This window comes from Agrobacterium sp. CNPSo 3708 (assembly GCF_028674915.1).
Classification (GTDB): domain Bacteria; phylum Pseudomonadota; class Alphaproteobacteria; order Rhizobiales; family Rhizobiaceae; genus Agrobacterium; species Agrobacterium cavarae.
In genome coordinates this window covers 1-57,671 of sequence record NZ_JAQZSF010000001.1, presented here as the reverse complement: position 1 = coordinate 57,671, position 57,671 = coordinate 1, and the positions used below count along the sequence as shown (strand labels likewise).

Here is a 57,671-nt window from a genome sequence, read left to right as displayed (position 1 = left end):
CTTCCGACGCGCGAGGATTTGAAGGACATCGAGCCCTCGAGCCGCCTCTATACGGAAGACAATAATGTCTTCATGACGGCATCGCTCGTCTGGAAGGCAGATTCGTCCGATCCTCAATTGACCGACGTTGCTTTCATCCTTGTTGGCAACCGGCTGGTGACGATCCGCTATGCGGAGCCGAAGTCGTTCAATCTCTTCATCGCCGCCATCACCCGCACGCCACATGAAATCCGCAGCGGCGCGGTTCTGCTTTTGAAGCTGCTCGAAACGATCGTCGACCGGACTGCCGAAATCATCGAGAACACCGTGGTCGGTATCGATCATGTTGCGAAGGGGATCTTCGGCGGCGAGGCGCGCAGCAAGCGCAAGGAACCTCGCTATCTGGAAGACAAGATTGCTGAAATCGCTTCCTTCCATCGCCTGGTCTCGAAAGTGCGCGACAGCCTGACGTCACTTGCGCGCGTCCAGTCTTTTCTTCACGCGACGACCCTCGTTCAGGAGGACAAGGATGCCAAGGAAATGGGAGCGTCGATCGCGCGCGACATCCATTCGCTGTCCGAGCACGTGTCCTACATTTCCGGCAATCTGACCTTTCTGCTGGATGCATCGCTTGGCATTATCAATGTCGAGCAAAACGCCATCATCAAGATTTTCTCTATCGCGTCCGTGGTCTTTCTGCCGCCGACGCTGGTGGCCTCCATTTACGGAATGAACTTCGCGCGCATGCCGGAATTGCAGTGGGCCTATGGCTATCCGCTTGCAATCTTCGTTATGCTGATATCGGCGATCATCCCGTTTATCGTTTTTCGCTGGAAGGGCTGGCTTTAAAGGGCCAGGATTCATATGCCTAATCCGTTTGAAAAAGACATGCTCGATAAGCCTGAGGTCGAGGACCGCCACCAGCAAGGCCTGTTTGCGGCCATGCTCGGCTCCATCGGCGTGGTGTATGGCGATATCGGCACAAGCCCTCTCTATGCGTTCAGAGAAGCGCTGAAGCCGATCTCCCAGGACGGGCTGACGGAGGCTGAAGTCATCGGCCTTATCTCGCTGATGATCTGGTCTCTGACAATCATCGTCACGATCAAGTACATCTGTTTTCTGCTGCGGGCGGACAATGATGGCGAAGGCGGAACGCTTTCGCTTCTGGCTCTGCTGATGAAGAGAGCAGGCGCGCGACGCAATTTTCTCATCATGCTCGGCCTGATTGGTGCGGCCCTCTTCTTGGGCGACGCGATGATCACGCCCGCGCTTTCGGTCCTTTCCGCCGTGGAAGGCCTGAAGCTCGTGACGCCGCAGATGGATGAATTCATCATTCCCATTTCGCTTGTCATTCTGGTCGGTCTCTTTGCCATCCAGTCCCATGGCACAGAAATCGTCGCAAAGTTCTTCGGCCCGATCACGGCCGTCTGGTTCATCGTGATGGGCCTTGTCGGGCTCCTGCATATCTCCGATGACTATAGGATCCTCTATTCGTTCAATCCGGTCCATGCCGTCGAGTTTTTGATGAATGAGGGCTTTTACGGCCTCGTCGTGCTGGGTGCAGTCTTCCTGACGATCACGGGTGCGGAAGCGCTTTATGCCGATCTGGGCCATTTTGGACGCAAGCCCATTCAATGGGCCTGGTTCGCGCTGGTCTTTCCCGCACTCACCCTCAATTATCTCGGCCAAGGCGCACTGGTTCTGAAGGACCAGTCGACCATGTCCAACCCCTTCTATCTGATGTTTCCGCAATGGGCGCTGCTGCCGGCGGTTATCCTTGCGACGGCTGCCACGATCATCGCCAGCCAGGCGGTCATCACGGGTGCTTTTTCGATGGTGCGTCAGGCGATCAACCTTGGCTACCTGCCGCGCATGGAAATCCTCTTCACCTCAGAGACCAACACGGGGCAAATCTATCTGCCGTCCGTCAACACGGTGCTGCTCTTTGGCGTCGTCGCCCTGGTGCTCACGTTCAAGAGTTCCGATGCGCTCGCCACCGCCTATGGCATCTCCGTTACCGGCGCGATGGTCGTGACCAGCCTGTTGTTCTTCCAGTTTGCCCGCAGCCACTGGAAATGGTCGCTGCCGCTTACCCTCCTGGTGGTTCTGCCCTTTATCACGCTTGAATTGATCTTCCTCGGTGCGAACCTCTTGAAGATCCACGACGGTGGCTACGTGCCGGTCCTGCTGGCGATCGCCTTTACCGTCATTATGATGACGTGGCAGCGGGGTTCCAAAATTCTCTTTGCCAAGACCCGCAGAACCGACGTGCCGCTGAAGGCCTTCGTCGCCTCCGTAGAGAAGGAAAGCGCGCATGCGCCGGTGCGTATTCCCGGCACGGCAATCTTCCTAACGGGCGATCCCGAGACGGCACCCGCCGCCTTGCTGCACAACCTCAAGCACAACCACGTTCTGCACGACAAGAACGTCATCCTGACGATCCGCACGGAAGATACGCCGCGCGTTCACCCGGACAAACGCTACACCATGACCAAGGTCAGCGAGCGCTTCGTCGTGGTGGAATTGCATTTCGGCTTCATGGAAACCCAGAACGTCACCCAGGCACTCGGCTATCTGCGCCGCACCGGCTACAAGTTCGACATCATGTCGACCTCCTTCTATCTGGGACGTCGAAAACTTGTGCCGGATTCGAAGTCCGCCATGCCTGGATGGCAGAACCGGTTGTTCATCGCTTTGGCGGAGAATGCGGCTGACCCATCCGATTACTTCCGCCTGCCGACAAACCGCGTCGTCGAACTGGGCTCCCACGTGGTCATCTGAGCCCTCGTTGTAAAAGCCATTCAACGCGTCGCTTTCCGATGGAGAGGGGCGCGTTTTAGTATCTGGTCACACATTAACGTGAGGTGGCTTTCAGAGGCGCCTTGTTAACCAAGCATCAAGGTTAATGAGAGATTATCCGGTTGTGTAGCAAGTCGTTTGCGTGTGTCCGGAGTCATGGTTTTGCGTTCAAGAAAAGTATCGCGTCGCGGGCCCCTCATTGCCTATGAGAAGTGGACCTCGCCTATTGTCTTTGGCCTTGTGGCCTGGCTTGCCTTTCCCTCCCTTGCAGCGCGCGCCGATCTGGCTTCGCTTCTTGCCGGTCTTGATGCTGGCGGCGAACAGTGGCGCATGGTGCTGACCAACTCCCCAGCTGGTTCAGTCCACAATGCTTCGCTGGCCTTTAATGATGCGAGCGATACCGCCGCCATCACCGGCGCAGGCATGACGCTTCCCGATGGCCGCAAAGTTGCCTTCGTCACCAAAAAGGGTGGCCATGAGACGACGCCCGATAGCGAGCGCGTTAACCGCGCCGCCAAGAAGGGCAGGGTGATCGCCACCGAAGTCATGCAGCCGCCGAAAGCCTTTACCGCCGGCTCCGTTCTCCAACGCACCAGCATGATCGACATCGAGCCGCTGAAGCGCAAGGATCGCACCGCCTTCGTCAAGCCGAAGAAGAGCAAGGAGATCGAGCTGGCCTCCTTCTATTTCCGTCGTGACGAGAAGAAGGCCGACAGGACGGTCTCACCGATGTTGGCGGATCTGGTCACCAACCGCACCCCGGATGTGCTGGCGACAGCCTATGCGCCGCCGGAGCCAGACTTCGCCCGCGAGTCGCCCTTCGACGCCATCCTGAAAAAACCGGATACCGGCCGCTTCATCCCGCCGATCACGCCAGACGATCACGCCTGGGCTGCGACACCGCTGCCAGCGGAAGCCTTCTCCGCAGCAGAGCAGCAATGCCTGGCCTCCGGCATCTATTTCGAGGCGCGAGGCGAGTCGATCAAAGGTCAGGCGGCTGTCGCCCAGGTCATTCTCAACCGTGTGCGCAACCCCGCCTATCCGAAAACCATCTGCGGCGTGGTCTATCAGAACAAGGACTGGCGTAACCGCTGCCAGTTTTCCTTCGCCTGCGACAACATCAAGGACCGCGTCAATTCCGAGCGGCACTGGAAGATGGCGCGCGAAGTTGCCATGGCGACGACAGCCGGCAAGATCTGGCTGAGCGAGGTGGGCTCTGCAACCCATTATCACGCCATTTATGTTCGACCCGCCTGGGGCAAATCCATGAAGAAAGTCGGCAGGATCGGATTGCATGTCTTCTACCGTACCTATGGCGGTGGCTGGAGCTAGAACGGTTCCATTTCACAAGCGCGCGCTGTCGCGATCACGCGGATTTGCCTGCAAAACTCGTGTCAAAAATGCCGATTCCATCGGCAAACCGTGCCAAGAATCCGTGCTTGTCGTTCAAGCGACTGATTTTGCTTGGAAAATTTGTGCTGAAACAAGCGCCGACGGTGCCTTGACTAGCGAAGTCCCTAAAACTATGTTGCGCGCGACTTCAGAGCGGGCTGGAACAGGCTAAAAGCCCTGCCGTTTACAACTCCAAAGGGTTCTGGCATCGCTGGAACGGAGATAAAGGGCAGGATTTGAAAATGACCGGCAACCGTAACGATAGTCTGGACGAGCGCCGCAAGCGCCTTGCCGAGGGATTGGCCAAGGTTCATGCGGAGGACGAGGCGGAGAGGCGGACGGAGCAGAGCGCGGAGGAAAGCCGGAAAGGCTTTGCGATGGCGATCAAGCTCTCTTCGGAGTTCATTTCCGCAATTATTGTCGGCGCGATGCTGGGTTATCTTCTGGACTATTTTGCCGGCACGTCGCCGTGGGGGATGATCGTTCTTCTTCTTCTCGGTTTCTGTGCGGGCGTATTGAATGTCCTGCGGTCCGCAGGGGTAGTGGCCAAGTCGCCGCTTCTCAAGGACGGGCTGGGGAAAGATCAGGGTGGGGAGAAAAACGGCTAAAGCCGTTCTTTCCATGGAATATAGATGCGAGGTGCCGCGGTTTTGCGGCAACAGGTAAAGAGGGCAGCCGGTGGCAAACGATCCGACTCATCAGTTCTTGGTGCAGCCGATTATCCCGATCAACATCGGTGGCGTCGATTTTTCGTTCACCAATGCGTCGCTTTTCATGGTCGCAACGGTCGCTGCGGCGTCGGGCTTCCTTTATTTCGCAACGTCGAACCGCGGTCTGATCCCAGGTCGCATGCAGTCCGTTGCTGAAATGTCTTACGAGTTCATCGCATCGATGCTGCGTGAAGGTGCAGGCAAGAAGGGAATGGTCTTCTTCCCCTTCGTCTTCTCGCTCTTCATGTTCGTGCTGACCGCCAATCTTCTCGGCATGTTCCCGTACTTCTTCACGGTCACCAGCCAGATCATCGTCACCTTCGCGTTGTCCTGCCTCGTCATCGGAACGGTTGTCGTTTACGGTTTCTATAAGCACGGCCTGCACTTCCTCGGTATCTTTGCGCCGTCGGGTGTTCCGGCAGTCCTTCTGCCTCTGGTGTCTTCCATTGAGGTCATTTCCTTCCTCTCGCGTCCGATCAGCCTTTCCGTTCGTCTTTTCGCGAACATGCTGGCAGGTCACATCACGCTGAAGGTGTTCGCAGGTTTCGTCGCTTCCATGAGCGCGCTTGGCGCGATCGGTGTCGGCGGAGCGATCCTGCCTCTCCTCATGACGGTCGCCATGACCGCTCTCGAATTTCTCGTCGCCTTCTTGCAGGCATATGTCTTCGCGGTACTGACGTGCATGTACCTGAACGACGCCGTGCATGGTGGTCACTGAGAAGTAAAGTCGCTGGCCCCGGAACCGGGTGTCAAAAAACAGCCGCAACAACCATTTCAAGGAGCTTAATATGGAAGCGGAAGCAGCAAAGTACATCGGCGCAGGTCTCGCATGCCTCGGCATGGCTGGTACGTCCCTCGCTCTCGGCCGTATCTTCGGCGATTTCCTCTCCGGCGCACTGCGCAACCCGTCTGCCGCTGACAGCCAGTTCGGCCGTCTGGTATTCGGCTTCGCCGTTACGGAAGCTCTGGGCATCTTCTCGCTGCTCGTTGCTCTCCTTCTCCTGTTCGCTGTCTAATAACAGCATCAGGTTTGGATCACGGCTCGCAAACGGCGTGCCGTGATCCTTCGCATTTGCAGTACCCCTGGAGGTGAGCATGTTCGTGACCGAGGCTCTTGCCCAGTCAGCAGCGCCGTCAACCGGAACGACGACGGAAACACCCGCTGTCGGCCAGACGGCCCCGGAAGCAACGCATACGGAAACCGGAGTGGCGCATGACGCCGGTCACGGGTCCGGCGTATTTCCGCCATTCGATTCGTCGACCTACGCATCCCAGCTTCTGTGGCTGGCGATTTCGTTCGGCCTTTTCTACGTGCTCATGAAGAAATTCATCGTGCCGCGCGTTGGTGGCATCCTTGAGGATCGTCATGGCCGTATCGCACAGGATCTCGATGAAGCCTCCCGGCTGAAGTCCGAGGCTGATGCCGCGATCGAAACCTATGAAAAAGAACTTGCCGCAGCACGCGCCAAGGCTGGATCCATCGCGTCCGCTGCCCGCGACGCTGCAAAGGCAAAGGCCGATGCGGACCGCGCCGCAGTCGAAGCGGAACTGGCTGAGAAGCTTTCCGCTGCCGAAGCGCGTATCGCGTCCATCAAGCAGCAGGCATTGGCCGATGTCGGCACAATTGCTGAAGAAACCGCGACCGCTGTTGTCGATCAACTGATCGGCACGAAGGTCAAGGACACCGATGCCAAGGCAGCTGTTGCCGCGGTATCCGATGTGAAGGGAGCTTGAGATGGCGTTTGATGCATCATTCTACGCACTCGTAGGCCTTATTCTCTTCTTCGTCCTGATTGCCTACCTCAAGGTTCCAGGCATGTTGGCAAGCTCGCTCGACGAGCGCGCAAAGAACATCACCGAGGAACTGGCGGAAGCCAAGCGCCTGCGCGAAGAAGCCCAGCACCTGCTGGCGGAATATCAGCGCAAGCGCAAGGAAGCGGAAGCGGACGCAGCTGCCATTGTTGCCGCTGCCGAACGCGAAGCCGCCGCTCTGACCGCCGAAGCCAAGGCGAAGACGGAAGAGTTTGTCGCTCGCCGTATCGCGCTTTCCGAGCAGAAGATCAAGCAGGCCGAAACCGATGCAATCGGCGCTGTTCGCTCCGCCGCAGTCGACATTGCGATCGCAGCCTCGGAAAAGCTGATCGCCGAAAAGACGACGGCTGCTGCCAAGGGCAAACTGTTCAAGTCTGCCGTCGGTGAAGTTAAGTCTCGTCTGAACTGAGCCAGAGACGATTTAGTCGCATCGAGTATCCAAAACCCCTTCCGGTCCTTACCGGGAGGGGTTTTTTATTGGCCGGCTTTTGAGAGTTTGGGAGCGAAGGCCGTAGAGCTTTAAACTAGCGCTGAGGATGGGCGGTGGAATGATACATGGATCGAGCCGGATATCCTCGGTTCTCATCCATTGCATGCTCCCTCCAAGATGTGCTGAAAGCTCCGCGCCGGGATGTCGCGTAGATTACAATGTAGCCCGCAGTATGCATTCGGCAGGTTTGCTGTCAAGCCGGATGATACCCAAGTATTAGTTTATGCTTACATCGCTTTGGGTAAGAGCATAGCTTTGGTGGTAGATATACGCCCGGTATTGCCCTTTGACATCAGTATCGGTGCTCACACTCATTTTGGAATGAAAAAGCTATGGCTGCATACTATCGTAAGATGCAGCTTAAATAAATATAAACATTATTTTATAATATTTAGCCTTAAGTGTTGTGCGCCTCTCGCAGAAATATTGTGGCTCAAATTACTGAGCGTGACTTTCGGTAAGGCGCCGGGCGTTTGGGGACACGTGCCCCACATCAGTTCAGGATATTTATTTGAGGAAGATGCTATGAAACTATCGATCGGCAAGGTTCTGGCTGCTCTATCCGGGGTCATGATTCTTGTGGCAGGTGTGCAAGGCGTCTCCTCCATCATATCGATGTCGCATATCCAGGATGGGGTCGATGTCATTGTCCGTGAACGCGTTCCTGGCTTCATCGTCATTGGCGCCATCAATGCCGACATCGGCAGCATCAGAAACGCCCAGGGCGCGATCGTTATCGCGGATCAGGGTGCAAGGGCTGATTTTCAAGCCGAGCTGGCGAAGGCCGAAACTGCGCTTGTTGCGAGGCTGAAGGAATACAAGGAATATCTCGTCGATGACGCAGACAAGCAGAATTTTGAGAGCTTTAGCGCACGCTGGACGGCAGCCGAAGGTAAGTGGGCACAGGTGCAAGCACTTGTCGATGCCAACAAGATTGACGAGGCGAGATCATTGTTCGCGGGCGGCGCGCTGACCGCCTACAACCAAGCCAAGACCTCGCTTCAAGACGCGGTCGATGACATTGAAATGGACGTGCGCGGTGAGGGTAATGTCACCTCCGCGACCGCTGGCGCCGCGATCACGCTTAACTATATCGCCCTTGCGGTTGCGCTGACCATCGGGCTTGGCGCAGCGCTCTTCGGCAACCGTTATATCGCAAGGCCGCTCGTGCAGATGACGGGTGTCATGCGCAAGCTGTCTTCGGGTGATACGCAGATCGATATTCCCGGTCGTCATCGCAAGGACGAGATCGGATCGATGGCGGATGCCGTCGAAGTCTTCCGGCAGAGCGCCATCGAAAACAAGCGACTTGAAGCGGAGGCTGAGGAAAGCCGAACGCGCGCCGAGACCGAACGACTGGAGGCTCAGAGTAAGGCTGAGGCCGACGCCGAAGAACGCCTGCGCGTGGCGACATCCGGTCTTGCAACGGGACTTCGTCGCCTAGCTTCAGGCGATCTGGCGTTTCGCCTGAACGAGACGTTTGCGCCTGACTTCGAGCCGCTCAGAACCGACTTCAACCAGTCCATTCAGCAGCTTGGCAACACGCTCACCGAAATTTCGCGCGCCATAGAAACCATGAACCGCGGAACCCGGGAAATTGCCGAAGGGTCCGCGGATCTGTCGCGGCGTACCGAGCAGCAGGCCGCAACGCTGGAGCAGACCGCCGCGGCGCTGGATGAGATCACCGTCAACGTCGCAAACTCCACCAAGCGCGCCCAGGAAGCGACCGGTGCTGCAAGCGAAGCAAACCAAGCTGCAAGGGTCTCTGGCACGGTGGTCGCCTCGGCTGTGGACGCCATGCAGCGCATCGAGCAATCCTCTGGCCAGATCTCCAATATCATCGTGGTCATCGACGAGATTGCCTTTCAGACCAATCTGCTGGCGCTGAACGCAGGCGTCGAAGCGGCGCGCGCGGGCGAAGCCGGCAAGGGCTTCGCAGTCGTTGCTCAAGAGGTGCGCGAATTGGCGCAGCGTTCTGCCCAGGCCGCCAAGGAAATCAAGGAGCTGATCGGCAAGTCATCGCATGAGGTGGAGAACGGCGTAAAGTTGGTTCAGCAGACCGGCGATGCGCTCAGGACGATCAGCCACCATGTCGAAGCCGTCAATGAGCACATGGGCGCGATCGCTACCTCATCCCAGGAACAAGCGACGGGTCTTTCGGAAGTGAACACAGCCGTCAACCAGATGGACCAGACGACGCAACAGAATGCCGCCCTCGTGCAGGAAACCACCACCGCAACCTCTGCACTGGCGACAGAAAGCGAGAGGCTGCGTGCGCTACTCGAGCAGTTCAAGCTGGCCGATCACGCGCAGCAAGGTGCCAACCGAGACGGCTATATGCGTATGGCCGGTTGATGGACGGAAAGGCGCTCTTCAACCACCGGGGAGAGTGCTAGCCTATCAGGCGACGTCGGCTTCGGCAGTATCCTGTCGAAGCGGCCGAAAGCTCATTCGATGAAGTGAGCAGGCCCCATGGGCTTCGATGGCGCGTAGGTGCACGGGCGTTCCGTAACCCGCATGAAGCTCGAAGCCATAGGCGGTGTGCACAGTCCCGGCCCGCTCCATCATCCGGTCTCGTGTAACCTTGGCGATGATCGACGCGGCCGCAATCGACAGGGATCGCGCATCCCCCTTGATCACGGCCTTTGCTTCGCAGGACATGCCAGGCGGCTGGTCGCGCCCATCGGCCAACACCAGTCGAGGCGCAAACTCAAGCCCAAGGACGGCGCGGCGCATGGCATCGAGGCTTGCGCGCAGTATATTGATCCGGTCGATCAGCACCGGGCCTGATGACGCGACAGAGACGATCGAGGTTTCCACAATCTTCGTAAACAGCACTTCCCGTTTTGCCTTGGTGAGCTTCTTGGAATCATCGAGGCCGTCGGGAATATTGTCGGGATCAAGAATGACGGCGGCGGCAACGACCGGGCCGGCAAGAGGGCCTCGACCAGCCTCATCTGTCCCGGCCACGGGCCAAAGGCCGCGCTGGCGTGCTTCTAGCTCCATGCTGAAGTCGGGGCTCGCCGGAGCAAGATCGAACAGGGCAGGAGAATCGGATGCTGTGCGTCGCTTCATGCGGCAAAAACTTGCACAGACACCCGATCTCCCGCAAGCCCCCGGTGCGGCGATAGACAACCCGTAGGGCGTGGTTGTCATCCATGGCCTGAGAGACCAGGGTCGTTTTCCTATAGGGCGGCGGAAAACGAGAAATCGCACGCGAGGCGGCGGAACCGGGGGCAATGCCGGTACGTCAGGGACGCGCACCGAACATTTCTTCGAAGAGGGGCTTCACAGCCGTGGTTTCGGCGCAGCTCTGTGGAGACGCGCCAAGAACCCATGTCATAAGCGGGAGCTGGACCGAGCGTCTCCTTCCTTCAAAGCAAGGAGAGCTGCACGCCAGCACCACTGGGTGGGGCAAAGAGATCGTCACGCAGCTGGATGCCCCTGCGAATGAGACTGAGCCTTTTAGTCGCCATTTCGAAGCGGCGGCTGATCTGCCACGCATAGGGTCCAGCACCCTTCATGCGCTTGCCAAACTCCGAGTCATATTCCTTGCCGTCGCGCATGGAGCGCACCAGCGACATGACATGGCGGTAGCGATCCGGGTAGTTGCGCAGCAACCAGTCACGAAACAGCGGGCTGACCTCAAGGGGTAGACGCAGCAGCACATAGGAGGCCTCTGTCGCACCGGCGGCTTTACCGGCTTCCAGCACCCTCTCGATCTCATGATCGTTCAACGCTGGAATGACCGGGGCCATCATCACAGCCACTGGTATACCAGCTTCCGTCAGCGTCTTGACTGCCTCCAACCGTTTCGATGGCGTCGAGGCGCGTGGCTCCATACTGCGGGCAAGTTTGCGATCGAGCGTCGTCACTGAGATTCCGACCTTGACGAGACCCTTCTTTGCCATGGGCGCCAGAATATCGATGTCGCGCGTGATCAGCGCCGATTTCGTCACGATGGCAACCGGATGTTCCGCCTTGGCTAGCACCTCGAGGATCTGGCGCATGATCCGCCATTCCTTTTCGATCGGCTGGTAGGGATCGGTATTGGTGCCGATCGCAATCACCCGCGCCTTGTAGCCCGGCTTGGAAAGCTCGCGTTCCAGAAGTTTGGCGGCGTCCGGCTTGGCAAAAAGCTTGGCCTCGAAGTCTAAGCCGGCAGAAAGCCCCATATAGCTGTGCGTCGGACGGGCGAAGCAATAGATGCAGCCATGTTCGCAGCCGCGATAGGGATTGATCGACCGGTCGAAGGGGATGTCAGGCGATTCGTTGCGGGTGATGATGGTGCGCGGCTTTTCCACCTGCACATCCGTCTTGAACTCCGGCAGTTCTTCGATGATGTCCCAGCCATCGTTAAAGGCTTCATGCTGCAACGTCTCGAAACGACCGCCAGGATTGATGCCCGCACCTCTGCCGCGACGACGATCGATCTCGATCCTCAGGCCAGAGTCATCTGCCAGAGCATTGGCAATATCCGGCGTATGGCCCGGCTGATAGGCAGCCTGCCCCGAAAGCACTTGGTGTCTCATCTGATGCTCCTGACCGGCCTGCGCCAGCGAATTGGATGAAACGATTCCTACGCTAAATATGAGAACAATACAAGAACAAAAGAATCCGATAGCGCTTTCCAACTCGGTGTGCGGCGCGAGGAGGAGCGCTGCAAAGAAGGACACAATGGACCTGTCCTGCTGCATTGCATCATTTTGCCGGGTGCCACGACAGAAAATCCATTTGGGTTTGCATGGCGATGCTGTAGGAACTTTATCGTCTGGAACGCACCACAAGTGACGAGAACATGCTGACAGTCATCATGGAATGCCGAAACCAAGAGCCCGAGCTTGCGCATACGCTTTCGGCGCTGGTGACGGGCGCCGTGAAGGGTTTGATCAGCGACGTCATTATTCTCGACCACGCCTCACACGATGGCTCGGCGCGGGTCGCCGAAGCTGCCGGTTGCCGCTTCCATCAGCGCTGGGAGATCGGCGATGTCATTCAATCGATCCGCGGCGAGTGGGTGTTGCTGATCGAGCCGGGAAGCCGTCCGCAGGGTGGCTGGATCGAGGATATTCTCGAATATATGGCGCTGAACGAGCGGCCCGCGCAATTCTCCCCCTCGCGCTATTATAAAAAGCCGTTTCTGAAGCGATTGCTTCGCCGCGGTCCGCCACTGGAATTCGGCCTGTTGCTGCGCAAGCAGGATGCGCTCGCACTCGCGAAATCCGGCCTTCCGCCGAAGGAATTTTCAAAATCCCAGAAGCCGCGCAGGCTGACGGCGGAGTTGGTGCCAGCCTGGGCGCTCCGTCCAACGCGATAGGGATCAGCCCTTCGTGCGGCGCAGATGCTCGTCCAGCCGTGGCATGATTTCCACGAAGTTGCAGGGCATGTGGCGATAATCCAGCTGCGCTTTCAAAATGCCGTCCCACGCGTCTTTGCAGGCGCCTGGTGAACCCGGCAGAACGAAGACAAAGGTTGTATTGGCAAGCCCGGCGGTGGCGCGTGACTGGATGGTGGATGTGCCGATCTTGTCATAGGAGATGCGGTGGAACACCTCTGAGAAGCCGTCCATGCGCTTGTCGAACAGAGGCTCCAGGGCTTCCGGCGTCACGTCGCGCCCGGTAAAGCCCGTGCCACCCGTGGTAATGACCACATCAATCTCGTCCGACAGCGTCCAGCCTTGCACCTTTTCGCGAATGGCCCCGATGTCATCAGACACGACAGCGCGATCCACAAGACGGTGGCCTGCCTCCTCGATCCGTGCGGCCAGCGTGTTGCCGGATTTGTCGTCCGCCAAGGTGCGCGTGTCAGAGACGGTCAGAACGGCGATACCGACCGGAATGAATTGCCGCTCTCCACCCGTGTTCTTCTCACTCATGACGCTCTCCCTGCAATCGTTCTGGTCTCTTGAACATACCATCCGGGCTCCTGTTCCCGAAGCGATGCTGCTGCGGCCTCCGCTTTCTCCCAGTCGGAAAAAATGCCGAAGCATGTGGCGCCCGAACCGGACATGCGCGCAACATCCGCGCCCTGTGAATGAAGCATTGCCAGCATATCGCCGATCTCCGGCAGAAGCTTCACGGCTGGAGGCTGCAGATCGTTTCTAAGCGCGTCCATCATCGAAAGCCATGACTGGCCTTGATCCTGAAGCGGTGCGGGAAGCGGTGCATTCTGCTTCTCCTCCAGTAGCTTAAAGATATGCGGCGTTGAAACCCCCCTGAGCGGGTTGACCAGCACCAGCGATAATTGAGGAAACTGCGGAAGAAGGGTAATCTCTTCCCCAATTCCCTGCGCTATCAGCGGCTGGCTCTCAAGACACATCGGTACGTCGGCACCGATCATCAACGTCATGTCGATCAAGGTCTTGCCGTCAATCTCCAGTTGCCAATGGCGGATCAATCCGCGCAAGGCTGCCGCGGCATCGGCTGAACCGCCGCCAATCCCCGAGGCGACCGGCAGGTTTTTCTCCAGGTGAATGGCAACGGGCGCTGGTGTGAGCCCGCTTTTCTGCACATGGCCGCGAAGGAGATCGCGCGCCTTCAGCACAAGGTTGTTGCTCGCATCCGACTGAAGAAGCTCCGAGGCAAATTGCCCGGAGATCGAAAAGCTGTCTTCGGCGGCACCGCGAATGCGGACGACATCGCCTGCTTCGGTAAAGGTCACCAGCATGTCGAGGAGGTGGTAGCCGTCCTCCCTTTGCCCCGTCACATGCAGGGCAAGGTTGATCTTTGCCGGAGCGGCCTCAACAGTATCGACCGCTCCCTTCCCATCAGTCGGACCCATCCGATGTCAGGATTTTTTGTCCGGGGCAGGGGCCGGCGGTGCAGGTGGCGGTGGAGCCTGATCCTTCTTCGCGGTGTTCTCTGCATCCTTTTCCAAGGGCGGCAGGCCATTGGCGATTTTTTCCTTCACCTTCGCCTTGTCCACGTCGTCGCTATCGCCGATCAGCGCACGGTTCCACTGGTAGACGGCCTCCAGCTTGCGGCCGACACGCCAATAGGCGTCACCCAGGTGGTCGTTGATGGTGGGGTCCCCGGCGCGAAGCTCGATCGCACGTTCCAGTTCGGTCACGGCTTCATCGAAAGCGCCAAGACGATAATGCGCCCAACCGAGCGAATCGACGATGTATCCGTCATTGGGGCGAAGCTCCACCGCGCGGCGGATCATGTCGATGCCTTGGTCGAGGTTCATGTTCTTGTCGACCCAGGAATAGCCGAGATAGTTCAGAACCTGCGGCTGTTCCGGGTTGAGCTCCAGCGCACGCTTGAAGTTCGGCTCGGCCTTGTCCCACTGCTTCAGACGCTCATAGGCAATGCCGCGCTGGAAGAAGATCGTCCAGTCGGACTTCTTCGGGACCGCGCCGATCACCTCGACAGCCTTGTCGTAATTGGCAGCCATGGCGGCATAGTCTTTCGCGTCCGACAGGACGGCGCCATAGGCGAGGTAGGAGCGAATGTCGTCAGGATCGGATTCGAGCAGCGCCTTCAGATGCTGGCGCGCCTCATCGACCTTGCCGGTCTGCGCCAGTGTCAGGCCAAGCTGCAATTCGGAAATGCGATGCATCGGCGAGTCTGCGGGCACCTCGCGATAGAATTCGATGGCGCGCTCGGCCTGCTTCTGCGCCTCGGCCAAGCCGCCGAGGAGGATAAGCGTATCGGCGCTCTTCGGGTCGAGCGCTCGCGACGCCTGGAGATACAGCGTCACGATCTCTTCCGCGCCTTCGCGGTTCAGTGCACCGGCAATCGAGAACATGACGGACGCAGCACCTTCAACGGCGGTCTGAACCTGCTGGTCTGGCTTTTCACCCTTTTCAATGCTCTGTCGCAGCGCCTTCAAGGGTGCGTAATTCGGAGCAAAACCGTCGCCGACGGCAATCGTGTCCAGCGCCTTTTGCTTGTTGCCCGCTTTCGCCTCCAGCCGCGCCAGCGCCATGACGGCGCGCATATAGGTGTCGGTTGCGGTCGCACCGCCTTCACGGTCGGCCACCGCTTCGCTCAGGCTCTTGCGAGCCGCTTCCGTGTTGCCGGTCACGAGCGCAATGGCGCCCGCGTTGTATTTCTGGAAGATCGAGAACCAGCCCGGCCCCTTCATGCCATTGACCATGGCGAGTGCTTCCTTGCTCTTGCCGGCGCCAGCGCGCGCCCAGGCAGCAAGAAGCGTATTGACCATGCGGTCCAGATCGTTCGGGCCGCTATATTTCAGGATTTTCTCGGCGGACGAAAATTCCTTGTGCTTGATGGCGGCAAGCGCACGCACGATCGTCGTCACGCGCTCCACCGAGCTGTCGTCCTTCAGGCTGTCGGCAATCTTGGCGCCGGCCTCGAAGTCGCCGCTCAACAGTTGCGCGATCATCAGGCGCTGGCGAATTTCGGTATTGGCCGGATCGAAATCCAAAGCCTTCTGGTAAAGGATGATTGCGGTCGTATAATCCTGGTCGACATCCGCGGTGCGGGCAGCCAGAAATGCGCCTGAGAAGGTGGTGACCCGACCAGGATCGAACTTGACGGCCTCTTCCGCCTTATCGGCGGGCTTCGTCTCTGCCAGCGCGGCAGAGCCTGCGCCAAGCGTGAGTGCGGCAATGAAGGCCGCGCTGCAGAAAAGACGAAATGCTGGATTGCGCCGCATGAAGGAACCCTTGCTTGTGTGCTTCCGCACTGAAAAATCAGCTTCAAACTCGACAGCACCGGGCACCACATCTGCCCTTGATGACTGTTAAGGTTGAGATAGACACGCCATCGGAAACCGGAATCGGTTCAGAAAGTGGTGCATCACGTCACGATAGAATGGCTTTTTTGAAGCAGGCCTGCAACAAATTCTGCTGCCGCTCTCCATTTCGCCGATCGCTCCTCTTTCGAGGAAAACTCTGCCGCGCCGTCAGTTGACGCGCTCGATGCAGAAGTCGATCACTTCCATCAACGCATCCTTCCACGGGCTCTTCGGCAGCGGTGCCAGCGCATCGCGTGCGATCGTGCCGTAATGGTTGGCGCGAGAGATCGTGTCCGTCAGACCGTTATATTTCTTGATGAGACCGAGCGCGACCTCAAGATTTTCATCCGTACTTTCGCCGTTTTCGATCGCGCGCTTCCAGAAAGCCCGCTCATCGATGGTACCACGACGATACGACAGAATGACCGGGAGGGTGATCTTGCCCTCGCGGAAATCATCGCCCGTATTCTTGCCGAGATCGGCAGACTTGCCGCCATAGTCCAGAACGTCGTCGACAAGCTGAAACGCAAGGCCGAGATTCATGCCGTAGGATTTCAGCGCGCCGCGCGTCGCCTTGTCAGTCTTGGCAACGATCGGGCCGACTTCGGCAGCGGCCGCGAAAAGCGCTGCGGTCTTGGCGCGGATAACCTGGAGATAGTCGTCTTCCGTCGTTTCCATGTTTTTGGCGACGGAAAGCTGCAGCACTTCGCCTTCGGCAATCACGGAAGCGGCGGTGGAGAGCACATCAAGCGCGTCCAGCGAGCCGACATCCACCATCATTCGGAAGGCCTGGCCGAGCAGAAAGTCGCCGACCAGAACGCTCGCCTGGTTGCCCCAGATGGTGCGCGCGGTCGATTTGCCGCGGCGCAGATCGCTTTCATCCACCACGTCGTCATGCAGCAGCGTTGCGGTGTGCATGAACTCGACGCTGGTGGCGAGCTTGATATGGTGGTCGCCATCGTAACCGAACATCGAGGCGGAGGCGAGAGTCAGCATCGGGCGCAGCCGCTTGCCACCGGAAGAGATCAGGTGGTTCGCCACTTCCGGGATCATCTGCACATCCGATCCGGCCTTGGAGAGGATCAGTTGGTTGACGCGTTCCATGTCCGGACGGGTCAGATCGACAAGCGGCTTGACGGATGCGAGTTTGTTTTTGCTTTCTTCAAGCGGTATGACGACGCCCAACGGAACGGACTCCTATTCGATTTCGGTTTGACAATAGAAAGCGACGATGGTGGCGGCAAGTGTGGAATCGCCTCATGACCTTCAAAAATATGGGAATGTGGAAACTCATTGATGCGTGAATTGATCAGAACAAACGATGCTGTCCTGCTTTCTTTCGCAGAAAGCCTGATGAAGGATGCCGGCATTCATTGCATGATTGCCGACCAGGGCATGAGCATTCTGGAAGGTTCGCTTGGGCTTCTGCCCCGCCGTTTCCTTGTCGAGGATGACAGGTCCGAGCAAGCGCGCCGCATCCTCATCGATGCGGGCCTTGCCGACGAACTGCGAGACGAGGCCTGATCAACGATGACGTCGGAGACCGTCGACGCATTTCACCGGGGTCGGTTTCACCTGGTCCAGCCGAAGGGCAGGGGACACAGGGCCGGCATGGATGCCATGCTGCTCGCCTCGCTGGTGGCAGATGACCAGCCGTGCCGCGTGGCTGATCTTGGTGCTGGCGCCGGTGCAGCCGGATTTGCCGTTGCAGCCCGTCTGGAGAAGGCGGAAGTCACGCTTTTCGAATATGCCTCCGAGATGGTCGATTTCGCCAGGCGCAGCATCGCGCTTCCGGAGAACCTACACCTTGCAGACCGCCTGACCGTTCACCAGGCCGATGTAACCTTGCGCGCCGGTGCCCGTGCCGAAGCCGGCCTCATCGATGATCATTTCGATCACGTCATCATGAACCCGCCTTACAATGATGCGGGAGATCGCAAGACACCCGATGCCTTGAAGGCGCAGGCCCATGCCATGACGGATGATCTTTTCGAGCATTGGATCAGAACGGCAGGTGCCATCTTGGCGCCGGGTGGGCAGCTCTCCCTGATCGCCCGCCCCCAATCGGTGGCCGATATCATCTCCGCATGCGGGCGCCGCTTTGGTGGGATGGAGATTACCCTTATCCATCCAAGACAAGGGGAAGATGCCGTCCGAATGCTCGTGACGGCGATCAAGGGCTCCCGCGCGCGTCTCACCTTCCGCGCGCCGTTGATCATGCATGAAGAGGACAGCCACGCCTTTTCAGCCGTTGTCGATGATCTGAACAACGGACGAGCCGCCTATCGCCGCAATCACAAAACTGTGCGCTCTTCTGGCTAACGCCGATGGCGAAAAACGCTATCCGGCAAAACGAATTTCCAGGGCCACCATTGCGTTTGCGAGCGCGATACATACATCCCTTTTTGAGATAAACGACGAAGAGGATGAAGATGGCCGGGTTTTTGAAGCGCATTGTGCCGAAGCGATTTCGCAAGCAGGAATTGGTCGTGCCGGTGGTGCGCATGCATGGCGCGATTATGGCAGGCGGCAGTCAGCTTCGCCCGGCTCTCAACCTTGCAGGCTATGCGCCGCTGCTCGACAAAGCCTTCGGCATGAAAGATGCACCGGTCGTCGCTATCTCGCTGAATTCTCCTGGCGGTTCGCCGGTCCAGTCGCGGATGATCTACAACCGCATTCGTCAGTTGGCCGAAGAGAAGAACAAGAAGGTTCTCATTTTCGTCGAGGATGTCGCAGCCTCCGGCGGTTACATGATCGCGCTCGCCGGTGACGAGATCATCGCCGATCCCACATCGATCGTCGGCTCCATCGGCGTCGTCTCCGGCGGCTTCGGTTTTCCTGAGATGCTGCGCAAGATCGGTGTGGAGCGCCGCGTCTATACGTCCGGCGAAAACAAGGCGATCCTCGATCCCTTCCAGCCGGAGAAGGAAGGCGACATCGAGTATCTTAAGTCGCTCCAGTCTGAAATCCACAACGTCTTCATGGACATGGTCAAGCTTCGCCGTGGCGCGAAATTGAAGGACGATCCAGCTCTGTTCTCGGGCCTGTTCTGGACGGGCATGCGTGGCGTCGATCTCGGCCTCGTCGATGGCCTCGGCGACATGAAGGACGTGCTGCGCCGACGCTATGGTGAAAAGGTTAAACTGCAACTGATCAGCGGTGCAAGAAACCTGTTCGGCAAAAAGGTGCCGGGTGTCGATCTTTGCGCACAGGCAATCGCCGCCTCCGCCGCTTCGGGACTTGCAGAAGTTGCCGAAGAAAAGGCATTGTGGGCCAGATACGGATTGTGATGGACGCGATTTAAATGGCCCAGTTGATAACGCTCGCCCTGCTCGTGATCGGGGCGATCATCCTCTACCGGCGATTTGTGACGGATGCCGAGAAGCTGTCCGCCAAATCGAAGCGGCAGGAGAAGGAGCGCCAGACGGGCGCAACCGGCACATTGGTCAAGGACCCGACGACGGGCGAATATCGCGTCAAGAGAGAAGACGAGGTTTAAGCGTGGCGCGGTTCGCTGGCCGCGATGATCGCTATGCTTGCTCATCGTCCGAAGTACTCCGCGACGAACCGACAAGCGTGAGGGCGCAACGGCGGCTACCAGCCGCCACCACCACCGCCGCCGCCACCAGAGCCGGAAAAGCCGCCTCCTGAGAAACTCGATGATGACGACTGTGGAATCGTCGCCGAAATGGTTGACGCTACGGAGGACGAGAACGCACCGATCCAGTCGCTGGGGCCTTTCACGAGACCGTAGTACCAGCCCGGCACATAGTTTTCGGAATCCTCTGTCGCTTTTGAAAACCACCTCTCGAATGCCTCGGTCCAAGGTTCCTCGACATTGAGCGCCACTGCATAGGGCAGCAGCGTTTCAAAATGCTGCGGCGACATTGTCGGCGCCCCTTGCATGTTCATCCGGTCTTTCTCCGCGACACGCAGATAAAGACGCAAGCCTTCAATCTCATCCATGATTTTGCGCCCGAGCGGTGTCGGAGCACCCATCAATGAGAAGAAGAGTAGGTTGATCAGGACGATAAGGCCGGCGGCGCCAAGGCCAATCGAGTTTGGATCGTGAGTGATCTCGAACCAGACGGCGCCGATGATGTACCCGCCGTATGCGATAATTCCGTATGCGAGCAGAGATAACAACACGATCCCGCCAAGCTTGTTTTTAAGCGATGCTCTCGGATGCAGGAGCTTCCGGACCCAAATCACCAATGATGTGATCTTCACACATCCGTATGCGACGATTAGGAATGCCCCTATATCGTCTGGATGTTTGGAAAAATAGATCGTTCCAATCACGAAGACGGCGCTGAGAAGAAATCCCACTACGACATAGATGTCGTTGCTTCTGAAATACCTGTCGCGGTGTTCCTTTTCAACAGCAGTGAAAAACCGCTCTCCAATTTTTTGAACGGCCTCGCCATTGTCCTCGTTAATGGTGAAGCCATGTCCGGGTGGCCCGATGGTCCTGAGCAGTGTTTTTTGTCCGACAGGCAGGCTGTCGTCCATTTGCTTGTGCGTGCGATGCATAATGATGGCGTCGTCCAGATTCTCGATCTCGACATAGCCTTTGACGGCAAGATCGAGCGCGCTGGCGGAAACGGCCGTCCAGCCATCTTCTTCAAAACCCTGATGGTCGATATAGTTCATCAGCCCGGGTGAGATACCCTCAGGCGGGTCCCAGCGCGGCACGACGATCCCCGCGGCAGGATCTCGGCCAACCGCGTGCCACGCCTTGAAGTAATAGGCCAGTACGACCAGCAGACCGACGCATCCGATGATCATCGTGTTATGATCGCGTATCCACCATTCACTTTGTAGAGCAGTCGAGGGCGTAACAAGCACACCCTTTGGTAGCTTCACCGCCACCGTCATCCCTTCGCCCTTGCTGAGCGGGCGGGTTGAAGTGAGGATCGTTTTATTGCCCTCTACGCGGACGTTTGCATCCTTGCCCACCGCGCCGAGTGGGCCGGTGAAAAACGCGGTCTCGCTCGGGCTTGCTCCTTCCGGCAACAAGATGGTGGCAGAAACATCCCGCATCGGAAAGTCCCAGCCAGTGCCCGTCACGTTCCAGGTCAACTCGTCATAGGTGTCGAAGTGGCGGATCTGTCTGTCCGTCGTGTAGGTGATTTGAAAGACATGATCGCCCTTCGTCAGCAGGCGATCGGCGTCCCCGACATAGATTCGAATACCGCCATCAATCCATTTCGTATCCCAGTATTCCACTGCACCGTCACGCTTTACCGAGACGATATTGAAGCCGACTTTGGTGAGCTTGCCGTCAGCATCCAAGGTGTAGAGCGGGAAATCCCGATAGATACCGTGTTTGATGCGATCCCCTTCCGCCCGGGCCTTGATGGTTTCGGTCACGGTCAGTTCGCCATTTTTGGCGATGGTGATCGTCGAATCGTAGGAGAGGATGAACTCTTCGGCGGAGGCCGGCAGCACTGTGACCAGAAAGAAAAACAGCGCAAGAAATCTGGCAAAAGTGGTCGTCACGTAAAGTCGTCTCCAGATGTCCGGCTGTCGTCAGGTCGAATAGAAAAGGTGGATGGCGCCAGGCTTTCTCAGCGTCCAAGGCAGTTCGCGCCCATGAGAATGCTGCTGCGGATGCCGCACGTCGAGGCCTTGGTGTCTTACCAGCCGCCGCCACCGCCGCCGCCACCGCCAGAGCCGGAAGACCCGCCGCCGCCTGAAAAGCTCGATGACGAGGAACTGGGCGGTGCCGGAATGGTCGAGGCAATCGTGGAGGCCATGGAGGCGGAAAATCCGCCGATCCGGTCGCCAAAGCTGTTGTAATTGCCGTTATACCAGGTCGGCGCATAGGCCGCAGCACCGGCAGAAGCGGCGGCAAGCCACGTCTCGAACGCTTTGCTCCAGCGCTTCTCCACACCGAGCGCCACTGCATAGGGCAACAAAGTCTCGAAATGCTGCGGCGACATCTGCGGCGCGCCCTGCATGTTCATGCGGTCTTTCTCAGCCACCGTGAAGTAAAGCCGTAAGCCCTCGATTGCATCCATCAACTGCCGGCCAAGCGGTGTCGGCGCGCCCATCACGAGAACGAAGAGCACATTCAAAAGCACGATGAGCGCCAGCGCAACGACCGCCAATGTGTTGGCATCATGGACGTGATCGAAAAAGATGCGGCCAACGACGCCCGCAATCAGCGAAAAGGTCAGAAAGCCGGAGATGGCCATAAAAACGATGCCGCCAAGGCGTGAGAGGACGCCGCGTCCGCGACGGCGCTGTTTGCCGTAGATCGTGGCGCCGACGGCAAAGAACACCGCGGCCATGGACAGCGAAATGATGGTGCCGATATCGCCTTCATCGAAACTGCCAAAGATCAAGGCGGCGACGATGACCCCGAAGCTGAGGACAAGTCCGCCAACGATATAGCCGCTATTGCTCCTATAATATTTCCCGCGATGCTCTTTCTCGATGGACGAGCGGAAATCCAACCCGACTTTCTGTACCGTCTCGCCATTCGCCTTGTCGATCGTCAAGCTATTGCCGGGAGCACCGATAGAGGACAGCAGTGTTCGTTGACCGACCGGCAAACTGTTCTCGATCTTCTTCTCCGTGCGGCGAATGATCAGGCCGTTCTTGAGATCTTCGATCGTGACGAAGCCCTTGACCGCCAGATCGAGTGCCGTCGCAGACAGCGCAGTCCAGCCACCGTCTGCAAAGCCGCGGCCATCGACATAATTGACAAGCGCAGGCGACAGGCCCTCCGGCGGATGCCAGCGCGGCACAATCAATCCTTCCGCCGGGTCCCGTCCAACCGCTGACCAAGCCCTGTAGTAATAAGCAAGCACGATCAGCAGGCCGAGACCGGCGATAATAAGGGCGAGGCGATCGCGCAGCCACCATTCCCGCTGCTGCGAGGCGGAGGGTGCATCCAGCACACCCTTCGGCAGCTTCACGGCCACCGTCATGCCTTCGCCCTGATAGAAGGGGCGGGTAGAGGCGAAGAACACATCGTTGCCTTCGGTCAGGATACGCGCGTCCTTGCCCGTGGCACCAAGCTTGCCGGTGAAGACGGCTGTATCGCTGGGTCTTGCGCCCTCCGGCAAAGAGATTGTGGCGGAGATTTCGCGCATCGGAAACTGCCAGCCATTGCCGGTGACGTTCCAGGTCAGCTCGTCGTAGCTATCGAAATAGCGGATTTGCCGATCGGTGGTGTAGGTGATCTGGAAGATGTGCTCGCCTTTGGGAAGAATGCGGTCGGCATTTCCGGTGAAGATGCGAATGCCGCCGTCGATGTTCTCTGTGTGCCAGTCTTCCGGCGCGCCGTCGCGCTCCACCGAGAGAACCTTGAAGCCGACCTTCGTCCGATTGCCGTCCTTGTCGAGCGCATAAAGCGGGAAGTCGCGAAAAATGCCGCGCTTGATGCGGTCACCTTCAGCCCGTGCCGTGATGGCTTCCGTCACCGTCAGTGTCCCGTCTTTGGCGACATCGACGATGGAATGATAGGAGCTGATAAATTCTTCTGCGGAGGCGGGCAGCACCCACGCGAGCAAGAGGCAAAGCCCGAGAAGTCTGGCGAACATGGTCTTCACGTGCGATCTCTCCAGATGGTGTGTGCTTCTCGAGCCGATCCGTTGCGCCAAGCGCGTTTTAAACCGGCTTTTCCACTTCCTGATAGGTGACGCCAAGCGACGCCAGCGCCTTCCAATATCCCGGATAGGTTTTGCCCACGCAGGCAGGATTTTGAATAGCGATGCCGCCCGTCTTCAACCCCGCCAGCGCAAAGCTCATGGCGATGCGGTGGTCGTGGAATGTGTCGATGGAAGCGTGAACCGCCTGTCCCGCCAGCGCCGGATCGGCATGAACGATCAAGTCATCGCCCTCTTCATGCGCAAGGCCGTCCCTTATCTGATTGAGACCAAGAGAGAGCGCCCGGATACGGTCGCATTCCTTGACGCGCAGATTGGCAATGCCGACGAAGCGCACCGGTGTTCTGTTATAGGCGGCCAGCACCGCGATGGTGGGAATGGCGTCCTGCATCTGGCTGCCGTCGATTTCGGCGGGCAGGTTAGGGAACTGCGCCATCACCGCATGCGCCTTGGCATCCGGCTGCGTAAAAGCGTCGGCTGGCGTTCCGATATCGATCTTGCCGCCGGTCAGCAACTCCGCCCCCCAGAGATAGGTCGCAGCAGATGCGTCGGGCTCGATGTGAAAATCCGTCGCCTTGTAGCCCGTCGGGTGTACACGCCATATGGCATTGCTGACACGCTCAACCTTGGCGCCGAAGGCTTCCATCGCGGCAACCGTCAGATCGATATAGCCTTTCGCGCCGATATCTTCTCCGGCCAGAATGATGTCGAGCGGCTGCGCGCCGCACGGGGCGGCCATCAGAAGCGCCGAGACATATTGGCTGGAAAGATTGCCGTCGATCGTGACACTGTCCCTGGTGAAGCCTCGGCCATTACCCTTGACCGTGACAGGCGGGCAGCCGGTCTCTGCTTCCGCTTCGATCCCCAAGGCTGTCAGTGCGTCCACCAGTGGCTTGATCGGACGCTTGCGCATATGCTCGTCGCCCTCGACGACGACCGTGCCGTTTACCGATGCGACCGCCGCTGTCAGGAAGCGCGTCGCCGTGCCGGCATTGCCCAAGAAGAGCGGCTTTTCCGGTGCGGTGAGAACGCCTGAGCTCTCAACGACGAAGCTCGTCGCGTCCGGCTCCGTCACTGTCACACCCATCGCCCGCAAGGCTTCCGCCATGTAGAGCGTGTCGTCGCTTTTCAGCGCGCCCGTCAGTCTGCTCGTACCTTTGGCAAGGCCCGCCAGAAGCAGCACACGATTGGTGATGGATTTGGAGCCGGGCGGCTCAACCTTGCCGGAAAGCGGTTGGCCGGGGGGGGTGATGGTCAGTTCGATCATGTCTTTATCGTCTTCTCGCCAGCAGACTGGCTTTCAAGTCTCAGAATTTCACGGTGGGAACGGCGCGATCCGCCTCGTTGGTGATTTCAAAATAGGGCGCTTTCGCAAAACCGAATTTCCCGGCAATAAGGTTGGAGGGGAAGCTTTCGACCTTGACGTTGAGGTCACGCGCAGCACCGTTGTAATAACGGCGCGACATCTGGATTTCGCTTTCCAGCGTCTCAAGCGAGCGCTGCAATTCGACGAAATTCTGATTGGCCTTGAGGTCGGGATAGGCTTCTGCCAGAGCAAAGAGCTTTCCGAGAGCCTGACCGAGCAGGCCTTCCGCCTTGGCGCGCCCCTCGACATCCCCCGCTGGCACAGCCTGCGCCTGGTTGCGCAGTGAGACGACCTCTTCAAAGGTGCTTTTCTCGTGGGCAGCATAGCCCTTCACCGTTTCGATGAGATTGGGGATAAGGTCGGCGCGGCGCTTTAACTGCACGTCGATGCCCGACCACGCCTCTTCCTTCATCTGCCGCGCTTTGACGAGGCCGTTATAGGTGAAGACGACATAGAGCGCGACAAGCGCAACGATGGCCAATGCGGTGAACATGCAAGCTTCCCCCTCACGAAATCCGGCGAGCCGCACCCATCAGACGCGCCCCGCTTCACCACCTGACTGTTGAGCGCAAGACGATGAAGACCTAAATCGATCTTCGTCACGTCGCGCTTAAAGGCGTCAGGCCGCCTTGTTCCAGTTCAACCCACCGGCATCCGTCATCAGGAAGGCTTCACCGCAGGCCTTCGCCAAGGTGCGTACCCTCAGAATATAGCTCTGACGCTCGGTCACCGAGATTACGCCGCGCGCATCCAGAAGGTTGAAGACGTGCGATGCCTTGATGCACTGATCATAGGCGGGAAACACACATTTGTGCAGCATCTGGTTGGCGTTGTCGCCGGGTGCACCGGCGGCCAGAAGCGCCTGGCACTCCTTCTCGGCATCGATGAAATGGCGATGCAGCATAGCCGTGTCGGCATATTCGAAATTGTGGCGGGAATATTCCTGCTCAGCCTGTAGGAAGACGTCGCCGTAGGAAATCTTTTCCTCGCCGTCGCGGCCATTGAAGTTCAGGTCGTAGACATTGTCGACGCCCTGGACATACATGGCGAGGCGCTCGAGACCATAGGTCAACTCACCCGCAACCGGTGAGCATTCAATGCCGCAGACCTGCTGGAAGTAGGTGAACTGCGAAACTTCCATGCCGTCGCACCAGCATTCCCAGCCAAGACCCCAGGCACCCAGTGTCGGGCTTTCCCAGTCGTCCTCGACGAAGCGCACGTCATGCAGCAGCGGATCGAGACCGATCGCCTTCAGCGAGCCGAGGTAAAGCTCCTGGAGGTTGGAAGGGTTCGGCTTCAGAATGACCTGATACTGATAGTAATGCTGCAAGCGGTTGGGGTTCTCGCCATAGCGTCCATCAGACGGACGCCGGGATGGCTGCACATAAGCCGCTTTCCATGGCTTCGGACCAAGCGCACGCAATGTCGTTGCCGGATGAAACGTACCCGCACCCACTTCCATATCATATGGCTGCAACACGGCGCAGCCCTTGTCCGCCCAGTAATTATGCAGCGTCAGGATCAGCGCCTGAAAGGAACGCTTCGGGTTCATATGGTCTGGAACGTCGGTCATTGCGGTCATCTTGGGTCAAGAGAGGATAAGTAAGGACTTACTTCGATTGCGGACAGGTGCCATGGCAAGGGTTGCGGGTCAAGAACTTCCGTCACGCTGTAGCGGGAGAGCAGAGTACCGTCTCGCGACGCTCGTTCCGATATTTACATTGTGCATCTGTCGCAAATTTTGCTAGCAGAGGCCAACCGAAAAATCCGAACCCGAATATCTCTGACACCGGAAAACCAATATGCCCGATCTTCTGCTTGAACTCCGCTCCGAGGAAATCCCTGCCCGTATGCAGCGGAAAGCGGCTGGCGATCTGAAGAAACTCGTCACCGATGCGCTGGTGGAAGCGGGCCTGACCTATGAGGGTGCACGCGAATACTGGACGCCGCGCCGCCTGACGTTGGATATCCGTGGTCTGACCGCACGCTCTGCCGATGTGCGCGAGGAGAAGAAGGGACCGCGCACCGATGCCAATGAAAAGGCCATCGAAGGCTTTCTGCGCGGCGCGGGCCTGAGCGATATTTCTGAGGCGCAGGTCGTCTCCGATCCGAAAAAGGGCGACTTCTATGTCGCCATCATCAACAAGCCGGGTCGCGCCGCCGAAGAGATCATCGCCGATGTGATGCCGGGTATTATCCGCACCTTCCCCTGGCCGAAATCCATGCGCTCCGGTGCTGCGTCCATGCCGAAGGGTTCGCGCTATGCCGGGATCGAAGGCAAGGGCTCGGAAAGCCTTCGCTGGGTGCGCCCGCTGCAATCCATCGTCTGCCTGTTCGGACCCGAACATGATGAGACGCAGGTCATTGCCTTCGAGATCGATGGCATCGTCGCCGGTAATGTCACCTATGGCCATCGCTTCCACGCGCCGGACGCCATCACCGTGCGCCGTTTTGATGATTATGTCGCGAGCCTCGAAAAGGCGAAGGTCATTCTCGATGCGGAACGCCGCAAGGATATCATCCTGCATGATGCAAAAGACCTGGCTTTCGCCAACGGTCTCGACCTCGTGGAAGACGAAGGCCTGCTGGAAGAGGTCTCCGGCCTGGTCGAATGGCCGCAGGTATTAATCGGCACCTTCGAAGAAGACTATCTGCAGATTCCTGCCGAGATCATCCGTCTGACGATCAAGACCAACCAGAAATGCTTCGTCACCCGTCCGCAAGGCGCTGAGGAAGGTCTGTCGAACCGCTTCATTCTGGTGTCCAACATCCAGGCCAGTGATGGCGGCAAGGAAATCGTTCACGGCAACGGCAAGGTCGTGCGTGCGCGCCTGTCGGACGCCAAGCACTTCTGGACGCGCGACCAGGGCGATCTGCCGGACCTCGAAACCTTGACGGACTCCGCCAAGAAATTCGACCTCGATCTCAGCAAGCCTCTCGACCAGCGCATGGCGAAGCTCGACGCGCTGAATGTCACCTTCCACGCCAAGATTGGCACGCAGGGCGAGCGCGTCACGCGTATCCGAGAACTGGCAAAGCAACTCGCGTCCGCCATCGGCGCCGATGCTGCTCTCGTCGACCGCGCCGTGGTTCTGGCGAAAGCGGATCTGCGCACAGAAGCCGTCGGCGAGTTCCCGGAACTGCAGGGTCTGATGGGACGCAAATATGCGCTCCTGCAGGGCGAGAACGAAAGCGTCGCTGCGGCGATCGAGGATCATTACAAGCCGCAAGGCCCGTCCGATCGCGTGCCGTCCGACAAGGTGGCAATCACCGTGGCGCTGGCTGACAAGCTGGATACACTTGCTGGCTTCTGGGCGATCGATGAAAAGCCAACCGGCTCCAAGGACCCGTTTGCGCTACGTCGCGCCGCACTCGGCGTCGTGCGCATTATACTGGAGCGCAGCGTTCGATTGCCGCTATTGGAGGTCGTCAAGGACGCCGATCTTCTCTCCTTCTTCCATGATCGTCTGAAGGTCTATCTGCGCGACCTCGGCGCCCGCTACGATCTGATCGAAGCGGTGCTGACGCCGGACTCCGATGACCTGCTGATGGTCGCCCGCCGTGTGGAGGCTCTGACCGCCTTCATCACCGGTGAGGATGGCAAGAACCTGCTGGCCGGGACCAAGCGCGCGACGCAACTTCTGGCCGCCGAAGAAAAGAAGGGCACCGTTGTTGCCGATGGCGTAGCGGACGACCTCCTCAAGCTCGATGCCGAGAAGGCGCTTCATGCGGCGATCAAGACGGCTTCTGCCGATGCGGCCAAGGCTGTCGCGGCGGAAGACTTCCGCTCTGCCATGCAGGCGTTGTCGACGCTGCGTGCGCCCGTCGACACCTTCTTCAACGATGTTCTCGTCAATGACGAAGATGCTGCCATCCGCGCCAACCGTCTGGCACTGTTGAAAGCGATCCGCGAAGCCACCGGTACAGTCGCGGATTTCTCCAAGATCACGGGATAAGAAGGTTCAGCGCTGATGTCGTCCAACATCCTCATCAGCGCCTGTCTTCTCGGCCACGCCGTCCGATATGACGGCAAGGGCAAGCCGCTCCATCACCCGGCCATCGAGCGATGGCAGGGTGAGGGCCGTCTCGTGACGATTTGTCCGGAAATGGCAGGCGGCATGCCTGTTCCACGCCCTCCTGCGGAAATCGAAAACGGCGCGTCCGGAATGGATGTTCTGGAGGGCAGGGCGCGCGTGCTGGAAATCACCGGCGCGGATGTAACGGACGAGTTTATTGCTGGGGCAAACAAGGCTCTCGCCTTTGCCAAACAGCAAGGCTGCGCCTATGCCCTGCTGATCGATGGAAGCCCGTCCTGCGGCTCGATCGCCATCTATGACGGGACGTTTTCTGGCGTCAAACATGCGGGACATGGCGTGACGGCGGCCCTGCTGTCACAAGCGGGGATCAAGGTATTCTCGCATACGGACATCGACCGTCTCGACAGCATCACCCAATAAAAAACGCCGGAGAAGTCTCCCCGGCGTCCTTTAAATCAACCGTGTTTATCGCGATCAGCTTGCCATGCGCATCTGGCGCGCCATGCCGTGTAACGAGCCTGACTGATGCTGTGATACGCGGAACGTACGGATCAGCGTCAGCAATTCCTCGGTATCATGCGCCAATGCCTCGGCAGACGCCGTCGTCTCTTCGGCCATGGCGGCGTTGTGCTGCGTGGCAGCGTCCAGCTGATTAAGCGAAGAAGAAATGGAGCGCAACGTCGTATCCTGTTCGGCAGCAGAATGCGCAATCTTGCTGACGATGTCGCTCGCCGACTTGATCTGATCGGAGATACGCTTCAACGCGTTGCCAGCTTCGCCGACAAGATGAACACCGTTCTTCACCTGGTTTGAAGAACGGGCGATCTGATCCTTGATCTCCTTGGCAGCGGCGGCGGATTTCTGGGCCAGCTCGCGCACTTCCTGCGCAACCACAGCAAAACCCTTGCCTGCCTCGCCAGCACGCGCTGCTTCCACACCTGCGTTCAGCGCGAGGAGGTTCGTCTGGAAGGCGATATCGTCAATCACGCCGATGATTTTGGATATCTCGTTCGCCGACTGCTCGATGCCGCTCATCGCGCCAATCGCCTGCTCGACAATGGTGTCGCTATGGTTTGCATCACTGCTGATGGAGGTAACGCGTTTTGCCGCCTCGCTGGCACCATCGGAGGTCTGACGGACGGCCACCGTCAACTCGTCCAGAGCTGCGGATGTTTCCTCGAGATTTGCGGCCTGCCGTTCTGTGCGTTGCGACAGTTCGTTGGAGGCCTTGCGAATTTCTTCCTTCGAGCCGCCAATATCGATGCTCTTGGCATTGACCTTCGCCATTGCCGCGTCGAGATGCGAGATCGCCTCGTTGAAGTTGGCACGCAGATCGGCATAGCGCGCGCCGAGATCGCCACAGCGAACCGTCAGATCACCCGCAGCCAGCTTTTCCAGTGCCTCGCCGATGGTGGAGACTACGCGGGCTTGAAGCTCCGCTTCGTCGCGCTGCATGTCGATATTGGTCTGGCGTTCGGCATCGAGCTGCGACTGCTGCTCTTCCTGGCGCCTTTGCATCGCGTGACGTTCGCGGATCTTCTGCTGAAGCGACTCGATCGCCTTCGCCATCATGCCGACTTCGTTCTTCATTTCAGTGTGAGGAATGGCGATCGACACGTTCTCATTGGCAACGTCTCCCAGTGCGCGATGGATTTTCGCGAGCGGACCGGTAATGCCTTTGATGACGTAGAAGGCGAGAGCAATGCCAAGCAGGAACACGACGAGCCCAAGCGAAACAGCCTTGATCACCGTCGAACGAACCTGCGCTTGAAGATCGTCGACGTAAACGCCGGTGACGACAACGACCTGCCAGGGTTCGAAGGCCATGGCATAGGAACTCTTCAGAAAGGTATCGCCTTCCTGGCCGGGTTTGGGACCATAAAAGCTCGTCTCACCGCCACCTGCACGGCCAAGACGGACCAATTCGTCACGATAGTTGAAGCCTTGAGAATCCGGCTTGCCCTTGAAGCTTTGACCGACACGCTTCGCATCCGGATGGAAGAGCATCTTCACATCGTAGTCATAGCCGAACATGTAGCCGTCCGGCACAAACTTCATCGACGTGACGATCGCGAAAGCCTGGCGTTGTGCTTCTTCGCGGCTCAGCGTCCCTGCTTTTTCCTTGTCATAGAAGGATTGCAGGATCGAAATCGAGGACTGAACCTGTGTCCTCAGCATGTTGTAACGCTCTTCATAGATGGCGTTGACGGAGGACTTGATCTGGAAATAGGTCGCCAGTGTAAACGCCGCCATCAGTGCGATGACAAGCAGGATCAACTGGCGTGAGATTGGGAGGTTCTTCATCGACGCTCTCGAAATGAAGGGCGGCCCCTTCAAGGCGCCCTAAGACTGAAACTTCGTCATACGGAAGCACGCAATCCAAGTTCGCGGCTTCTTATATAAAAGAAGTCTCACAAACAGCTTTAGAATTGATAAATGTTTAAATATATGCGTTGGAAAAACAGTTTTTCGGGAGCTCAGACGTCAACTATATCTTTCGACGCCATAACCGTGGGCTGCGACCACGACGGTGAACCCTGTCGCGATCAATGAGACGGACGTATCGACATCAAAGTGATGTTGTCCAGTCCGTCGGCACCCGCCAAGACAGGCTGGTCGTGCTGGGTGAGCAAGGGATTGCCTTCAAGCGTGATCTGGTGTTCCACCACGGCAGGCGTGTTCTCAGCAACAACTGGTTGGGAATGGTCTTGAGGCAGCCATAGAGGATTGCTGCTGACGAAGGTTACGGGCGAGCCGCCGAGCCACGCTTCGGTCCGAACCGTCTCCTTGCGACCATCAACGTCACGCGTCGATATGTTTTGCGTTCCGCGCTTCAGAACAGCCTTCGTGAGCGCCTTGCTCGCCACGGGGGTGGAAGAGCATGCGTCGCAGGTAATGATCAGCACGCTTCCATTCGATGTCTTGCCGCCATGCAGAACCTCGATCGAGGATGCCATCGCCGTGCCGCCGATGAACATCATGCCCGCCGTCAAAACAATTCTAAACATACGCAACCCCGTAGCCCGCGGTCTGATCGCCGCTTTAAACAACAGCAATCCTACGGAGTCTTCCTTTCCATCCGGTCAGGATATTTGGTAAAAATTGAACGAAAGGCCGATTTCTACCCGTTCTCACGCGCCACGGCCTGCCAGCCGATGTCGCGGCGGCAGAAGCCGTTTTCCCATTTGACCGCATCGACCAGCTCATAGGCGCGGGCCTGCGCTTCACTGACCGTGCTGCCAAACGCCGTGACGTTGAGCACGCGCCCGCCGGTAGCAACGAGTTGTCCGTCCTTGAGGGCGGTGCCGGCATGAAAGACCTTGGCGTCTTCGCTCTCCTTGGGAATGAAGGCGATGGGCGTGTTCTTGTCGTATGCTGCAGGATAGCCTTTGGAGGCGAGAACCACGGTCAAGGCGGGGTCGTCGCGCCATTCGGCCGTGACCTGATCAAGTGTGCCAGTGGCGGTGGCGTAGAGGATTGGGAGAAGGTCGCTCTTGAGGCGCATCATCAGCACCTGGCATTCCGGGTCGCCGAAGCGCACATTGTATTCGATGAGCTCCGGGCCTTTTTTGGTGATCATCAGGCCTGCGAAGAAAACGCCTGAGAACGGATTGCCGTCCTTTGCCATGCCCTCGATCGTCGGCTGGATGATCTCGCGCATCGTGCGCTGAACCATCTCGTCGGTCATCACCGGGGCGGGGGAGTAAGCGCCCATTCCGCCCGTGTTGGGTCCGGTGTCGCCGTCCCCGACGCGCTTGTGGTCCTGTGCGGTTGCGAGTGCCAGCGCCGTCTTGCCGTCGGACAGGCAGAAGAAGCTTGCCTCTTCGCCATCCAGGAAGGCTTCGACCACCACTTCCGCACCAGCAGCGCCGAAGGCGCCGTCGAAGCAATCGTCAACGGCGGCGAGCGCTTCCGCTTCGGTCATTGCGACGGTCACGCCCTTGCCTGCAGCGAGCCCATCGGCCTTGATAACGATCGGCGCGCCCTGCTCGCGAATATAGGCCTTTGCCGGCTCGGCGGATTTGAAGCGCTGATAGGCGCCGGTCGGGATGTTGTAGCGGGCACAGAGGTCCTTGGTGAAGCCCTTGGAGCCCTCCAACTGTGCCGCACCTTTGGAAGGACCGAAGGTGGCAAAGCCTGCCGCGCGAAGATCGTCCGCCAGACCAGCAACCAGCGGTGCTTCCGGGCCGACGACCACGAAGTCGATGGACTGTTCACGGCAGAACGCCACCACTGCAGCGTGGTCTTCGACGTTCAGCGACACCAGTTCCGCATGTTCGGCAATGCCTGGATTGCCAGGGGCGGCAAAGAGCTTGGTCAGTTGAGGGGACTGGGCAATCTTCCATGCCAGCGCATGCTCGCGTCCGCCGGAACCGATCAACAGAACTTTCATGCTCGACACCCCTGTTTCCAATTTCTTGCGGCGTTAAGGGCAGGGGGGCGAAAGGTCAAGGCAAAAGGCAGTCCGAGGCCGCCGCTTTTCTGTGGAATCGCCTTGTCTCTGTGTTGTCATGCCACAATCAGCCTCTATGTTCGGGCAGCTTTCAAGAACAGGTCAGAGACCCTTATGTCCGCAGACAATGCCCGCCTCCCATCCCTTATCGCCTCCGAAATCAACGCCCGCGCTGAGCAGGTGAAGGCGGCGATCCAGCTTCTGGATGAGGGGGCAACCGTTCCGTTCATTGCGCGCTATCGTAAGGAGGTGACCGGCGGTCTGGACGATACGCAGCTGCGTACTCTCGCTGAGCGGCTGTCCTATCTGCGGGAACTGAATGCCCGCCGCACATCGATTGTCGAATCCATCAAAGGTCAAGGCAAGATGACCGACGAGTTGATGCTGAAGATCATGCAGGCGGTGACCAAGGCGGAACTGGAAGATCTTTATCTCCCCTACAAGCCGAAGCGCCGCACACGAGCGGAAATTGCGCGCGAACGTGGCCTCGGTCCTCTGGCAGAAGCGATCTGGGACAACCGTGCAGCCGATCCGGCAAAACTTGCGCAAGCCTATGTGAAGGACGAAATCGTCGATGTGAAGGCGGCACTTGAGGGTGCGCGCGATATCGTCGCCGAAACCATGACGGAAAATGCCGACCTCCTGAAGCGGCTGCGCGACTATATGCGCCAGAACGCCATGCTCCGCGCCAAGGTGGTGGATGGTAAGCAGGCAGCAGGCGAAAAGTTTTCCGACTATTTCGACCACACGGAAAAATGGGCGACAGTGCCGGGCCACCGGGCGCTTGCCATGCTGCGCGGCTGGAACGAGGAAGTTCTGACCCTGACGATCGATGTGGATGCCGACGATCCGTCGCCGGTAAAGCCTGCACAGCGCACCATCGCCGCTGCTTTCGACATCCGCAATGCGGGTCCCGCCGACCAGTGGCTGATGGAGGTGGCGGGCTGGACCTGGCGCGTCAAGCTCTCCATGTCGCTGTCACTCGACCTGATGCGCGAGTTGCGCGAGCGGGCGGAAGAAGAGGCGATCCATGTCTTTGCGCGCAATCTGAAAGACCTGCTGCTCGCGGCACCCGCTGGCTCGCGCCCGACCATGGGTCTCGACCCCGGTATTCGCACCGGCGTCAAGGTTGCCATCGTGGATGGCACCGGCAAGCTGCTGGAAACCACGACGGTCTATCCGTTCCCGCCGAAGAACGATATCCGCGGCACGCAGGCGGAACTGGCCTCACTCATCCGCAAGCACGGCGTCGAACTGATCGCCATCGGCAACGGTACCGGTAGCCGCGAAACCGAAAAGCTGGTGACCGACATGCTGACCCAGATCAATGGATCAAAGCCCACGAAGGTCATCGTCTCGGAGGCCGGGGCTTCGGTTTACTCGGCGTCTGAGCGCGCTGCGGCCGAATTTCCCAATCTCGATGTTTCGCTACGCGGTGCCGTTTCGATTGCCCGTCGTCTGCAGGATCCACTCGCCGAACTCGTCAAGATCGAGCCGAAGTCCATCGGCGTCGGGCAGTATCAGCACGATGTCGATCAGGGCAAGCTGTCCCGCTCCCTTGATGCGGTGGTGGAAGATGCGGTGAACGCCGTCGGTGTCGATCTCAATACGGCGTCCGCACCACTTCTGGCGCGGGTCTCTGGTCTTGGAACCTCGATTGCCGATGCCATCGTGCTGCATCGGGATCAGGTCGGGCCCTTCGCCAGCCGCAAGGAGTTGTTGAAGGTGCCGCGTCTCGGCCAGCGCACCTTCGAGCAATGCGCCGGCTTCCTGCGCATACCAAATGGCAAGGAACCACTTGATTCATCCTCCGTCCACCCGGAAGCCTATGATGTGGCAAAGAAGATCGTCGCCGCCTGTGGGCGCGACCTCAGAACCGTCATGGGTGACAGCGCAACTTTGAAGGCGCTCGACCCCAAGCGTTTCATCGATGATCGCTTCGGCCTGCCGACCGTCAAGGACATCATCGCCGAGCTGGAAAAACCTGGCCGCGACCCACGCCCGAGCTTCAAGACCGCGACCTTCGCGGACGGTGTGGACGAAATCACCGACCTTAAGCCTGGCATGCTGCTGGAAGGCACTGTCACCAATGTGGCTGCCTTTGGCGCCTTCGTCGATATCGGCGTTCACCAGGATGGGCTGGTGCATGTCAGCCAGTTGGCGGACCGTTTCATCAAGGATCCGCATGAGGTGGTGAAGGCCGGAGACGTCGTCAAAGTTCGCGTGGTTGAAGTCGATGTCAAGCGCAAGCGGATCGGTCTCACGATGCGAAAGGACGGTGGCGAGGCAGCGCCTCAGCCGATGCACGAAAAGGGCAATGCCAATGCCATGCGCCACGCCAGCGCAAAGCCGAAGGACCGTGCCGAGCCTGCGCAGTCCGGAGGCGCGTTGGCGGCGGCTTTGGCGGAGGCCATGAAGCGCCGCTGATTTACATAAAATGGCTCTTACCTACTGCGCAAGGGCCGTTTTGTTCCACGAAATCAATCAGTATTTTTGAAACTACCCCGTCTTGCAACTCTGTAAGAAAGAGATACGGTAACAGGGACTTGATAAGTGAGACTTAGCTTATTGGGGGTAATATGGCCTCGTCTCTGCATGCCCTGCTTGATAAAATCGTCAAGACCGGAAACCTGATCGTCACGGGTCCAAGCGGTCTTCAGTCTTTCGGAGACGGACGCGGCAAGCGCGTCGCACTGAGCTTCAGTGATGAGCAGGCGATGGACGAAATCGCCGCCGACCCGGCACTGAAGCTTGCCGAAATGTACATGGAAGGCCGAATGTCGGTCGTCGAAGGCGACATCTACGACTTCCTGGCCTTGGTCAAAAGCAATACGCTCTCTGAGGCCTTGACCTTCGGCATGGTCTGGCGCGGCATGGCGCGCATTATCGCCTCGCGCATCAAGATGCATCTGCCCGTCAATCACAATAAGCAGAACGTTGCGCACCATTATGATTTGAGCGCCAAGCTCTTTGATCTTTTTCTCGATCAGGACTGGCAATATTCCTGCGCTTATTTCAATCCTCCCGGGATTTCGCTGGATGAGGCGCAGGTGGCGAAGAAGCGCCATATCGTCGCCAAGCTGATGCCCGAGCCGGGGCATCGCGTGCTTGAGATCGGCTCCGGCTGGGGCGGCATGGCCATGTATCTGGCTGAAAGCTCCGGCGTGGACGTCACCGGCGTTACGCTCAGCGAGGAGCAACTCCGCGTCTCGCGAGATCGGGCGCTGAAGCGGGGCTTGACGGATATCGTTCGCTTCGAGCTGCAGGATTACCGCTACCTTCCGCCGGACAAGAAGTATGATCGCATCGTCTCCGTAGGCATGTTCGAACATGTCGGCCCGACGCATTACAAGGAGTACTTTCAGAAGGCAGCGGACGTGTTGGAGGATGATGGCGTCATGCTGTTGCACTCCATCGGCCAACCCTATCCGGCACTTGCGACAAACCCGTTCATCGAAAAATATATTTTCCCGGGCGGCTATATTCCCTCACTGGCGGAGGTTCTGCCAGCCATCGAAAAGACGGGTCTGCTTGTAAAGGACATCGAAATTCTGCCCATGCATTACGCGCATACGCTGCGCCACTGGCGCGAGCGTTTTGTAGCTAGGAAGGCAGAAGCCGTGGCGCTTTACGATGATCGCTTCTTCCGCATGTGGGAATTCTATCTGGCTGGCTCCGAAATGGCCTTCACACATGAGAACTTCCACATCTTCCAGATCCAGCTTGCCAAGCGCGGTGGGGTGGTGCCCGATAATCGTGATTACATCGCCCGAAACGAGGCAAGGTTGATGGAGTTCGAGAAGACGCGCGAACCCCTGGAAAAGGTGGTTTTTTGAGCGGTGCTTTTGCTGCCTCAATGAACATAAGGACAGACCCTAACAAAAGCTGAATCCAGCTACCGCCCCGCCAGCCGATGCGGTAGAAGTCCAGCATGGTTCATAACAGCGATCTTTCTGGCCGCGTTTCGGACGCGCCATCCAACAATTGGGTCTATCGGATCTTGCCGAGAGGCCTTTGGCCCTATGCGCAGCTTGCCCGGTGGGATCGGCCCATCGGCTGGCAGCTTCTGATGTGGCCGTGCTTCTGGTCTGCCGCGGTTGCCGCCAATGCGGCGCAACAGATCGGTACCTTTTCCTGGTTCACCTTGCTCTTCCACCTCTTCCTGTTTTTTGCAGGCTCGGTCGCCATGCGCGGTGCCGGCTGCACCTATAATGATCTGGTGGATCACAAGATCGATATGGCGGTGGCACGCACCCGGTCTAGGCCTCTGCCCTCCGGCCGCGTCACACGCATGCAGGCAAAAATCTTCATCGTGGTGCAAGCGCTCGCGGGCTTGGTGGTGCTGCTGTGCTTCAACAGCTTCGCCATCCTGCTCGGCCTGTCGTCACTCGTTTTCGTGGCTATCTATCCCTTCGCCAAGCGCTTTACCAACTGGCCGCAGTTTTTCTTGGGGCTTGCCTTTTCCTGGGGCGCATTGATGGGCTGGGCCGCTCAGTTCGGATCGCTGAGTGTCGCTCCCGTGCTGATTTATGGTGCGGCTATTGTCTGGACGATCGGATATGACACGATCTACGCGCATATGGACAAGGATGACGACGTGGCCGTCGGCATTGGCTCCACCGCCCTTCTGTTCGGAGATAGGACACATGGCTGGCTGGTGGCCCTTTATGGGACAGCCGCGGTGTTTCTCTTCCTTGCATTCGCAATCGCAAATATTAACCCGCTCGGATATGCAGGTCTGATCGTCGCCACAGCGATGCTTTTTTATCAGATAAAGGCTCTGGACATCGGCAATGTTGAAAAGTGCCTGGCACTCTTCAAATCCAACAACCGTGTCGGCCTGTTGATTTTCGCAGGCCTGATGTTGCCGCTCATTTTTGGATAACGAAAAGCCCGGACGCGGGGCACGCGTGCCGGGCTCACTTCGTCCGCATTCGAAACGCCGGCTGAACGACGGCGCTGCGTTGATCAGTTGCGGGCGATGATTTCCTTGCCTTCGATCCGCATCGTCAGACCGAGCGAACCGGTGCTGCGGCGCACGAGGAAGCGCGGACGGCGATCAGCGAAGTAGGAATGGCGGCGACGCGGGCGCGTCGACTTCGTCCGCACGTGGCCGATATGCTCTTCGAGAGGGCGGGCGACGCCGTCGGCTTCCACCATCAGCATGGGAATATTGTACTTTTCCGACCAGCTGCGCCAATCAGCAGCGATGTCGCACAGGTCATGCGCCACCAAGAGCGGAATGCAGAGATCCGGATCGTCGTGATGAAGTTCAAGTGTCACCGTCACGCCACCATCGCCATGGTCGATGGCGCGGGCTGCAACACCCTTGAATGCCCGTGCAGGCAGGGCGAAGGACAGCGGCAGACCGCTGGAATGAAGAACCTTGCGCAGAACGGCACCGCGCTCGTCAAGCGTGATATCGACATCTGACGAACCATTGCTGTTGCCATAGGTCAGCTGCTGCGGGAACCGCGTCGGATCGAGCCGGAGAGTTGCGCCTGCCCATTCGGGCTTCAGAACGGTGTTGTTCATATCATGCTATCCTTGTTTTACCTGAGAGCCGTTTCATGGCCTCGTCCGGGACTTTTCGTCCTCTGATAGGTGGAAGATAGCCAGCGCATCTTCGAAACAGCTTAAAAATCGAGGTTAAGAAAACTTTGCATTCCCAAATGGTTAGCAAAACCCAGCCGCTTAAGGTTTCAGATTCCTGAATTGGGACGGTGGCACGTCGTTCGGCCCACAGGTGGCACGGCTCGACGAAGTCTTGAGAAAAACGCCAGGGATCGGCCTGAGCGCATGTCCTGACAAGCACTTCAACAGGTGTGAGGGAGAGCGGCAATAGCCAATGCGGCGAGAGCCAAAAATGAGCGTGGACGACCGCTCTACAGCATCGAAGCACGCTGCTGAGATGCAACCGGGTAGAGTGCTCGTACGCCCGGAGAGACGCCTTGTGATTTAAGAGGCAACGACCTTGCCGGGGTTCATGATGCCTGCCGGATCGAAGGCTGTCTTGATACGACGCATCAGGTCCATCTCGATCGCCGGGCGGATTGCTGCCAGCTCGTCCCGCTTCAACTGCCCGATGCCGTGTTCCGCGGAGATGGAGCCACCGAAGGACAGCACGATACCGTGGACGATGTGGTTGATCTCTTTCCACCGGGCAAGGAAGGCGTTTTTGTCGGCACCAACCGGCTGGGAGATATTGTAATGGATATTGCCATCGCCCAGGTGCCCGAAGGCGCAGATGCGTGCACCGGGAATGACACTCATGACGGCTCTTTCCGCTTCATCCATGAAGGCCGGAACATGGGAAACCGGAACGGACACATCATGCTTGATGGAGCCTCCTTCCGGCTTCTGCGCATCCGACATGCTTTCGCGCATGTGCCACAGCGCCTGACGCTGGGCCTCCGAGGACGCGATCACGGCGTCCTGAACAATCCCCGCCTCAAAACCCTGTTCCAGCAGCGTTTCCACCATGGTCTGCGCAGTGTCAGCCGAGTCGGAGCTGGAGATATCGATCAGTGCGTACCACGCATGCGGCATTTCGAGAGGGTCGCGCACGCCGGGAATATGTTTCGCAGTAAATTCGACGCCGATCCGCGGCATGAGTTCGAAGCCGGTCAGCGCCGAGCCACAAAGAGTGGATGCGCGCTCGAAGAGTTTCAGCGCATCCGCCGGAGAATTGAGACCGGCGAACGCCACCTGATGGCCGAGCGGTTTGGGAAAGAGCTTCAGGACCGCGCCGGTGATGATGCCGAGCGTCCCCTCTGAGCCGATGAAGAGATCACGCAGATCGTAACCCGTATTGTCCTTCTTCAGCCGGCGCAGGCCGTTCCAGATTTCGCCGGTGGGGAGAACAACTTCCAGGCCAAGGCAAAGCTGGCGCATATTGCCATAGGCGAGCACCGCCGTACCGCCGGCATTGGTGGCGAGATTGCCGCCGATGCGGCACGAACCTTGCGAGCCGAGGGAAAGCGGGAACATCCGATCGACCTTCTCCGCCGCCTTGTGGACCTCGTCCAGAATGCAGCCTCCATCGACGACAATCACATTGGCGACGGGGTCGATATCGCGAACCTTGTTCATGCGTTCCAGCGACAGGATCACGTCACTTCCGCCATTGCGCGGCGTCTGCCCGCCAACAAGGCCGGTGTTCCCGGTCTGCGGCACAATCGCTGTGCCCGTTTCGCTTGCGAGTTTCATGATCGCGGCAACCTCCTCAGTCGTCGATGGACGTAACAGAAGCGGCGAATTCCCATGGTAAAGACCGCGGTTCTCGACGAGATGCGGTGCAAGATCGGAAGCGTCACGTAGCGCGTTTTTCTCGCCGACGATGGCGGCAAAGCGCGAGAGCAGTTCGTCGGACAAAGTAGTTGGCGTCATGAGAATTCCTCCGGTATCGTGTCAGGCGAGGTCAGGATCGCGGCGCAGCCGCGCGCTCCAACCTGTCATTGATGGCTTCGCCAAGGCCCCTATTGGGAATAGACGCCACCGCAATGGTGGTGGCACCGCTCGCATCGGCACGTTTCAGATGGTCGAAAAGATTGGCCGCGGCTTCTGCAAGTTCACCGCTTGGGCTGAGATCGAGCACGGCAACCGCATCGGCTTCTCCCGTTAGCGGCTTGCCCCCGAAGCGGATCAGAGCTTCGCCTTTGTGAACCGAAGTCGCATTCAGACGCACCGCTGCGCCCGGTGCATAATGTGAGGCCAGCATGCCAGGCGCTTCTATCGCGGCAGATGCGGTTGCCGGTCTGACGATCTCAACGCCCGCCACGCGTTCAATCTCATCCGCCACCAATCCGCCGGGCCGCAGGAGGCGGACGGAGCCATCGCTCTCGACCTTGATGATGGTGGATTCAACGCCGACGGGTGCTGAGCCGCCATCCAGAATAAGCTCTATCTTTTGACCCAAGTCCGCTTCGACATGGGCCGCACTTGTCGAGCTGATCTTGCCGGAGCTGTTGGCGCTGGGGGCTGCAAGCGGCCGACCGAGCCTCTCGATCAGCGCACTGGCAAAGCCTTTGGGAATGCGAATGCCGACGGTGTCGAGACCGGCTGTCGCTAGGGAATGGATCGGGCTCCCTTGTCTCAGGGGCAATATCAGCGTGAGTGGTCCCGGCCAGAAAGCGTCCGCCAGCTTGCGTGAGATCGGATCGAAGATCGCGTGTTGCTCCGCCATTGCCATGTTTGCCATATGGCAGATCAGCGGGTTGAACTGCGGACGCCCCTTGGTCTCATAGATTCGGGTGATGGCCGCGGGATTGGTCGCGTCTGCTGCAAGGCCGTAGACGGTCTCCGTCGGTATGGCGACGGGGAAGCCTGCCTCGATGACACGGACCGCTTCATTCAGTGCCTCTTCCGGCTGATGCTCGATATGGATTTGTCGCGCCATCTCTGAAGGCCCTTTCCTTGGGAAAGGCTCTTAAAGCATGTCGCGTGAAAGTGTGAAGCGGTTTTGCGATAGTGACAGGCGAAAACGATAAAGATTATAGCGCAAATCGCGAATTCGAACGATCGGACCAGGGCCTCACAGTGCACGGATGATTTTGCGCAACTCCTCCGAACGCGTGCCCAACATCAACACGTTCTTTAGGGCTTCTTTCGGGTCCTGTGTCTGGAACAGCAGGCCGCCGCGATGAATGGAGGTGTCGATCGCCACGGACTTGCCGCCACTTTGCGGCTGCATCGCGACGGCGAAATACATCCGCGACCGGGTCTGGTCGATCTTTTCGAAGAAATGCTCGTCACCGCACAGTTCCGCAAAGAAATTGGCGAGGTAAAAAGACCACAGAACCGGTCTGCTTTTGTCGAAACGGGTGGTGGAGGCCGTCACGTGGCAGTAGCCGAGATGGGGAGTGCTCTCGATCAGCTTGTGAGAGACCATATTGGGGAAACGGATGCTGGGGTGGAAGCCGTTCAGTCGTGAATGCGTCTTGGAGCCGGCATCCTGCAAACGGCGAGCGGTGATCTCCGCGACCTGTTCGTGGCTAAGATATCGCTTGCCGCCTTGCGGCAACGTCTCTTCAAAGCGACCGATGCGCCCGGTGCGCAAAAAATCGGAATGCGCGGTTTTCGACCTTGTCGGGGGGGCGACCTTGCCGGACTTTGTGTCTACGTAGCGGATACGAGTTTCCTTCTCCACAGCCATATCCTCTTTGAAAGATATACGCTTTTTAGCCGACTAGAGTTAATATCGCGTTTCCGGTCTGTCGGTGGCGTGTGTTGCAGCGCGCTGGAAGCCGAAGTCTTATTGCGACGACCAATCGTTTGAATTACCCTCTAAGCCACTGTTTTAAATTCAAAAAAAATAAAGCAGTACTTTTGCGGACGATGTCGCAATTTGTCGCCAATGCGGGACAGAATGTCGCGCAATGTGGTGCTGGAAAAAGGCGTCAATGATTAGATCAAATCACACCATGCGGCCGGGATTGTTGGGCGGCTGCAGTATTACTCGAGGACATGGCCATGGAACTGCGTGAAACCGTATTGCGCCAATTGAAGAATCGCCGCGAAGGCTTCAGCCTTGAGCAGCCATTTTATACCGATCAGGATTACTTCCAGCTCGACATGGAAACCATCTGGTATCGCGATTGGCTGTTCGTCGGTCACGACTGTGAAGTGCCGAAGTCCGGCATGTATTTTACCGTTCAGGTCGGCAATTATGCTGTCGTGATCGTTCGTGGCAAGGATGGCACGATCCGCGCATTCCACAATTCCTGCCGCCACCGCGGTTCGCGCGTCTGCACCAGCCAGAAAGGCCAGTCCGCCCGTCTCGTCTGTCCTTACCACCAGTGGACCTACGATCTGGATGGCAAGCTCCTTTTTGCTCGCCACATGGGCGAAGACTTCAACAAGGAAAACTTCGGGCTGAAGCCGGTCGCCTGCGAAACGGTTGCCGGTTACGTCTTCATCTGCCTTGCAGAGCAGCCTATGGATTTCGCGCCGGTTCGTGCGGAAGTCGAAGCCTATATGAAGCCGCACCGGGTTTGGGAAGCCAAGGTGGCGCATGAGAGCACCATCATCGAAAAGGGCAACTGGAAGCTCGTCTGGGAGAACAACCGCGAATGCTACCATTGCGCGGCCAACCACCCCGAGCTTTGCCGTACCTATCCGGAAAACCCGAGCGTCACCGGCACCGATGGCGGCGCGAGCGACCCTGAAATCGGCGGCCACTGGGCACGCTGCGAAGCGGCAGGCCTGCCAAGCCGTTTCAAGATCGACCCCAAGGGCCAGTTCCGCGTGGCGCGCATGCCGTTGATCGGTGAAGCGGAAAGCTACACCATGTCCGGCAAGCCTGCGGTTCGTCGCCCGCTGTCTGACGATGTCACCATCAGCCATATCGGCGCGCTGCTGCTCTTCCACTACCCGACGACCTGGAACCACTTCCTCGGCGACCACATGATTTCCTTCCGCGTGCTGCCGCTCGGTCCGCAGGAAACCATGGTCACGACCAAGTGGCTCGTTCACAAGGATGCGGTGGAAGGCGTGGACTACAATCTCGAAGACCTGACGCATGTCTGGAACGAGACCAACGATCAGGATCGCCAGATCGTCGAGGAAAACGCCTTCGGCATTCGCTCGCCCGCCTATGAGCCCGGACCTTACTCCATGGAGGACGAAGGCGGCGTCATGCAGTTCGTCAACTGGTATGCAGACTTCATGATCGACCGGCTGTCCGGCGACAAGAAGAAGCTTTCCGCAGTGGCTTGATGCAGATGACCATGGCCGTGACCTATAAGCATATCGATGAGATGAAGCCCTGGAGCGACAAGCTTCACATGCTGGAATGCATTTCGGTAACCCCCGAAACGCCGGATGTGATGACGTTCCTGTTTCGCTCCACTGACACCAACTGGTTTCGCTATATTCCGGGCCAGTTCGTGACGCTGGAACTGCCAGTCGGGCCGGAGCCGCTGTTTCGGACCTACACGCTGTCTTCCACGCCGTCTCGTCCCTATGCGGTGGCCGTCACGGTCAAGGCGCAGAAGAACTCGATCGGCACCCGCTGGATGTTCGACAACCTCAAGCCGGGGATGAAGATTCGCGCGCTTGGTCCCCTGGGTGACTTTTCTTATGTGAAGCATCCGGGCGACAAGTATCTGTTCATCTCCGCAGGCTCTGGCGTCACGCCGATGATGTCGATGGTGCGCGACATGTGCGATCGCGCGCCGCACAGCGATATCTCGTTTATCAACTGCTCCCGCACACCCGCCGATATCGTGTTCCGCCATGAACTCGAATATCTCGCACGCTACATGCCGAACCTGTCTCTGGGGTTCATCGTGGAGTCCTGCGGTCGCACAGATCTTTGGTCGGGCCTGAAGGGCTTCGTCGACAAGGCCAAGATTGCGCTCTTGTCTCACGACTTCATGGACCGCACGGTTTTCTGCTGTGGCCCCGAGCCCTTCATGGCGGCGGTCAGTTCCATGCTCGAAGCCTCCGGCTTCGACATGACACGCTATCATCAAGAAAGCTTCGCGCCGGCCGCGCCGCCGGTAGCCGTTGGTGAAACGGCGATCGAGGCTGATGGCGAGGCGTTGACGACGGTCGGCTTCACGCTTTCCGGCAAGGACGTGCCATGCCAGCCGGGACAGACCGTCCTGATGACTGCCAGAGCGGCAGGGGTTCGCATCGGTGCGGCCTGTGAATCCGGCATCTGCGGCACCTGCCGCGTGCTGAAGCTGTCCGGCGAGGTCGAGATGAACCATAATGGCGGTATTCTCGATGAAGATATTGCGGAGGGCTATATTCTGGCCTGCTGCTCCAGGCCGCTGACTGACGTCAAGGTGGAGGCGTAAAGCCTCCTCCTCCTACCTTTTCGTTCCTGCAGTTGGCAGTCATTGCCATGATCCATGGAACGAGTTTGTAGTTTTCCCGTTTCTAAAATGTCTGAGGCTGTGTCACTGCGGGCCGTTTCCGCATTTCTGCCGAAAGATATAAAAACAGCACAACATCAATGTGCAGAGAAACGGAGGAAATTCATGCTGAATTTGCGGAAGACGAGCCTCGCGACCGCTCTAGTCATGGTCCTGACGAGCTTTACGCCATCGCAGGCCTTTCAAGTTCCCACACCCATTCCGGCACCCGTTGCCGCTCAGAATCAGGTCGTAGACATCCAGTATCGCGACTGGCGCGACCGTCGCGAATGGCGTCAGCGTCACGGTCGTGACTGGCGCAACCATCGCGAATACCGCCGCCAGGGCTTCTATAACGGCCACCGCGGCTATCGCGACCGTCGTCCGGGCTACCGTTATCACAACGGCTACTGGTTCCCGCTTGCAGCCTTTGCGGCTGGCGCGATTATCGGTGGTGCCACCAATCAGGCCCGTCCATCCTACGGCAGCAACCACCAGCAGTGGTGCGCCAACCGCTGGCGTTCCTACCGCGCATACGACAACAGCTATCAGCCGAATAACGGCCCGCGCAGGCAGTGCGTGTCGCCCTATAGCTAAGATGCATGATTTGGATGGCCCGGCTTAGCCGGGCCTTCCGTCGCTTGGGGCAGCAACCCATTCAAGTATCTGTGATCGTTTCGTTAATGCTGCATTCAGGCTGAATTTCTTAACTTGAATATAAGGCGAGTCCACGCCGTTAAAAACTGGATAAACAGGAGAATAATCGTCGTAGTTCACCCCGTCCGTTTGTGTATCCGGATGTGAATGGAGAAGGTAAGATGAAGACTTACATGAAAGCTGCTTTGGCCGCTGGCCTCTCTGCTATTGTTGCTGTTGGATCTATTGTTCCAGCTCAGGCTATGCCCATCGTGCCTGCGCCGGTTGCACCACAGGCGGACAACAACATCGTCAACGTTCAGTATTGGCGCGACCGCGGCTATTATCGCGACTACGGCCCGGGCTACTATCGTGGTCATCGTGGCTACCGCGATTACCGTCCTGGTTATCGTCGCCACAACGGCTACTGGTTCCCGCTTGCGGCCTTCGCCACCGGCGCCATCATTGGCGGTGCGCTATCTCAGCCGCGCGAAGTCTACCGCCCCGTTCCGGAGTATCGTCCGCGCCCGGTCTATCGTGAATATCGTCCGGTCGTCCGCGGTGGCGTGAGCCAGGCGCATGTGAACTGGTGCTATGGCCGCTATCGCTCTTATGATGCGTATAGCAACACGTTCCAGCCCTATCATGGGCCACGTCAGACCTGCTACTCGCCGTACCGCTGATTGAACGAAAATATATAATTTATGAGGGCCGTCCTGCACTTGCTGGGCGGTCCTTTACATATGCGAAGAGACACAAAGCGCCCACGCGGAAAGCGCATCGTGGTCTTTTCGGATTGGCTCCTGCGCTTCAGCTCTTTTTCTATCGCGTGGTCATCGCAAAACCGCTGCACGGTTTTGCTTGGGCCATGCTTTAGATGATGCCGACACGTCGCAGCAGAAACCAGGCGAGAAGACTGGAGGCGACGATAAAACCCGCTGCATAGAGTGTTCCGTTTCCGCCATCGATGAAGGGGAGAGCGCTGGTGTTCATGCCAAAAAATCCTGTGACGAGCGTCGGCGGCAACAGAAATGCGGTCATGATCGACAGGATGTAGAGGTGGCGGTTCGTTTCCGACGAGAGCTTGGAGTCGATTTCTTCATGCAGCAGACGGGCCCGCTCTTGAAGCGCATAGACATCGTAGTCGACGGACTCCAGTCGGCTCGTCAGCCGTCCGGCAATCTCCTCGAAGCCTGCCGGCATTTCATCCTCATCCGCGGCTGAAGCGCGCCGCATCAATGTCAGCACGGTTCGAAGATGACGATGCAGCCGCACGACGGTGCGACGGACGGGTGCCAGCCTTCTCCGCTCGTCGCGCGGGGCAGCGGCGTAGACGTAATCCTCGATGGCGTTGAGTTCTTCCGTCGTCTCCATCACCAGGTTGATAAGACTGCGCTGAAACTCCGCCACCAGTCCCTCGAAGATGTGCGACGGCGTGCTGAAGCGCTTCGGGTTCTTGTCGATGGCAGCCCGCAGCCGATCCACCGACCGTAGCGGCTGAAGCCGTGTGGTGATGACGAAGCGATCCGTCAGGGCAAAATGCAGCCAGCCCAGGTCGCGGGTTTCCTGATCGAACTCGCGCTGAAAATCCACCAGCGTACCGTAAAGCGCGCCTTCATCGACGGTGATGGAGGGGTGCGTCTCATGCGTTGTCAAAATGGCGCGAATGTTCTCGTCGAAACCAGGAATCGAGTCCAAAAACGCAACGACCCGCGTGTCCGCCAGGTTGAGATGCAGCCAGAAGAAGCCTTCGCTGCTTTCCATGTCGCTCCACTGTGCGGTTGGAGCGAGGCGTGTGCAGAGCTGGCTCCCCGGCTCGAAGCGATAGGCCCAGACGAGGCCGGGAATGGCTGGGTACTGTATATCCATGTCGCGTTCCTGAAAGGCGGGCCTGTCTACGCCAGAGGCCATGCTGCTCGAAGGGTCGGACATGCAGAACAGAGTTTTATGACAGTTTCATAACAAGGGTGATCTTGCCGACCGATAGGCCTGAAAATCGCAATCGATTCTTCGACCTACAGCATGGTCCAAGCAAAAGTGTGCAGCGGTTTTGCGATGACGACCTGCGATAACAAGGACCTGAAGTGTATGAGCGAATCTCAAAGATCGCGACACGCGTTAAGGTCAGTCGAAGAGATGGAACGTCCTTCGCAGGCCCTGAAGGACACGCCGTTCCAGGGAAATTTCAAATTGACGTTTACGTAAAAATCAATTAGCCCCTAAGGACATTGCATTGTAGGCAGACGCTTCGGGAGGAGGCAGGATGTATACCGCGCCGGTAGACGATATCGCTTTTACGTTGAAACACGTTGCAGGGCTGGGTGTTGCTCTTCAGAGCGGTGCGCTCGGTGATCTCGATGAAGATCTCGTTGATGCCATTCTCCATGAGGCAGGACGTTTCGCCACTGAAGAGGTCGCTCCGCTTGCCGAAATCGGCGACCGCCAGGGCTCGCGCATGGTGGATGGTGAGGTTCGCACGCCCGATGGATGGGCCGGTCTCTATCATCGCTGGGCCGAAGGCGGCTGGAACGGCCTGACGGCGCCAGAGGAATTTGGCGGGCAAGGGCTGCCGCATATGCTGAACGTTGCGGCGCTCGAAATGTGGAACTCCGGCTCCATGGCGTTTGCGCTCTGCCCGACGCTGACGATGGGTGCGATCGAAGCCATCACCGCCCATGGCAGCGACGCGCTGAAGGCCGTCTATCTCGAAAATCTCGTCAGCGGCAAATGGACAGGTACCATGAACCTGACCGAGCCACAGGCAGGCTCCGATCTTGCCGCACTCAAGACCAGGGCCGAACGGGCTGACGACGGCACATACCGCATTTTCGGCCAGAAGATTTACATCACCTGGGGTGAACACGACGCCGCCGAAAACATCATCCACCTTGTGTTGGCCCGTTTGCCCGATGCGCCAGCTGGAACGAGGGGCATTTCGCTCTTCCTCGTGCCGAAGTTCTTGCCTGACGCTGCCGGCAATCCGGGTGAGCGCAACGATTTGTTCTGCCATGCGCTTGAGCATAAGCTTGGCATTCACGGTTCGCCGACCTGCACGATGATCTTTGGCGATGGCCGCTACGGTCAGGAGAAAGGCGCGATCGGCTGGCTCGTGGGCGAAGAGAACAAGGGTCTCGCCTGCATGTTCACGATGATGAACAATGCCCGCCTGGCCGTCGGCATGCAGGGCGTGGCGATTTGCGAAGCCGCAACCCAGAAGGCGATCCAATACGCCAAAGAGCGGACGCAGGGCAAGGCGCCCGGAACGACGGCAACGGGCATGAGCCCGATCATCGAGCATCCGGATATTGCCAGAACGCTGCTGACCATGAAGGCACTGACGCAAGGCTCGCGCGCCATCAGCTTCGCCTGCGCCCACGCGATCGACATGAGCCACGCGGAAAGCGATGCGGGCACGCAGAAGTTCTGGCAGGAGCGTGCGGCGCTTTTGACACCGATTGCTAAGTCCTTCTCCACCGATGCCGGTGTGGACGTTGCCTCGCTCGGCATCCAGGTCCACGGCGGCATGGGCTTCATCGAGGAAACGGGCGCGGCCCGCTATCTGCGTGACGCCCGAATCGCCCCAATCTATGAGGGCACCAACGGCATTCAAGCCATCGACCTCGTCATGCGCAAGCTTCCACTCTCCGAAGGCCACCACGTTCGCGGCTTTATCGAAGAGTTGAAGGCCATTGCCGAAGACGTACGTGCATCGAACAAGCCGGAACTGGGCGAAACTGCGCGCTACCTCGACCAAAGCATCGCCGATCTCGAGGCTGCCACCGACTGGCTGCTGGACGCCCAGGCCAAGGGAGAGGCAGCCTCCGTGCTGGCAGGTGCGACACCCTACCAAAGGCTGTTCGGCCTCGCATTGACGGGCGTCTATCTGGCCAAGGGCGCGCTTGCAGCCGTTGAAGACGGGCAGGGTACCAAGCGTGCCTCGCTTTGCCGTTTCGCTGCGGAAAACCTTTTGGCAGAAACGGCTGCCTTGAAGGATCGTGTCGTCTCGGGTGCCGCAAGCCTCGAAGCTGCACGCGTCGTTCTTGGATGAAGGAAGTATCGATGTCCGAAGATCATATCCTTCTCGAGCGGCCTCAGGTCGCAGCCGGCGTACAGGTCATCCGCTTCAATCGGCCGGACAAGAAGAACGCCATCACTGATGCGATGTATCGCAGCATGATCGAGGCTTTGAAGGCCGCCGATGCGGATGAAGACATCCGCGCAATCGTTTTTCTCGGCACGCCGGGATGCTTCTCCGCCGGCAATGACATGGCTGATTTCCTTGGATTTGCGATGTCGGGCGGCAAGGGGCGGCTAACGGCTGGAGACTTCCTGCACACGTTGGTCAGTGTGGAAAAGCCCATCGTCTCCGGCGTCGATGGCCTGGCCATCGGTATCGGCACGACGCTGAACCTGCATTGCGATCTGACGGTCGCCTCCAGCCGCAGCCTGTTCAAGACGCCCTTCGTCGATCTGGCACTTGTGCCGGAAGCTGCCTCCAGCCTTCTCGTGCCGCGCATTGCCGGCCACCAGCGGGCATTTGCGCTTCTGGCGGCAGGTGAAGGCTTCTCGGCCGAGCAGGCTATGGCGGCGGGCCTGATCTGGAAGGTCGTTCCCGAGGCGGATGTCGAGGCGGAAGCCTTGAAGATCGCTGCCAACCTGGCGTCGAAGCCACCACAGGCGCTGAAGATTGCCCGCAATCTGGTGCGTGGCGATGTCGATGCGATCCGAGCCCGGATCGACGAGGAAATCGTTCACTTCGCCGCTCAGCTTCAGAGTAGTGAGGCGCGCGCTGCCTTTGAGGCATTCATGCGCCGTTAAGTCTCTTGAGAAGAAGGTCTCGGTCTTTACGGAACGGGAAGTGTTTCCGGTTACTCGATCGACATCTTTACTTGGGAGAAGGCCGCCATGATGCGCAAAACCGCTCTTGCAATGATTGCTATACTGTCGCTATCCGGCGTCGCGGATGCCGGGATGCTGTCCTCGCCGATGATGTCGTCCCCAAGAGAGAGCGATGTCGTTCAGGTGCAGGGCTTCAATAGCAGCTCACCACGCAGTAATCAGAACCAGAATAACGGGTGGGATCGCCGCCAGCCGCGTTTCGTCTGCGTCATCACGCCACCAGACAGCGCCGAGCGCTCACGCCCCTATGTCTGCCCGGTTCAGCAGGGCCGCGTCGGTGGCCGTTGCCGCTGCTCCGGCGTCGTCGGCAGCGGCAGTATCGATACGGCGTGGTAAAGCGCTTTACTTTTCCAGCGTCGCGACCGCCTCGACATGCGGCGACCAGAGGAACTGGTCGATCGGCGTCACGCTTGTGATGCGATAGCCGCCTTCGACCAGGATGGAGAGGTCGCGCGCGAAGGACAGCGGATTGCAGCTGACGGCAACGATCTTCTTGACCGTGCTGCGGGCAAGCTCCTTGCATTGCGCTTCCGCACCCGCTCTTGGCGGATCGAAGACGACGGCGTCGTAAAGCTTCAGTTCCTTGGCGATCAAGGGATGACGGAACAGGTCGCGCCGCTCGGTGGTGACCGGCTTCAAGCCGGGTGTGTTGCGCGCGGCAAAATCGAGCGACTTCAACGGCTTGTCTTCCGCTTCCACGCCATGCACCTTGCCGACACGCGCCAGTCTCAGCGTGAACGTACCGGTGCCGCAGAACAGATCGGCGATGCGCTTCGATTTTCCCACATGCGCCAAGACGCGCTCGGCCATGGCCTCTTCTGCCACGTTCGTGGCCTGGACGAAGGTGCCGGCGGGAGGGGCGACCTTGACGCTACCGAATTCGATCACCGGCTTTTGCGGTTCGATTAGAATTTCGCCGGAGAGCGATACGCGGGCGATGCCGCGCATGGAAAGAACCGTTTCCGTCAGTGCACGGCGCTGCTTGTCATTGACGGACTTGATGCCGTCCACCGCAATATCGAGCCCTGAAAGCGTCTCCATCACTGTGATGCGGAAAGGCTCCGCGTTGGATGCCAGCGGCAAACCGACCGCACGGATCGCATCGAGCCTCGACACGATGGCCGGGGCGGCGATGGGACATTCCTCGATCGCAACGATATGGTGACTGTTGGCCTGGCTGAAGCCGAGAAGAAGTCCCTTTTCGGTTTTGCGCGCGGTGAAGACAACGCGACGTCGCTCACCTGGCCGGCAGATCACCAGCGGATCGACCTCCACATCCAGACCCTTTGATCGGAGGGCGGCAACGACGAGATTCCGTTTGAAGTCGTGGTAGGGCTCGTCTTGAACATGCTGCAACGAACAGCCGCCGCACGTGCCGTTCTTGCCATCCGGTCCGAAATGGCGACAGGCAGGCTCGCGCCGCTCCGGCGACGCTTCCGTAATCGACATGATGGTGCCCTGGTCCTTCACCCGGGCAATCGCGACCGTTTCTCCTGGAAGCGTAAAAGGCACATAGACCGTGCCCTCTGGACAGTGCGCGATGCCATCGCCCTGCGCGCCGAGGCTCTGGATCTTGACGGTCTGCGTGCTCATGGCTTTCTGCCTCCGAGAAGGAATTCTACATTGCCATCTCCACCTGCGATGGGGGAGGGGATGAGGCCAAGGCTTTCCCAGCCCATGTCTTCGGTGAGCCAGCGCTCGAGCTCTGCGGCAACCTGCGGAGCAGTGTCCGGCTCTTTCAACAGGCCTGCCTTGCTGATCGCATCCCGGCCGGCTTCGAACTGCGGCTTGACGAGAAGAACGGCGAACGCGCCGCTCGTCGCCAGATCGAGCGCCGGCGCAAGGGCAAGTTTCAGTGAAATGAAGGAGACATCCGAGACGATGAAGCTGACCTCGCGGCCGTCAATATCGTCTTGCGTCAAAAACCGCGCATTCAGCCCTTCGATGCTGGTCACGCGCGGATTGTTCTCCACCCGCGGATGGATCTGCCCATGACCCACATCGATTGCGGTCACATGGTCCGCACCGCGTTCCAGCAGCACCTCCGTAAAGCCGCCGGTAGAGGCGCCCACATCCAGACACTCGTGGCCTTTCGGGTCCAACGTGAAGTGATCGAGTGCTGCGACGAGCTTTAGAGCGGCGCGCGAGACATAATCCTGTGCCGGATCGTCAATCGCGATAACCGCGCTCTCGGCAAAGCAAAGGCTCGGCTTGGTGACGATCTTGCCATTCACGCTGACGGTGCCGCGCGACACGGCATCGCGCGCGCGGGAGCGACTGGCAAACAGTCCCTTGGCGACCAGAAGCTGGTCCAGGCGTTGATTTTCGGATGTTTTGGTCATGGAGAGTGTCAATGACGGCCAATCGGGCGCAGCGCAAGCGGTTTGTGGCCCGCTGCTGAGGAAGACTTCGTTTACCCTACGAAATACTGCCTGGGTTTGTTTTTTTAGAACCATCGTATTTAAGTAAAAATCAACCGCTTTGCAGCAATTTGCGAAGCTGAAAATCCCGTCGCTGACATGAAGGTTAGGCCGGAAAATTTCTGGTTCGCGCTCTGATGATTGATGCGCGGTCCCGTGTCGAAAAAGAGTTGTCGATGTCTCTCAAAAATTTGCCTATCAATATCAAGCTGATCATGACCTTCGTCGCCTTGATGGGTGTGTGCCTCGTGGCCTCGGCAGTTGTCTTTTTCCAGACTCTGGACGCACAGCAGCTGTCCGAAACGCAAACCCGCACGGCGCAACTCATGCAAACGGTGGACGAAGCGAAGGCAGCCATGCTCGAGCAGGTCGTCAATCAGCGCGGCTTTCTTCTGTTCCGTAGCGACAGCACCTACAAGGATGTGTTTGCCCAGCGCGACGTGATGCTCGCAAAATTGAAGGAGGCACGCGGATACGCTGCCGACCAACCCGAGATTCTGAAATCCATCGATGAGATGGAAGCGACCGCCACCGTCTTTTACAAGCAACTGGCAGAGCCGCAGATGGCAGCCCGCAAGACGACGGAAGCACCGGTTTCCGAAATCATCGAAATTGGCCGCAACCAGGCCAAGGGCCAGGTCGATGGCTTCCGCGCTGCAGCAGAAAAGATCAAGGAACAGCTCAACGCGCTTACCAAGTTGGAGATCGCGGCTCAGCAAAGCGCCCAGGCCAATCTGCAATATGCACTGCTCGGCGGTGGCGCTGGGGCGGGCCTCGTTTCAGTCCTGCTGATCTGGGCGCTATCACGCGCCATCGTTACGCCCATCGTCGGCATGACGGATGCCATGGGCCGTCTGGCAAACGGCGATAACAATGTCGATGTTCCCGCCCTGGATCGCGGTGACGAAGTTGGGAAAATGGCAAAGGCTGTCCTGGTCTTCAAGGATGCCGCTATCGAAAAGCAGCGCCTGGCAGGTGAAACAGATCGCATGCGCTCCGCGACAGAAGCCGATCGTCTGCGCAACGAGGCTGAAAAAGAGCGCGCCGAAGCGGAACAGGTTTTTGCTCGCGAGGAACTTGCCAAGGGTCTCCAGGCACTGGCCGACGGTAATCTCGACTATCGTATCGAAAAGCCATTCACACCGTTCATCGAGCCGCTTCGTTTGAACTTCAACACGTCGCTCGACAGTCTGCAGCAGACATTGCGCAAGGTGGGTGAGAATGCTGCGGCAATCCACGCCGGTGCCGCCGAAATGCTGTCTGCAGCCGACGACCTGTCGCGCCGCACCGAACAGCAGGCTGCGTCCGTTGAAGAGACCGCTGCGGCGCTGGAAGAAGTGACCACGACGGTTCGCGACAGCGCCAAGGGTGCCGAAGAGGCAGGCGCTCTCGTGCAGCGCGCCCGTGCCGGTGCCGAACAATCCGGTGCAGTCGTACGCCGCGCCGTGGCCGCCATGCAGGAGATCGAGAAATCCTCCGGCGAAATTACCAACATCATCGGCGTCATCGACGACATCGCCTTCCAGACAAACCTGCTCGCACTGAATGCGGGTGTGGAAGCAGCGCGTGCGGGCGAGGCAGGCAAGGGCTTTGCCGTCGTCGCCCAGGAAGTGCGAGAATTGGCCCAGCGCTCCGCCAATGCGGCGAAGGAAATCAAGTCGCTGATCAGCAACTCCAGCAAGCATGTCGAAAATGGCGTGGGCCTCGTCGGCGAAACCGGCAAGGCGCTGCAGATGATCGTCGCCGAGGTGGAAGAGATCAACACCCATGTGAGCGCAATTGTCACCGCCTCGCGCGAACAGTCGACCGGCCTGCAGGAAATCAACACCGCCGTCAACACCATGGATCAGGGGACACAGCAAAACGCAGCCATGGTCGAACAGCAGACGGCTGCAAGCCACTCGCTCGCTCGCGAGGCCGAAGCGCTCACGAGCCTGATCGGCCAGTTCAATCTGGGCGCAGGTGCGGCCACACGCGTTGCGTCCTTTACATCAAGTCCGGCTCCGACTGCGCCACGCGCAGCGCCTGCGGCTGCAGCAAAGCCCGTCTATTCGACGAAGCCAAGCTTCACACCGGCCGCAGTCAAGCCAACGGCCCGCCCGGTCGCGTCGCCTGCGCGCGCACTTGGTAACACGCTTGCAAAAGCATTCGGGGCGCCAGCTGAGACACCTGTCTTGAAGCCAAGCGAACAGAACTGGGAAGAGTTTTAAGAATAGGGCGCGCCGCTTCTAAGTCATGAGTGGCGCTCTATCTACTTTGATCGATGCATCGTGCTTTCTGAAAATCGATTCCGATTTTCGGGCCGATGCTGTAGGCTGACTTGGATGTGAAGGCGGGTGGTTCTTGCACCCGAAACCGGCTATCCACATCTCTTATTGCGGGGGCGGACACGGTTCCGCCCCCTCAGTTGTCGCAAGGCTTGACAGTGCACATCTGTCTAAGCCCTGCTGAAATGACCGGTCAACGGTCTCAAAGAACAGTTCCCCCAAAAGCCGTCTTCCACGCTGCTCAAGACGATACTCGATCCGCAGTTTCTACGGCATGTCTTTGCAAGCGCTTCATGTTTGCTTCTTTGTGACGGAGCAAGGGTGCCGCCGCCTCTCAGGCAAATAGCGTCCGAGCCTTCAGACGTCGTCTTGCACTCGGCAGCGCTTGCACGTCGGAGAATTGCGCACTTGGTGACAGCGAGTGGTCGCTGCGTGTGTCCGTACTCTCTTGCCGAGTGAAGATTATCATCGTCGCCGTGGCGCAACTGCTCCATGGAGCCGGTGCGCGAACAATTACTAGACCGCCAGGTAAAAACGATACTCTCCACGACGTTCGAAATACGGGCTGCATGATGCTTTCATGCCGAAAACGCAGAGTAGCGCTATAAAGAAGGCTCCTAATTTGCGCTTTTTCACATGGTTAAACTTACAACTTGCCGCGCTGTCGGGACCTATTCATTCGCTATCTTCGAGGAAGAAGAAAAAAATGACCAGTTTCTGTCGCTATTCACTATCCCGTCCAGCCAAGACGCCGCCGCTGCCCTGATCAAAAACATCAGATTAAAAATTGCCTTTCTTTTCTTGTGACGCGAATATTACTGGATTTTTGCGCTTCTTGATCTGAAATATAGTGGGTGAATTTGACCAATACTTTTTAGATAAAGCGCATAATCTATGTTTTTCACCTGTAGTTGAGTCGAATCTTCAAAAAATTTGGTACATTATATCCCTCTAATTTCTCTCAAAAATACATGAAATTGAAGAATAAGTGTCCGCGATGGCACGGAGCGTTAACCCGGTTTTAAAGGTTTGCCTGCTACGAAATAGCCATAGTCAGTTATTCAAGCGGCATCGTTTATTAGCGGCATTCGCAATAGCTAGCGTGGAAAATCCGAGCTTCTCCAGCTCGAATTGCATGATGCGGTTCCTACGCAGGTTCACATGAGCCATGTTCTCAACAATTTCGCTTTATTTGCGCGTGTCGGATTGCTGTCGGTGGGGACAGTGTCAGGCGGCAGATAGGCGCGACCAGTCGCCATTCGGTAAGGGACACGTTCATGACCTCCATTATCTCATCCTTGTCTGCTACGCAGATCTCAAAGCTTTCCACATCGACGATCGCGAGCTTGACCTCGGAAGACGTGAATGCGCTCGACGCCACCAAGATCAAGGCGCTGAGCTCCGCTCAAGTCGGATCGCTCACGACTGCCAATGTCGCCCTTCTGAGCTCTGATGACGTCCGCGCCATTTCGGCGCCCGCCGTCAAGGGGCTCACGCTGAGCCAGCTGGGAGCGCTGAGCACCGCTCAGGTCACTGGCTTTAACGCGGCACAGGTCGTGGCACTGAGCACCTCCCAGATCGAAGGATTGTCGACCAGCCAAATCCAGGCGCTGAACGCCACCCAGATCGCCAGCATGAGCTCGGCTCAGGTCGCGACAATCAACAGCGCAGAACTGGCTCTCTTCAGCACCGATGAGATCGCTGCTATCAGCACCCAGGCGATCGCCGGCCTTTCTGCAGCAGCTCTGACCAACCTCAGCAGCACCAGTGCAGCCGCACTGACCAAGGCACAGATCGCAGTCATGTCGTCGACGCAGCTGAACGCTCTGTCGTCCGACGCGCTGAACACCTTTTCCAGCGATGAAGTCAAGGCCATCAGCGCCAAGGCGCTTGTAGGCATCACCGTCAGCAAGTTGACCACGGGCAACATTGCAAATCTGAGCGCGACGCAGGCAGCAGCCCTGACCACGACGCAATTTGCAGCGATGACAACCGGCCAGGTCGATGCGCTGAACTCGGCTCAGATCGCCGCACTAAGCTCTGCCCAACTGGCAACGCTCGACAGCGCCGAACTCGCTCTCTTCTCTACGGGAGAGGTTGCATCACTCAGCACCAAGGCACTTTCCGGTCTTTCTGCAGCGGCTCTGACAAACTTGAGCAGCACAAGTGCGGCAGCACTGAACAAGGCGCAGATCGCCGTGATGTCTACGTCGCAGCTGAACGCTCTG

The 57,671-nt window shown here is 58.5% G+C and carries 48 protein-coding genes and 1 pseudogene (1 of these 49 running past the window's edge); 28 read left to right on the top strand and 21 right to left on the bottom strand.

Features of this window, described 5'->3' with window-relative positions:
* From corA to PVA19_RS00205, 9 genes are all read left to right on the top strand, one after another.
* A protein-coding gene (gene corA / locus PVA19_RS00245; RefSeq protein WP_062425958.1) for a magnesium/cobalt transporter CorA crosses the window boundary here: on the top strand, positions 1-828 show its 3' portion. It extends 150 nt beyond the left edge of the window; the window shows 828 of its 978 coding nt (coding positions 151-978); the start codon falls outside the window, past its left edge; the stop codon is at positions 826-828.
* Between the two features lie 39 nt (positions 829-867).
* Positions 868-2,760, top strand: coding sequence for a potassium transporter Kup (locus PVA19_RS00240; RefSeq protein ID WP_165457003.1), 1,893 nt, complete (start codon positions 868-870; stop codon positions 2,758-2,760).
* Between the two features lie 174 nt (positions 2,761-2,934).
* Positions 2,935-4,110 (top strand): cell wall hydrolase, encoded by a 1,176-nt coding sequence (locus tag PVA19_RS00235; RefSeq protein WP_274100816.1) that lies wholly within the window; start codon positions 2,935-2,937, stop codon positions 4,108-4,110.
* A gap of 302 nt (positions 4,111-4,412) precedes the next feature.
* Positions 4,413-4,778: an AtpZ/AtpI family protein gene (locus PVA19_RS00230; RefSeq protein ID WP_062425955.1), complete on the top strand. Its 366-nt coding sequence runs from the start codon at positions 4,413-4,415 to the stop codon at positions 4,776-4,778.
* 70 nt (positions 4,779-4,848) lie between these two features.
* Positions 4,849-5,598, top strand: coding sequence for a F0F1 ATP synthase subunit A (locus PVA19_RS00225; protein ID WP_062438540.1), 750 nt, complete (start codon positions 4,849-4,851; stop codon positions 5,596-5,598).
* Between the two features lie 70 nt (positions 5,599-5,668).
* Positions 5,669-5,896 carry a F0F1 ATP synthase subunit C gene (locus tag PVA19_RS00220; protein WP_027673924.1) on the top strand — a complete coding sequence of 76 codons (228 nt, stop codon included), beginning with the start codon at positions 5,669-5,671 and terminating at the stop codon, positions 5,894-5,896.
* A 79-nt stretch (positions 5,897-5,975) separates the two neighbouring features.
* Positions 5,976-6,614, top strand: coding sequence for a F0F1 ATP synthase subunit B (locus PVA19_RS00215; protein WP_112358859.1), 639 nt, complete (start codon positions 5,976-5,978; stop codon positions 6,612-6,614).
* 1 nt (position 6,615) lies between these two features.
* A complete protein-coding gene (locus tag PVA19_RS00210) occupies positions 6,616-7,101 on the top strand; it encodes a F0F1 ATP synthase subunit B (protein ID WP_274100815.1) in 486 nt (161 codons plus the stop codon).
* A gap of 606 nt (positions 7,102-7,707) precedes the next feature.
* Positions 7,708-9,537 (top strand): methyl-accepting chemotaxis protein, encoded by a 1,830-nt coding sequence (locus PVA19_RS00205; protein ID WP_274100814.1) that lies wholly within the window; start codon positions 7,708-7,710, stop codon positions 9,535-9,537.
* 45 nt (positions 9,538-9,582) lie between these two features.
* On the opposite strand, the gene PVA19_RS00200 is transcribed toward PVA19_RS00205, so the two are convergent.
* Complete coding sequence (locus PVA19_RS00200) at positions 9,583-10,257, bottom strand: ribonuclease HII (protein WP_112358862.1); 675 nt, start codon at positions 10,255-10,257, stop codon at positions 9,583-9,585.
* A gap of 299 nt (positions 10,258-10,556) precedes the next feature.
* Positions 10,557-11,714 carry a PA0069 family radical SAM protein gene (locus PVA19_RS00195; protein WP_274100813.1) on the bottom strand — a complete coding sequence of 386 codons (1,158 nt, stop codon included), beginning with the start codon at positions 11,712-11,714 and terminating at the stop codon, positions 10,557-10,559.
* A 266-nt stretch (positions 11,715-11,980) separates the two neighbouring features.
* Here PVA19_RS00195 and PVA19_RS00190 point away from each other — a divergent pair, with 266 nt between their 5' ends.
* Complete coding sequence (locus tag PVA19_RS00190; RefSeq protein WP_062599407.1) at positions 11,981-12,499, top strand: glycosyltransferase family A protein; 519 nt, start codon at positions 11,981-11,983, stop codon at positions 12,497-12,499.
* Positions 12,500-12,502: 3 nt separating this feature from the next.
* On the opposite strand, the gene moaB is transcribed toward PVA19_RS00190, so the two are convergent.
* From moaB to PVA19_RS00170, 4 genes are all read right to left on the bottom strand, one after another.
* Positions 12,503-13,057, bottom strand: coding sequence for a molybdenum cofactor biosynthesis protein B (gene moaB, locus PVA19_RS00185; protein WP_274100812.1), 555 nt, complete (start codon positions 13,055-13,057; stop codon positions 12,503-12,505).
* Positions 13,054-13,962, bottom strand: coding sequence for a 4-(cytidine 5'-diphospho)-2-C-methyl-D-erythritol kinase (locus PVA19_RS00180; RefSeq protein ID WP_274100811.1), 909 nt, complete (start codon positions 13,960-13,962; stop codon positions 13,054-13,056). The genes moaB and PVA19_RS00180 overlap by 4 nt, the downstream gene beginning before the upstream one ends.
* 6 nt (positions 13,963-13,968) lie before the next feature.
* Positions 13,969-15,804 (bottom strand): tetratricopeptide repeat protein, encoded by a 1,836-nt coding sequence (locus PVA19_RS00175; RefSeq protein WP_274100810.1) that lies wholly within the window; start codon positions 15,802-15,804, stop codon positions 13,969-13,971.
* Positions 15,805-16,053: 249 nt separating this feature from the next.
* Complete coding sequence (locus PVA19_RS00170) at positions 16,054-17,070, bottom strand: polyprenyl synthetase family protein (protein WP_274100809.1); 1,017 nt, start codon at positions 17,068-17,070, stop codon at positions 16,054-16,056.
* A gap of 111 nt (positions 17,071-17,181) precedes the next feature.
* On the opposite strand from PVA19_RS00170, the gene PVA19_RS00165 reads away from it, so the two are divergent.
* The 4 genes from PVA19_RS00165 (at position 17,182) to PVA19_RS00150 (ending at position 19,384) form a co-directional block, all read left to right on the top strand.
* On the top strand, positions 17,182-17,409 hold the full coding sequence (locus PVA19_RS00165; RefSeq protein WP_062425944.1) for a putative signal transducing protein: 228 nt from the start codon (positions 17,182-17,184) through the stop codon (positions 17,407-17,409).
* A 6-nt stretch (positions 17,410-17,415) separates the two neighbouring features.
* A complete protein-coding gene (locus tag PVA19_RS00160; protein WP_274100808.1) occupies positions 17,416-18,207 on the top strand; it encodes a tRNA1(Val) (adenine(37)-N6)-methyltransferase in 792 nt (263 codons plus the stop codon).
* A gap of 110 nt (positions 18,208-18,317) precedes the next feature.
* Positions 18,318-19,175, top strand: a complete 858-nt coding sequence (locus tag PVA19_RS00155) for a S49 family peptidase (RefSeq protein WP_274100807.1) — start codon at positions 18,318-18,320, stop codon at positions 19,173-19,175.
* Positions 19,176-19,189: 14 nt separating this feature from the next.
* The gene (locus PVA19_RS00150) at positions 19,190-19,384 is read left to right on the top strand and encodes an NfeD family protein (protein ID WP_062425942.1); all 195 of its coding nucleotides are present in this window, start codon (positions 19,190-19,192) and stop codon (positions 19,382-19,384) included.
* A 95-nt stretch (positions 19,385-19,479) separates the two neighbouring features.
* Here the strand turns inward: PVA19_RS00150 and PVA19_RS00145 are convergent, their stop codons facing one another.
* The 5 genes from PVA19_RS00145 to PVA19_RS00125 form a co-directional block, all read right to left on the bottom strand.
* The gene (locus PVA19_RS00145) at positions 19,480-21,387 is read right to left on the bottom strand and encodes a DUF2207 domain-containing protein (RefSeq protein WP_274100806.1); all 1,908 of its coding nucleotides are present in this window, start codon (positions 21,385-21,387) and stop codon (positions 19,480-19,482) included.
* 137 nt (positions 21,388-21,524) lie between these two features.
* Entirely contained in the window at positions 21,525-23,447 is a 1,923-nt protein-coding gene (locus PVA19_RS00140; RefSeq protein WP_274100805.1) for a DUF2207 domain-containing protein, read from the bottom strand.
* A gap of 58 nt (positions 23,448-23,505) precedes the next feature.
* Entirely contained in the window at positions 23,506-24,771 is a 1,266-nt protein-coding gene (gene aroA / locus PVA19_RS00135) for a 3-phosphoshikimate 1-carboxyvinyltransferase (RefSeq protein WP_274100804.1), read from the bottom strand.
* Positions 24,772-24,811: 40 nt separating this feature from the next.
* Complete coding sequence (locus PVA19_RS00130; RefSeq protein WP_274100803.1) at positions 24,812-25,363, bottom strand: LemA family protein; 552 nt, start codon at positions 25,361-25,363, stop codon at positions 24,812-24,814.
* A gap of 126 nt (positions 25,364-25,489) precedes the next feature.
* Complete coding sequence (locus PVA19_RS00125) at positions 25,490-26,452, bottom strand: glycine--tRNA ligase subunit alpha (RefSeq protein WP_062438505.1); 963 nt, start codon at positions 26,450-26,452, stop codon at positions 25,490-25,492.
* 220 nt (positions 26,453-26,672) lie between these two features.
* Here PVA19_RS00125 and glyS point away from each other — a divergent pair, with 220 nt between their 5' ends.
* A complete protein-coding gene (gene glyS, locus PVA19_RS00120) occupies positions 26,673-28,826 on the top strand; it encodes a glycine--tRNA ligase subunit beta (protein WP_274100802.1) in 2,154 nt (717 codons plus the stop codon).
* Positions 28,827-28,841: 15 nt separating this feature from the next.
* Entirely contained in the window at positions 28,842-29,327 is a 486-nt protein-coding gene (locus PVA19_RS00115) for a DUF523 domain-containing protein (protein WP_274100801.1), read from the top strand.
* Positions 29,328-29,381: 54 nt separating this feature from the next.
* On the opposite strand, the gene PVA19_RS00110 is transcribed toward PVA19_RS00115, so the two are convergent.
* From PVA19_RS00110 to purD, 3 genes are all read right to left on the bottom strand, one after another.
* Positions 29,382-31,211 (bottom strand): methyl-accepting chemotaxis protein, encoded by a 1,830-nt coding sequence (locus PVA19_RS00110; protein ID WP_274100800.1) that lies wholly within the window; start codon positions 31,209-31,211, stop codon positions 29,382-29,384.
* A 242-nt stretch (positions 31,212-31,453) separates the two neighbouring features.
* Positions 31,454-31,915, bottom strand: coding sequence for a plant virulence effector HPE1-like domain-containing protein (locus tag PVA19_RS00105; protein ID WP_133178022.1), 462 nt, complete (start codon positions 31,913-31,915; stop codon positions 31,454-31,456).
* A 113-nt stretch (positions 31,916-32,028) separates the two neighbouring features.
* The gene (purD, locus tag PVA19_RS00100) at positions 32,029-33,300 is read right to left on the bottom strand and encodes a phosphoribosylamine--glycine ligase (RefSeq protein ID WP_274100799.1); all 1,272 of its coding nucleotides are present in this window, start codon (positions 33,298-33,300) and stop codon (positions 32,029-32,031) included.
* 174 nt (positions 33,301-33,474) lie between these two features.
* Between purD and PVA19_RS00095 the strand changes: the two genes are divergently transcribed.
* From PVA19_RS00095 to ubiA, 3 genes are all read left to right on the top strand, one after another.
* Positions 33,475-35,787 (top strand): Tex family protein, encoded by a 2,313-nt coding sequence (locus tag PVA19_RS00095; protein WP_274100798.1) that lies wholly within the window; start codon positions 33,475-33,477, stop codon positions 35,785-35,787.
* Positions 35,788-35,939: 152 nt separating this feature from the next.
* Positions 35,940-37,196, top strand: coding sequence for an SAM-dependent methyltransferase (locus tag PVA19_RS00090; RefSeq protein ID WP_274100797.1), 1,257 nt, complete (start codon positions 35,940-35,942; stop codon positions 37,194-37,196).
* Between the two features lie 95 nt (positions 37,197-37,291).
* The gene (ubiA, locus tag PVA19_RS00085; RefSeq protein WP_274100796.1) at positions 37,292-38,245 is read left to right on the top strand and encodes a 4-hydroxybenzoate octaprenyltransferase; all 954 of its coding nucleotides are present in this window, start codon (positions 37,292-37,294) and stop codon (positions 38,243-38,245) included.
* 83 nt (positions 38,246-38,328) lie between these two features.
* On the opposite strand, the gene PVA19_RS00080 is transcribed toward ubiA, so the two are convergent.
* The 4 genes from PVA19_RS00080 to PVA19_RS00065 all read right to left on the bottom strand — a co-directional run bounded on the left by PVA19_RS00080 (position 38,329) and on the right by PVA19_RS00065 (position 42,508).
* Positions 38,329-38,895: a DUF6101 family protein gene (locus tag PVA19_RS00080; RefSeq protein WP_062425928.1), complete on the bottom strand. Its 567-nt coding sequence runs from the start codon at positions 38,893-38,895 to the stop codon at positions 38,329-38,331.
* A gap of 423 nt (positions 38,896-39,318) precedes the next feature.
* A complete protein-coding gene (locus PVA19_RS00075; protein WP_274100795.1) occupies positions 39,319-40,749 on the bottom strand; it encodes an FAD-binding oxidoreductase in 1,431 nt (476 codons plus the stop codon).
* A gap of 31 nt (positions 40,750-40,780) precedes the next feature.
* Positions 40,781-41,758 (bottom strand): L-threonylcarbamoyladenylate synthase, encoded by a 978-nt coding sequence (locus PVA19_RS00070; protein WP_274100794.1) that lies wholly within the window; start codon positions 41,756-41,758, stop codon positions 40,781-40,783.
* A 135-nt stretch (positions 41,759-41,893) separates the two neighbouring features.
* Positions 41,894-42,508, bottom strand: coding sequence for a DUF6656 family protein (locus PVA19_RS00065; RefSeq protein WP_062426178.1), 615 nt, complete (start codon positions 42,506-42,508; stop codon positions 41,894-41,896).
* A 323-nt stretch (positions 42,509-42,831) separates the two neighbouring features.
* Between PVA19_RS00065 and PVA19_RS00060 the strand changes: the two genes are divergently transcribed.
* From PVA19_RS00060 to PVA19_RS00045, 4 genes are all read left to right on the top strand, one after another.
* Positions 42,832-44,076 carry an aromatic ring-hydroxylating oxygenase subunit alpha gene (locus PVA19_RS00060; protein WP_062425925.1) on the top strand — a complete coding sequence of 415 codons (1,245 nt, stop codon included), beginning with the start codon at positions 42,832-42,834 and terminating at the stop codon, positions 44,074-44,076.
* Between the two features lie 11 nt (positions 44,077-44,087).
* Positions 44,088-45,164 (top strand): hybrid-cluster NAD(P)-dependent oxidoreductase, encoded by a 1,077-nt coding sequence (locus tag PVA19_RS00055; RefSeq protein WP_082479198.1) that lies wholly within the window; start codon positions 44,088-44,090, stop codon positions 45,162-45,164.
* Between the two features lie 183 nt (positions 45,165-45,347).
* The gene (locus PVA19_RS00050; RefSeq protein ID WP_111848083.1) at positions 45,348-45,818 is read left to right on the top strand and encodes a BA14K family protein; all 471 of its coding nucleotides are present in this window, start codon (positions 45,348-45,350) and stop codon (positions 45,816-45,818) included.
* A 221-nt stretch (positions 45,819-46,039) separates the two neighbouring features.
* On the top strand, positions 46,040-46,540 hold the full coding sequence (locus PVA19_RS00045; protein WP_113226324.1) for a BA14K family protein: 501 nt from the start codon (positions 46,040-46,042) through the stop codon (positions 46,538-46,540).
* 190 nt (positions 46,541-46,730) lie between these two features.
* Here the strand turns inward: PVA19_RS00045 and PVA19_RS00040 are convergent, their stop codons facing one another.
* A complete protein-coding gene (locus PVA19_RS00040) occupies positions 46,731-47,726 on the bottom strand; it encodes a transporter (protein WP_112358885.1) in 996 nt (331 codons plus the stop codon).
* Between the two features lie 394 nt (positions 47,727-48,120).
* On the opposite strand from PVA19_RS00040, the gene PVA19_RS00035 reads away from it, so the two are divergent.
* From PVA19_RS00035 to PVA19_RS00025, 3 genes are all read left to right on the top strand, one after another.
* The gene (locus tag PVA19_RS00035; protein WP_112519859.1) at positions 48,121-49,905 is read left to right on the top strand and encodes an acyl-CoA dehydrogenase; all 1,785 of its coding nucleotides are present in this window, start codon (positions 48,121-48,123) and stop codon (positions 49,903-49,905) included.
* Between the two features lie 11 nt (positions 49,906-49,916).
* On the top strand, positions 49,917-50,675 hold the full coding sequence (locus tag PVA19_RS00030) for a crotonase/enoyl-CoA hydratase family protein (RefSeq protein ID WP_062438464.1): 759 nt from the start codon (positions 49,917-49,919) through the stop codon (positions 50,673-50,675).
* An 87-nt stretch (positions 50,676-50,762) separates the two neighbouring features.
* Positions 50,763-51,092 (top strand): hypothetical protein, encoded by a 330-nt coding sequence (locus PVA19_RS00025; protein WP_274100793.1) that lies wholly within the window; start codon positions 50,763-50,765, stop codon positions 51,090-51,092.
* A 6-nt stretch (positions 51,093-51,098) separates the two neighbouring features.
* Here PVA19_RS00025 and PVA19_RS00020 read toward each other — a convergent pair whose 3' ends face one another.
* Together PVA19_RS00020 and PVA19_RS00015 are read right to left on the bottom strand one after the other, a co-directional pair.
* The gene (locus tag PVA19_RS00020; protein ID WP_062425918.1) at positions 51,099-52,349 is read right to left on the bottom strand and encodes a class I SAM-dependent RNA methyltransferase; all 1,251 of its coding nucleotides are present in this window, start codon (positions 52,347-52,349) and stop codon (positions 51,099-51,101) included.
* Positions 52,346-53,098 (bottom strand): TlyA family RNA methyltransferase, encoded by a 753-nt coding sequence (locus PVA19_RS00015; protein WP_062425917.1) that lies wholly within the window; start codon positions 53,096-53,098, stop codon positions 52,346-52,348. Before PVA19_RS00015 ends, PVA19_RS00020 begins: the two co-directional genes overlap by 4 nt.
* Before the next feature lie 254 nt (positions 53,099-53,352).
* On the opposite strand from PVA19_RS00015, the gene PVA19_RS00010 reads away from it, so the two are divergent.
* Entirely contained in the window at positions 53,353-55,386 is a 2,034-nt protein-coding gene (locus PVA19_RS00010; RefSeq protein WP_274100792.1) for a methyl-accepting chemotaxis protein, read from the top strand.
* A 1,334-nt stretch (positions 55,387-56,720) separates the two neighbouring features.
* Positions 56,721-57,671, top strand: a pseudogene (locus tag PVA19_RS00005) (ice nucleation-like protein); the annotation flags it as partial.

Coding starts and splice junctions, on each gene's coding strand:
- PVA19_RS00015 (WP_062425917.1), bottom strand. CDS start 53,098: ATGACCAAAACATCCGAAAATCAACGCCTGGACCAGCTTCTGGTCGCC.
- PVA19_RS00080 (WP_062425928.1), bottom strand. CDS start 38,895: ATGAACAACACCGTTCTGAAGCCCGAATGGGCAGGCGCAACTCTCCGG.
- PVA19_RS00190 (WP_062599407.1), top strand. CDS start 11,981: ATGCTGACAGTCATCATGGAATGCCGAAACCAAGAGCCCGAGCTTGCG.
- aroA (WP_274100804.1), bottom strand. CDS start 24,771: ATGATCGAACTGACCATCACCCCCCCCGGCCAACCGCTTTCCGGCAAG.
- PVA19_RS00200 (WP_112358862.1), bottom strand. CDS start 10,257: ATGAAGCGACGCACAGCATCCGATTCTCCTGCCCTGTTCGATCTTGCT.
- PVA19_RS00105 (WP_133178022.1), bottom strand. CDS start 31,915: ATGTTTAGAATTGTTTTGACGGCGGGCATGATGTTCATCGGCGGCACG.
- PVA19_RS00165 (WP_062425944.1), top strand. CDS start 17,182: ATGCGTGAATTGATCAGAACAAACGATGCTGTCCTGCTTTCTTTCGCA.
- PVA19_RS00095 (WP_274100798.1), top strand. CDS start 33,475: ATGTCCGCAGACAATGCCCGCCTCCCATCCCTTATCGCCTCCGAAATC.
- PVA19_RS00220 (WP_027673924.1), top strand. CDS start 5,669: ATGGAAGCGGAAGCAGCAAAGTACATCGGCGCAGGTCTCGCATGCCTC.
- PVA19_RS00025 (WP_274100793.1), top strand. CDS start 50,763: ATGATGCGCAAAACCGCTCTTGCAATGATTGCTATACTGTCGCTATCC.
- PVA19_RS00055 (WP_082479198.1), top strand. CDS start 44,088: ATGGCCGTGACCTATAAGCATATCGATGAGATGAAGCCCTGGAGCGAC.
- PVA19_RS00125 (WP_062438505.1), bottom strand. CDS start 26,452: ATGACCGCAATGACCGACGTTCCAGACCATATGAACCCGAAGCGTTCC.
- PVA19_RS00115 (WP_274100801.1), top strand. CDS start 28,842: ATGTCGTCCAACATCCTCATCAGCGCCTGTCTTCTCGGCCACGCCGTC.
- PVA19_RS00050 (WP_111848083.1), top strand. CDS start 45,348: ATGCTGAATTTGCGGAAGACGAGCCTCGCGACCGCTCTAGTCATGGTC.
- PVA19_RS00075 (WP_274100795.1), bottom strand. CDS start 40,749: ATGACGCCAACTACTTTGTCCGACGAACTGCTCTCGCGCTTTGCCGCC.
- PVA19_RS00150 (WP_062425942.1), top strand. CDS start 19,190: ATGGCCCAGTTGATAACGCTCGCCCTGCTCGTGATCGGGGCGATCATC.
- PVA19_RS00230 (WP_062425955.1), top strand. CDS start 4,413: ATGACCGGCAACCGTAACGATAGTCTGGACGAGCGCCGCAAGCGCCTT.
- PVA19_RS00160 (WP_274100808.1), top strand. CDS start 17,416: ATGACGTCGGAGACCGTCGACGCATTTCACCGGGGTCGGTTTCACCTG.
- PVA19_RS00070 (WP_274100794.1), bottom strand. CDS start 41,758: ATGGCGCGACAAATCCATATCGAGCATCAGCCGGAAGAGGCACTGAAT.
- PVA19_RS00215 (WP_112358859.1), top strand. CDS start 5,976: ATGTTCGTGACCGAGGCTCTTGCCCAGTCAGCAGCGCCGTCAACCGGA.
- PVA19_RS00205 (WP_274100814.1), top strand. CDS start 7,708: ATGAAACTATCGATCGGCAAGGTTCTGGCTGCTCTATCCGGGGTCATG.
- PVA19_RS00130 (WP_274100803.1), bottom strand. CDS start 25,363: ATGTTCACCGCATTGGCCATCGTTGCGCTTGTCGCGCTCTATGTCGTC.
- PVA19_RS00045 (WP_113226324.1), top strand. CDS start 46,040: ATGAAGACTTACATGAAAGCTGCTTTGGCCGCTGGCCTCTCTGCTATT.
- PVA19_RS00020 (WP_062425918.1), bottom strand. CDS start 52,349: ATGAGCACGCAGACCGTCAAGATCCAGAGCCTCGGCGCGCAGGGCGAT.
- glyS (WP_274100802.1), top strand. CDS start 26,673: ATGCCCGATCTTCTGCTTGAACTCCGCTCCGAGGAAATCCCTGCCCGT.
- PVA19_RS00040 (WP_112358885.1), bottom strand. CDS start 47,726: ATGGATATACAGTACCCAGCCATTCCCGGCCTCGTCTGGGCCTATCGC.
- moaB (WP_274100812.1), bottom strand. CDS start 13,057: ATGAGTGAGAAGAACACGGGTGGAGAGCGGCAATTCATTCCGGTCGGT.
- PVA19_RS00090 (WP_274100797.1), top strand. CDS start 35,940: ATGGCCTCGTCTCTGCATGCCCTGCTTGATAAAATCGTCAAGACCGGA.
- ubiA (WP_274100796.1), top strand. CDS start 37,292: ATGGTTCATAACAGCGATCTTTCTGGCCGCGTTTCGGACGCGCCATCC.
- PVA19_RS00030 (WP_062438464.1), top strand. CDS start 49,917: ATGTCCGAAGATCATATCCTTCTCGAGCGGCCTCAGGTCGCAGCCGGC.
- PVA19_RS00235 (WP_274100816.1), top strand. CDS start 2,935: ATGGTTTTGCGTTCAAGAAAAGTATCGCGTCGCGGGCCCCTCATTGCC.
- PVA19_RS00060 (WP_062425925.1), top strand. CDS start 42,832: ATGGAACTGCGTGAAACCGTATTGCGCCAATTGAAGAATCGCCGCGAA.
- PVA19_RS00175 (WP_274100810.1), bottom strand. CDS start 15,804: ATGCGGCGCAATCCAGCATTTCGTCTTTTCTGCAGCGCGGCCTTCATT.
- PVA19_RS00195 (WP_274100813.1), bottom strand. CDS start 11,714: ATGAGACACCAAGTGCTTTCGGGGCAGGCTGCCTATCAGCCGGGCCAT.
- PVA19_RS00210 (WP_274100815.1), top strand. CDS start 6,616: ATGGCGTTTGATGCATCATTCTACGCACTCGTAGGCCTTATTCTCTTC.
- purD (WP_274100799.1), bottom strand. CDS start 33,300: ATGAAAGTTCTGTTGATCGGTTCCGGCGGACGCGAGCATGCGCTGGCA.
- PVA19_RS00155 (WP_274100807.1), top strand. CDS start 18,318: ATGGCCGGGTTTTTGAAGCGCATTGTGCCGAAGCGATTTCGCAAGCAG.
- PVA19_RS00180 (WP_274100811.1), bottom strand. CDS start 13,962: ATGGGTCCGACTGATGGGAAGGGAGCGGTCGATACTGTTGAGGCCGCT.
- PVA19_RS00035 (WP_112519859.1), top strand. CDS start 48,121: ATGTATACCGCGCCGGTAGACGATATCGCTTTTACGTTGAAACACGTT.
- PVA19_RS00010 (WP_274100792.1), top strand. CDS start 53,353: ATGTCTCTCAAAAATTTGCCTATCAATATCAAGCTGATCATGACCTTC.
- PVA19_RS00240 (WP_165457003.1), top strand. CDS start 868: ATGCTCGATAAGCCTGAGGTCGAGGACCGCCACCAGCAAGGCCTGTTT.
- PVA19_RS00110 (WP_274100800.1), bottom strand. CDS start 31,211: ATGAAGAACCTCCCAATCTCACGCCAGTTGATCCTGCTTGTCATCGCA.